This is a genomic window from Mycoplasma sp. 5370, assembly GCF_054343435.1.
Genome location: NZ_JBTGVF010000005.1, coordinates 1 through 54736, shown reverse-complemented (window position 1 = coordinate 54736; position 54736 = coordinate 1). Strand labels below are relative to the sequence as shown.

Sequence of the window (54736 nt, the reverse complement as noted above, 5' to 3'; positions counted from 1 at the left end):
TTAATAAGGCGAACAAAAAAACTTAACCTAATGTTAAGTTTTTTGTCCCACTTTATTTTAGTATTTTTTTCTTTTGAATTAATACTTTTATCTTCGACTCAGCCAGTAGGTTCTGGACTTCTTAAATTTTCAAAATATCTTTTGTTTAGCAATCTATAAAATTCAAAATTTACATTATCATGATAAACTAGTTCATAATTTTTTTCATTGTTTTTTGCAAACTGTGGAGTTGTAATATAAACTATAAATTTATCATCGAATAATTTTTTTGGGAATTGATTTTGTAAAGAATTAACCAATTCATTAACATTAGTTTCTGAATTAATATTAGAATACTTTTCATTATTTTTTAGTTCATATTTAAGCAGATCTAAAAAATCATTAAATTCTTCCAAAGAAGAAAAATAATTATTTTGTAATTCATAATTATCAAATACAATATTTGAATAAAATACAGGTTTTTCCTTTATTTTGGTTTCATCATATTTTCATTCAAATTTTTCTTCTTTAATTTCCATTTTTTTATCTATATTTACTTTTTGTTCTTTTTGTATTTGATTACAAGAAATAAAAGAAGTTGTTGAAATTGTGGTTAGCAAAACTATTTTAACTACTTTTTTAATTAATGACATAATAACTCCATATGCATAACTTTAATTATATTACTAAATTATAACATTTATTCATTTTATTTTATTAAATTAGCTAATTTTATTTATAAATATTCAAAAAATAGTAAAAAATTATTTTTTATTTAGTTTTTCAACTTTATCTCAATAAATATGATTAATATTGTTTTCTTGAAAATGGTGTAATTTATCATTAATGGAATCATCTTCATTATAAGTTTTATAATCATAATAAATTTTTAAATTATTGAATATAACGTCTTTTTTATCAAAAATAAAAAATTTCATAATTTTGTTTTTAGATTTTTCTTCATTACTGATATTTTCACTAAGAATGAGTTGATCTATCTTTTTTTCTTGTTCATTTTCTGATGAATATATCGTTGGTGCATTTTCTGGTTGTTGATAATAGTCTTTTTCTATTAATCTATAAAACTCAATGTTGATATTATCATGATAAACTAATTCATAGTCTTTTTCCTTATCGACAATAAATTCTGGTGTTGTAATAAAAACAACAAATTTATCATAAAAAAGACTTTTAGGAAATTTTTCTTGAAAACTTTTTGTTATTTTTCTAAGATGTTCTTCTGTATTTATATTTGAATATTTTTCATTAGTTTTTATCTCGTTAACTAGAAGTTTTATAAAACCTTCCATTTCAAAAGTGTTAGTAAAAAAGTTATTTTGAAGTTCATTATCACTCAAAATGACATTAGAATAAAATACAGGTTTTTCCTTTATTTTGGTTTCATCATATTTTCATTCAAATTTTTCTTCTTTAATTTCCATTTTTCTAGTGTTTTCTCCTTGATTATTTTTTCAAATTCCTATTGTTTGATTGCAAGACACCATAGAAAATACATAAAATGCAGAAATTATAGGAATTACTATAATTTTTTTAATTAATGACATAAGATAACATTCCTTTTACTATTTCCTTCATAGGTGACTGATCAGGAATATAAACTTTTATTCTATATTCTCCATCACTTAACACTTTAAAGTTTATAAATTCAATGTTAGTATATATATTTCTTGAAGATGCAACCACTTCCCATTTATTAGTTTTTTTATTAAAGAATTCTAAATCTATATCTACGTCTTTTGGAATAAATCAAGGATTTGAATTTTTTAATTTTTCGTAATCTGAAGAATTTCAATAATTTTTATATTTTTTCAATATTGAAAATTTATTTATTAAATTATTATTTGTTTGAAGATTATATTCTTCTTTTTTCTTTAGATATAAAGAATATTTTTCATCAAATTCTTTTTTCATATTTTCTCATTCTTTAAATTTTTTTAAATATTCTAGTTCATCAATAATTAAAAAAGGATTAAAAAGTTTTAGAAAAAAATTAACTTCTTCTTTTTTAGGCGGTGTGTAATAATCACTTGGTCTAAGGGGTTGAATAGGTTCTTTTATTTTTTCTTCTTCATAACCTGCATTAAATAATCAAGCAATAGAAATTGAAACATTGTCATCTTTTTTTAAATTTATGTTAAATATTTTTTCCTTAAAAAATTCAGCAAGTGAAAATGAGTATAAATTTTTAGTTGCTCTTTTGATTTTTTGGTAGTCGATTAATCCTATTCCGTATTTTTTATTAAAATTATGAACAAATGATTTTTCATATTTATTTTTTGAATTTCAATAAGAACCACTACCTAAAATAGAAAGTATCGATTCGGGTTTATTTATTAAATCAGAATTATTATTCATTATTATATTTGCCAATACTCCAGTAACTAACGGAGAAGAAAAAGATGTCCCACTTGAAAATGAATTTTCTGACTTGAATTTATAATTTTCTCCCGGAGCGACAACTAAAGGTTTATTGAATATAATATCACTAGCATGACCTCATGAAGAAAAAGTAGATACTGAATCTCCTTCTATGTTTGTAGATCCAACTATTACTGAATTTTGTGATAATTTTGTTCCATCTACAAAATGAAAATCCTTATTTTCTCCATCATTTCCAGAAGAAAAAACATTAATAATTCCATATTTTTTAGTTATAAAATCTAAATAATAAGAATAGTCATTGTAATATTGATTCTTTAAAAAATCATTAACATCTTTATAAATGTTTTGACCATTTTTATAAAAAATTCTACCATAACTATGATTAATAATTTTTACACCATTATCAATCATTCATTCCATTCTTTTTATTCATTTGCTGAATTCGTTTTCGTTCTCATCACCTTTAAAATTTGCTGCATAAATAATTGAATTTGGATTTAAACCATATTTTTTATCAGCTATTATTCTTGCTACTGAATCTGCGTGTGAATATTCTGTTCCTTTATCATCTTTATCAAAATATACTATATTTTTAAAATGTTTATAATAAGGTGTACTATCCACTTCCATTACACCAATTTTTATAGGTTGCTTATCAGTTTCATCTCCGTTTGACTTTTCAAAATGAATAGTTTCTTTTTGTTTAATCAAAAAATCTTCTGTTGAATTGTTTTCATTTTTTGATGCATTATCATATGAAGAAGTCAATCCTTCTTCAACTATTAATTTATTTTTTAAATTGAAAAATTTTAATTTTATCACTTTTGGGTTTGATATTATAAATATAATATCTGACAAAGAATTTTTATTCAATTCAAGTTTAAAAAAAACTAAATTGAAGTATTTTCTAAAATTTATTTCAATAATTTTTTTTGTTTTCAAAAGGAGATCCTTAATTTCTTCTTTTGAATTTTCTTCGAAAGTAATAGATAAATTAAATGAATTTATTTCCTTTTCTTTTGCAAAATCATTTAAATCTATTTTATCAAAATTTTCTAATAAAACTCTATAGTTTATATTTTGATTTTCCTGATTTTGTGCAACTAGTACAGTTGGAATATTTAGCATACCAACTACATCGTTCAATAATTTTAATGACATAAAACCTCCATTTTATATATCTAAATTATATCATTTATTCATATTGTATCAATATATTACAAAATTTTATTTATAAAAATTCAAATATTTTGTTAAAATGTCTTGACTTTTTTACCTTTTTTAATAATTTATTTTTAAGCTGTCATCTCTCCTTAAAAAACAAAATTAATAAAGCAAATAAAAAAAACTTAATCTAATGTTAAGTTTTTTGTGCCTCTTTAATTAGTGGTGTTTCTTTATTTTTTAAAACTGTTTTTTTATAAATTCTCTAAATTCTTTATAAGTTAAGAATTTGCTTTTTACTTCTAAATTATTTAATTTATCAATTGAAAATAATGATTTAGAAATTTTAAAAGAAGTATAACTGAAAGTAGGTCAAAAATACTCAGTAGTTTTAAAAATAGGTTCTTCTTTATTTTTGCTCTTTAAATATGAATAATGTTCTAAATCTGCGGAATTAAAAATTAATTCATTTTTTATTTTTTGTGCTATTGAATAATAAGGAATCCCAATTTCAAAATTATTTATCTTATTAAAATCTAAATCTGAACTTTTATATAAATTTTGAAAAGTAGCAAATAAATCTCTACTTTTAGCAAAATTATTATATATACATATATTATACTATTTACTTATATTTTAAATTGAGATTATTTTAATAATATAAAAAATACTGCTTATAAATATTCAAAAAATAATTCACAATTTTCTTTATTATTTTTTAAAATTATCTTCTCTTAATTCAAGTTCATCTCTAAATATTGAATTGTAATGTGGCAATTGAAATGCATGGGCGTCACTATCAACATAATTAGTTTTAGCATCAAAAGTTTCATTTAAATAAGTAATTTTTAAGTTGTTAAAAATAAAATCTTTTTTATCAAAAACAAAAAATTTCATAATCTTATTTTTTGATTTTTCTTCATTTGAAATACTATTTTTTAATATCAATGATGAAACTTTATTTTCTTCCTGTTCAATTTCTTCATTATTGTTATCATTACTTCTATTAATTCTCCAACTATCATAATATTCTTTTTCTAGCAATCTATAAAATTCAAAATTTACATTATCATGATAAACTAGTTCATAATTTTTTTCTTTACCTTCAACAAATTTGGGAGAAGTTATATAAACAACAAATTTATCTTTAAATAAATCTTTTGTAAAAGTTTCTTTTAATGTTTTAATTAATTTATCAATATTTTCTTTCGAATTAATTTTGGAATAATTTTTGGTTTTGTTTCAAATTCATTTCTCAGTAAATTTAAAAAATAATAAAATTCTGTATATGTAAAATAATTATTTTGTAATTCATTCTTTTCAAAAACAATATTTGAATAAAATACAGGTTTTTCCTTTATTTTTGTTTCATCGTATTTTCATTCAAATTTTTCTTTCATAATTTTTCCTTCTTTTTTATATATTTCTTTTTTTTCTTCTTTATTTGCTTGATTACAGGAAATAAAAGAAGTTGCTGAAATTGTTGTTAGTAAACCTAGTTTTAATATTTTTTTAACTAATGACATATGAAATAGCCCCTCTTATTTCTTCGTTTAAGTTATCATTTCTTTTTAAAGATACTTTTATTCTATAGTTATCTTCTTTTTTTACTTTATATCTTATTAGTTCCACATTGCTATAATTTGATGTAGAAGAAGAAACTGTTTCTCATTTATGAGTATTTTGATTAAAAAATTCTAAATATAAATCTATATCTCGAGGTATAAATCATAAACCATCATTTGATTTTTCTTTTTTTTCATAATTAAAAGAAATTCAAAAATTTTTATATTTATTAAGAGTTAAATATTCATTAATTAAAGGATTGTTAACTTTAGAATCATATATTTCTTTTTCTTTTGTAAAATCATTTAAATCAAGTTTATCAAAATTATTTAATAAACTTTGATAATCTATATTCGAAATTTCTGAGTTTTGTGCTACTACTACTGTTGGAATATTTAGCATACCCACTACATTACTTAATAATTTTAATGACATAAACCTCCATATATATTTAAATTATACTCTTTATAGTTATTTTTTAAGAAAATAGAAGGATTTTCTTTGGAAAAATTCAAAAAATTTCATTTTTTTAATAAGTTAACTTAAATATTAAATGTTTACTAAATTACCAAGTAATAAAAACATCACTTTTTAATGTGATGTTTTTTTATTTAACTTTTTTTTAAGTTTGTTTAATTGGTGAACTGCGTTTCTTGCTGCTTCTCATAATACTTCACTAAATGTTGGGTGTGGGTGAATTGTTGAAGCAATGTCATAAATTGTTGATTCTAAATCCATAGCAAGAACTACTTCAGAAATTAAATCTGTAGCTGCAGCACCAATAATGTGACAACCTATAATTTCACCATATTCTTTATCAATAATAAATTTAGCAAATCCTTTTGATTCATGAGCTGCTAATGCTTTTCCAATGAAAGTAAATTGGTGTTTTGCAACAATAAAATCTTTACCTTGTTCTTTAGCTTGATCTTCTGTTAAACCAACAACAGCAATTTCAGGGTGTGTATAAATACATGCCGGAACTGTTTTTGCAGAGTATTTTACTTGTTTTTTAAGAATATTTGAAACAGCAACAACTGCATGACGATAAGCAACGTGAGCTAACATAGCTTGTCCTACAACATCTCCTATTCCATATACTCCTTCAACATTTGTTTGACAGTATTCATCAACTACTAATTGTTTTCTGTCTCCAAGTTTAATTCCCACTTCTTCTAATCCAAGAGATTCAGGAACTCTACCTACTGAAACTAAAACTAAATCAGATTTAATTGATTCTTCTTTTCCATTAACTTCATAGAAAATTTTACCTTTTTCATATTTAGTTGTATTGGCATTTGCTATAACTTCAACACCCATTTCTACTAAGTCATTTGAAACTTGTTTAATAATATCTTTATCAAGCATTCCAAGCACTGTTGGTAAATTTTGGATGATTGTTACTTTTGTTCCTGCTGAAGCAAACACTTGAGCAAATTCTACCCCAATAACCCCTCCACCAATAATAGTTAATGATTTTGGTTGTTTTTCTAAATTAATAGCTTCTTTAGAAGTGATTAATTTTCCTTCAGCATAACCTTGTTCAAATCCAGGTAAAGGAATTTTTCTATCACTTGAACCAGTAGCAATAATAATATTTTTAGCTTTATAAACTTTAGAATCAACTTCCACTTCATGAGCACCTACAAATTTTGCAGTTCCAAAAATAGTTTTTACTTTATTCATTCTCATTAATGCTTGCACACCTGAAGTTAATTGTTTAACAACTTCATATTTTCTTGCATGCATTTTAGTTCAATCAATTTTTACGTTTATATTTCCTGTAATTCCGTATTCTGTAGCATGTTTAACTGAGTGAAGAACTTCTGTTGTTTTTAAAAGTGCTTTTGTTGGGATACATCCAACATTTAAACAAACTCCTCCTCAGAATTCTCTTTCAATAATTAATGTTTTTAGTCCAGCTCCACCAGCTTCTTCAGCTGCTAAGTATCCACCAGGACCTGATCCAATAACAATAACATCAAATTCTTCTTCAATTTTTCCTGTATATGCTTTACCTTGTTCTTTATTTGAAGATGCTTCTTTTATTTCTGTTGGTGATTCAACTTTAGTTGTAGCAGTTGTAGAAGGTTTTTTTAATGAAGATAAATCAAATAATTGATTTGAAACTTTCACTTCTCCTACAACAGAAGCACCTCCTCCAGTAGATTCCTCTTTTTTAGACTCTTCTTTTTTAGGTTCTTGGGCAACTGCATCACCTTTTCCATCATCAATATGATAAATTTCTTGTCCAACGTGGATTGTGTCTCCAACAGCCATTAAAACCTTAACAATTTTTCCTGTTGCAGGAGAAGGGATATCTGAAGTTACTTTATCTGTTTCAACAGAAAATAAAGAATCTCCTTCATTAACCATATCTCCTTCTTTTTTGTAGATTTCAGCAACTACACCTTCATGTAATCCTTCACCTATATCAGCAAATTTAAATTTATGCATTTTATAAAACTCCTAAAATTTCTGGTTTTTCTAATAGTTCTTTAACTCTTGAAGCAAATCTTCCAACAGTTGCTCCATCAATTCATCTGTGATCAGCTGATACAGTTAAATTCATAATTTTTCCTGGAACAATTGCTCCGTTTTTAACTACTGCACGGTCAACAATTGAACCTACTCCTGCTATTGCTAATTCTGGATAGTTAATAACTGGTGTTCCAAATAAGGCACCTACTGAACCATAGTTAGTGATTGTAAATGATCCACCAGACATTTCATTTGGTTTAATTTTTCTATCTCTAGCTGCAAGTGCTAATCTTGAAATTTCTTTTGCCAATTCAACAATTGTTAAGTTTTGGGAATCTTTAACAACAGGAACCATTAATCCTGCTTCTGTATCCACAGCGATTCCAAGGTTTAATGTTGTTGGAAAGACAATTTCTGAATTTGCTTCATCGTATTTAGCAGCAAGAATTGGAAATTCTCTTAATGCTACTAAAATTGCTTTTGCAATATAAGGTAAAAATGTTAATTTTACACCTGTAGTTTTTTGTACATCTTCTACAATTGATTTTCTTAAATCTCATAATTTAGTCATATCAATTTCGTTAACTAAACTGAAATAAGCAACTGAATCTCTTGAATTAATCATTGCTTTTGCAATTGCTTTTCTAATTGGTGTAATTTTTTCTCTTTTACCATCTAAATAATTAACTGAGGCAGTTGATTCAACTTTAGCTGAAGTTGGGGCAACTGTTTCTTGTTTAGGTGCACTTTTAAAAGATAAAACATCATCTTTTAAAATTCTTCCAAATGGACCTGTACCTTTAACTTGATTAATGTCAATTCCCATTTTTGCAGCAATTGCTCTTGCTAAAGGGGTTGAAATTATTTTATTCATATTTTCCTTTCTTTTAGAATTTAAATCCTACTACTTCTTTTATTTTTGCAACAATTTTATTGCTATCAATTGCGTGATATTTTTCTCCTCTTGCTAAAGGAACTGTAATGTCATAACCTGTTAATCTTGTTAAAGGAGCTTTAATGTATTCAAAAGCTTTTTCATTAACTCTTGTAATAATTTCTGCAGAAACTGAAAATGATTTAACAGCTTCATGAACCACTAATAATCTTCCCGTTTTCTTTACAGAATTAATAATTGTATCTGTATCTATTGGTTTAATTGTTCTTAAATCAATCAATTCTACACTAATTGAAGATTTTTCTTCTATTAGTTTTTTGATTGCTTCGATTGAATCGTGAACTTGTGCACCATAAGTTACTAATGTTAAGTCTGTTCCTTCCACTAAAACATTTGCTTTTCCAATTGGAACTTCATAAATTTCAGCTGGTATTTGTTGTTTAAAAGAACGATAGATTTTTTTAGGTTCTAAAAATACAACAGGATCAGGATCATTTAAAGCTGCAATCATTAATCCTTTTGTATCATAAGGTGTTGAAGGCATAACAACTTTTAATCCTGGCACATGTGCAAACATTGCTTCAATTGCTTCTGAGTGGTGTTCAAGAGCTCTAACTCCACCAGCCATTGGCATTCTTAATACTAAAGGAACACTAAATCTTCCTCTTGATCTATTTCTATATCTTGCTGCGTGAGTCATAAGTTGTTGAAATGCTGGGTAAGAAAATCCTTGAAATTGCATTTCAACAATTGGTTTTAGTCCAAAAAGAGCAGCTCCAATTCCAATTCCCATCATAGATGCTTCAGCAATAGGTGTATCCCAAACTCTTTCAACACCATATTTTTTTTGTAAGCCTTCAGTTGCTCTAAACACTCCACCTTCATATCCAGCATCTTGACCTCAAAGAACAACGTGTGGATCTTGTTCCATCATTAAATCGATTGCATTTGTTACAGCACCGATGTTATTTAGTTCTAACATTTTTTTGTCCATTATTTATTCTCCTTTGAATAATATGCGATAGCTTCTGCTTTTTGTTCTTCTAATTCAGGTGTTAATGTTGCGTAAGTATGATCAAATACTTCGTTTAAATCAACATCTAATTCTTCTAATGATTCTTGATAAGCTGCTTTTACTTGTTCCATAGCATCTTCTCAAATTTGATCTTTTTCTTCATCGGTTAAATATTCTTTTGATTTTAAATAAGTCTCAATACGGTGCATTGGTTCTCATTTTTCATGTTCTTGCTCTTGTTCTATAGTTCTATAAATTCTTGGATTATCACTTGTAGTATGTGGTCCTTGTCTTCAAGTTATGAATTCAACCACCACAGGACCATTTCCTAATCTTGCAAATTCTACAGCTTCTTTAACTACAGCATAGGAAGCTAATAAGTCATTTCCATCAACTATAACTCCTGGAATTCCAGCAGCCGCTGCTTTAGCTGCAATAGTTTCTGAACCAGTTTCTAAATGTTCTGGTGTTGAAATGGATCATTGGTTATTGTTTACACAGAATACTGATGGTCATTTTCAAATTGCTGATGTGTTAATTGCTTCATAAAATTCACCTTCAGCAGTTCCACCATTACCAATAAATGACATTGAAACTACATTTTTTCTAGTTAATTTTGATGCATAAGCAATACCAGCAGCATGTGAACACTGTGTTGCTATAGGAATATTAATTGGAAGTAAATTTATTCCTTCAGGTGTAACACTTCCTCTTTCGTTTCCATTTCAATATAACATTTGATTTTTTATAGGCATTCCCATATATAACATAGTTGCATTTGATCTAAATGCAGGAACAAATCAGTCATCTTCTTTTAAAGCCATAGCTGAAGCTACTTGTAGTGCTTCTTCACCAAAATTAGGTGCAAAAGTTAACATTCTTCCTTGTCTTTGTAACTGTGACATATATTCATCTTGTCTTCTTGAAAGAACCATAAATTTATAAGCTTTTAATAATTCTTCTTTGCTTAATTTTGGTTCGTTGTTTTTACCTTCTTTAGTTAAGTTTCCATCTATGTCTAAAAAACGGATAATTTCGTCCTTAGAAAACATAACTTTGCCAGGTTTAACAAATTTAAATTGCATTTTTACTCCTTATTTTTTTAAAATTAATTAGAATTTAAACTAATATTATAATTATATTCTTTTTATTGATTTTATTTCAATTTAAAGTATAAAAATTCATTTTTTTATTAATTTTTTGAATTTTTAACATTTAAATGCAAAAAAATATTGTTTTTATGATAGTTTTGAACTTATTTTAATTAAAAATATAAATCATTTTTGACTTATATTTTATTTATGAATTACTTTTTAAATTTTCTTTTATAGTTATCATTAAATTTTCAAATAATGCTGTTACAGTCATAGGACCAACTCCACCTGGCACTGGAGAAATAGCTTCTACTTTATCTATAACATCCATAAAATCAACATCACCAGTAATTTTATTATTAGATAAAGTATTTATTCCAACATCGATAATTATCGATTTATCTTTTATATTATCCTTTTTAATTAAATGTGATTCTCCTGCTGCTACAACTAAAATATCAGCTTCTTCAGAACCTTTAATTCCTGTTTCTTTGTTGAAACTATGAGTAAAAGCTCCTGCATTAGTAAGTAATTTTTTTGTGGGTTTTCCTACTAAATTAGATTCACCAATAACATAACATTTTTTGTTTTGAACTTGAATATTGTAAAAATCTAATAACATCATAATTCCTTTTGCTGTCGCAGGAGTTAATGAAAATTGATTATTATAAAATTGATTTTGATTTTTACTTGAAAGTCCATCAATATCTTTAACAACAGGAATAGTATCTAAAACTTTTTGCGAGTTTATGTGTTTTGGTAAAGGTAATTGAACTATTATTCCATTGCAATCTATTGATTCTTGTCTAACTATAGATAACAAAGACTCTTCGGTGATGTTTTCATCTAATTTAATTAATATACCATTAACACCTAATTCTTTAGCTCTTTTTAATTTATTTTTTATATAACGATTTGATGCTTCTAAATTACCTACTTGAACAATTTTAAATATTGCTTTCTTTGGTAAAAGATTAAAAAAATTAAGCTGTTTTTGAAAAAAAAATTCTGAAGCTTTTTTACCATCTAAAATTTTTGTCATTTTAATTTTTTAAAATAAAAAAAGGTAATCTTACCCTTTTCTAAATTTTCCATCTTTTCCTTGGATCATAACAGCTGTTGTTTCTTTTAATTGTTTTGCATATTCAATAGCTTCTTTTTGAGTTTTAAAAATTTTTGTAGCTCTTTCTGCATTTGCGTTTTTTACAGCTCAATCTCCATTATGGTTTACAACGTACTTTATCATTTTTTTCTCCTTAAATATGTCTTATTTATTTTTTTCTATATATAATTTTAACTTTTCTTTATATAATTTTAACTTTTTTTCTTCATTTTCAATTTTTTCTTTTGGTGCTTTTGCTAAAAAGTTAGAATTTGATAGCATATTTTCTGCTCTTTTTATTTCAAATTCAATTATTTTTATTTCTTCTTTTATTCTTTCTGCTTCTTTTTTTTCATGTTCTGCAGATAGCTGAATATAAATTTCAAAATTTTCTGTTTTTAAAACTGAATGTTTGTTTTCAAATAATTCAGCATTACACATATTATTTATCATTAATATTGATGTTACATCAAGTTTTTTATCTACGATTCAATATTTTAGAACTTCTTTTTTAGAAATGCTATGTTTTTCTCTATATTGTCTTAAATTTTTAACTATTTCAATAACTTTATCTATATAATTAACATTTCTATAAGTTGTAATATCTGTATTTTCGTGTTCTAAAAGTTCTTGATTAAATAATTTTTCAAATAAATAATCTGTTAAAAAAGGACAGAATGGATGAAGAATAATTAATAATTTTTTAATTATTTCTAATCCAAATGTTTTATTTGGGTTAGTTTTAGATAATTCAATATATCAAGACGAAAGATCTTCAAAAATAAATTTATGTATTGCTTTATAAACTAATGTAAAATCATATTTTTTCATAAATTTATCTATATTTTTATTTAAATGACTCAATTTATTGGATATTCATTTATCTTTGTCTGTAATTTCTTGACAAGTGCTGCATTCTTCTAATTCATAAAAGTATTTAACTATATTTCATAGTTTGTTATTAAAAATTCAAGCAGCATCTATTTTGTCTTTAGAAAATTTAATATCCTGCCCTGGTGTTGAATTAAATATTAAAGATTCTCTTAAAACATCTGCACCGTATTGTTCAATAACTTCCATCGGATCTATACCATTACCAAGTGATTTAGACATTTTTATCCCTTTTTCATCTCTTATCAATCCGTGCAACAATACTTCATCAAATGGTTTTTCATCCATAACACTTAAACTAAAGAAGTACATTCTTGCAACTCAAAAGAAAATTATATCTCAACCAGTTACAAGTAATGAAGTAGGGAAATATCTTTTCATTTTTTCATTTGACTGTGGTCAACCTAAAAAAACAAATGGTGCAAGCCCTGATGAAAATCAAGTATCTAAAACATCTGGATCTTGAATTCATCCTTCACCAGGAGACTCAATTTGCACTTTCATTTCTTCATTTTTATATCATGCTGGTATTCTATGTCCTCATCATAATTGACGTGAGATGGTTCAATCATATACGTTTTCCATTCATTTTTTAATAACTGTTTGAAAACGTTTTGGATAAAATTTAACAGCATTTTTGCTTTTTAAATGATTTAGTAGCATTTTTTGTAAGTCTTCCATTTTTACAAATCATTGTTCTGACATAATTATTTCAGAAACTTCACCACTTCTTTCTGAATACCCTACATTAGATATTATTTCTTCTGTTTTAACAATATAATTTTCTTTTAATAGTTTTTGATAAATTTGTTCTCTTGCTTGAAAACGGTCTAATCCTTCAAACTCTAAAGCTAAACTATTCATTTTTCCATCAGGATTGATTGATTCATTAATTTCTAAATTGTGTTTTTTTATAATATCAATATCTGCCATAGCATGTGCAGATACTTTCATAACACCTGAAGCAAATTTTTTATCTATATAATCATCTTCAATTATTGGAATTATTTTTTTAGTAAAAGGATGAATAACATTTTTACCCACAAGTGATTTATATCTTTTATCTTCTGGATTAACACCAAGTGCCACATCAGAAGGAATTGTTTCAATTCTTGTTGTAGCAACTGTTAAGAATTCATCGCTGTTTTCAATAAAGTATTTAATATAATACATTTTTTGATTAGTTGGTTTATTAATTATTTCAATATTTGATAAAGCTGTTTTTTGTTTAGGATCTCAATTAATTGCTTTTTTATCTTTATAAATTCATCCTTTATTATAAAAATCAACAAATATCTTTAAAACTGCTTCATTAGCATCTTTATCTAGTGTAAATCTTTCATTTGTGTAATCGAGTGCTAAACCTAAAGAATTTCACTGTTCTTTAATTTTATTGTAATATTCATCTTTTCATTTTCAAACTTCTTCTAAAAATTTTTCTCTTCCTAAGTCATGACGAGTTTTATTTTCTTTTCTCAATAATTCTTCAACTTTTGTTTGAGTTGCTATACCCGCATGGTCAACTGCAGGTAAAAATAAAACATCATACCCTTTTAATTTTTTATATCTAATAATAGTGTCTTGAATATATTCATCTCACGCATGTCCTAAGTGCAATTTTCCTGTAACATTAGGAGGTGGCACAATGATTGTAAATGGTCTTTTACTCGAATCGTGATATGAAAAATATTTTTTATTAATTCATTTCTGGTTTCTGTTTTTTTCTATATCTTTATGATTAAAATTTTTATCCATATTTCCCCTTTTATTCTGTATTTTCTAAACTTTTCTCTTCTGTATAATCAATTATAACCGTGTCTTCTAATTTTACAAAATTAGGTGTTTTTTTCGGTTTTTGTCTATGACTTAAAATTTTAGATGAAATTAATTCATTATCTGAAATATAAATTTCTGATCGATTACTTTTAAAGTATCTTCTTGAAGAATATAATTCATCATATTCATGTTCGCTAATTTTATCAATAATAGAAAAATCGAAAGATTTAAATTTATAAAATTTTTTAGCAAATTCACTTTCAAATTCCTTTTTAATATTATTAAATGAACATTCAATTATTCTCGATTTTTCTATAAAAACAAAATTTTTAATGTGCTTTGTTTCAACAAAATCACTTGCAAAAATTATTAAACTAGTATTTGGATTTTTATTTGCCACCAATTGATCTACATATGTTTTATTAAAAATAGTTTTATTTAAATCCACAAGAGCAACTTCTGGAGAATATAATTTTAACTTTCCTATGTCTATTTTTATTTTCTCTTCTTGTGTTAAATCTGAATATGGAATTCAGAGTTTATCAATACCTATATTAATGGATTTTAAAAAATTATATAATTCATTTTTAATAATAACATTCTGAATGATTTCGTTGTCTTCAAAGTCATTTGTATATAAAAAAGAAATAGGGTGATAAATAACATAAAAATGATCATTTAAAAAAATTACGTTTTTTATTTTTTTAAATATTTCTAATTCCACTTCGTTGCTATTTTCATTTTTTCTTTTTAAGAAAGAAAATAAAAATCTATCAATTTTAGTAATTGCAATGATATTATTAATAATTTCTTGTTCTAATTTAGAATTATTTTGCATTTTGATTTCAATGCTATTGGCTAATAAATTTTCATTTTTTTCTTTTTCTCATACATAATTTGCTTTTTTTTCTCATAAAACATTTGTTTTTTTATGTTTTTCTACTTGATCGATTTCTTTAGAACCTTCAATTGTTGCTTTTTTTAAAAAGTTTATTTCTTTTTTTAATTCTTTTTTTTCTATTAAAGTGTCTAATAATTTCTTTTCATTTAAGATTTTGATTTTATTTAGTGTAAATTTCTTTTCGTGATATTCTTCTATTATTTCTAGTTGATTATCCAATTTAATTGTTTTACCCCTTTTAAAATCAAAAAATAAGTTATTGAAAAATTCAATTTCAAATTCTTTAATAGTGTTATAAAAACCTTTAACAACGCTTGGTTTTACATATTTTAGATGCTTTTTATTATGTTTAAAAATATAAAGTGTTTTTCTTTTGATTCAATAATTAATTTTAGCTTTTACAATCTGTTCTTTGTTTGCAGATTTATATGCTTCTTTTAAATCCTTTTTAGTTTCTTTAATTTTGAGTTTCAATGATTTTATAAGTAAATAATATATTCCATTTTTTAAAAACCCGTTTTTTAAAAATTCATTTCTTTTTTTAAGTTCTGCTTTTAATTGATTAATTTCTTGAAAGTGATTATGAGAAGCGATTTCAAATTCTGAAGAATGTTCAAATGATTCAACTTCTTTTTCAGCAATTTCAAATTCAGTTCTTAAATTTTGTAATTTTCCTTCGTTTTTTCTGTATTTATCTCTATATTTTTCATAAACATTAAATTTTTTAATTTCATAGTAAGTTATATTATTTAAACTTGTATTTAGCATATCTATTCTTTTATCTAAATAATCATTTAACTCACTTAAATTAAAATTATTTTGTTCTAATTTCTGTAAAAATTCTTTATAATTAATTTTTTTAAAAAATTGATCAAAAATTTTAATTTGTGTTTCAAAAAGATCGTATGATATTTTTTCTTCCTCTTCTTTTATGAAAAAATGATATTCATCACTAACTTCTTTTCAATCTTTACGGAAATCTCTCATTAATTTAAAATCATATTCATTAGTATTAAAAGAATATTTCATTATTTCAAATAATGGTTTATCGAAATAGTGATTTTTATTTTTATTAGAAAAAATTGATAAAACTTTTTCAGGTATTCAAAAATCTTTAAAATTCTTTTTTAAAAAATTCTTTCCTATTTTAATGACGCCAGAATAGTTTTTATTTTTAAAAACTAAGAGTTCTTTAAAACAAAAAGGAATTTTCTTATTAGAAGAAAAAATAAGGACATCTTCTCCTTTATTTATTTCTAAATTTAAGTTTTTTAATTTGTCTTCATAAGTAACATCAAGTAAAGAAATTATTTTGTTTGTAAATTCCATATTTTCCTTTAATAATTATTTCTATTTTTGTTTTTTACAATCGGAAGGATTACTAAACTTGTAAGGTAAATAACAAATAAATTAACTCAAATTTTAATAGGCGACACAATAAAATGTGTAATTAGTGCTACTTCAAAAGTTGGGAAAGCACCAGATTGAACATCACCTAAAGCTAATATTGCACTTGATGTTGGTTCTAAAATAACTGAAAAAGCAATAATAGGAACCATTGTAGTAAATCTATCTTTTTGTTGAAAAAATTTTAAAAATCTTGCTATTGTTATAAAAATCAACATGGTTCCGTTTCCAGATAACATTAAAATTAAAAAACCTACTTTATTTTTTATGTATTTTGATTCTTCTAATAATTTATCAGGAGCTAAAAATACAATGGTAGAAACAATAGCAGCAACAACTATCATTATAATTCAACAAAAAATTAACATAGAAGTAAATAAAGTATTTTGTTGTGTTTCTTTATTTAATCTATTAATTCTTTTAGAAATTGTTGAAATTTTTTTATTAATTTTTTTTATTTCTTTTTCATTAGAAAGAGAAAGTAGTGATAAAGAAAGATTTTCTATTTTTAAAGCATAAAATTTACTTTTTTCTTTTATATTTTTTTGAATATAATTTTCATTTAATCTTTTTTTAATAAAATCAAAAAATAATCATGAAATTATTCCTGGAATAAATCCAGTAATAGATAAAGCTAAAGTGTAATAAATTGAATAGGTGCTAGGAACAAATTGAAAAGAAATTAAATCTGATAAAAATCCTGTTAATAAACCTACAATTGGTCCAAAAATAAATCCTGTAATTTTAATAGGTAAACCAATTATTGAAAAACGAAAATTAGGTAAAGCTGCAAAAGGAAAAAATCTAATACCCAATAAAAGCATTATTGTAGATATGGACATAAAAACAGCAACAAATGCTATTGTTTTTGCGTTAAATCTTCTCATAAAATCTTTCCTTATATATAATTATTTAAATTTTACCACTATTATTTTAAGATTTTAAAATATATTTTTTATTTTAATAAAAAAGAAACTTAGAAAAGTTTCTCTTAAATTATTTATTGAATTGATTTGATTGTTTCTTTAACAATTCTTACAGAATTAGCAAATTTTGCTTTTTCTTTGTCGTTTAAATCTAAGTTAAGTATTTCTTTTATTCCTTCAGAACCGATAATAGCAGGAACTCCGATTACAACATCAGAAGCGCCATATTCACCATTTAAGTATACTCCTAAAGGTAAAACAGCATTAGAATCTTCTTGAATTACTCTAACTATTTGTGCTAAACATGCACCAATACCATAAAAGGTTGCTCTTTTTCTTTCAATAATTTTATATGCTTTTGTATAAACTGGTTTTTCTAATTCTTCTTCGTAATTTGAAGCATTTACTCCGGATTTTTCTTCATATTTACTAAAAGGTAATCCTGCTATTTTAAAAGTTGAATAGTTAATTAATGAAGAATCTCCATGTTCACCAATAACAAATGCTTCTATATTGTTTGTTGAGACTCCTGTTTTTTTAGAAAGTAATTGTTTTAATCTTGAAGTGTCAAGAATTGTTCCTGAACCAATAACTTTTTTAGGATCAAAACCTGTTTCTTTTAAATATACATATGTGAGAATATCCACTGGATTTGATGCGATAATTGTAATTCCATTGAATCCACTATCTTTAATTTGTTTTGCAATATCTTTCATAATTAAAGAATTGTCTTTTACCATTTCTAATCTTGTTTCACCTGGTAATTGTGGTCTTCCTGCTGTTATAACGACTATATCAGCATCTTTAGCATCTGCATAATTAGCTGAAAATACTTCATATTTTCTAACAGACGGAACAATAGCATCTTCTAAATCAAGAACATTCCCGTCTCTTGGTCCTTCAAATTTATCAATGATTCCGTATTTTGCAGCTAATCCTTGATTAATGGCGGAATATAAGAAAGAAGAACCAACTGCTCCTGCTCCTACTAAAATAACTTTTGTTGCTTTCATTTATTAAAAATCTCCCTTTTATTAATTTTTATTACATTAAAATTATAAAACATAAAATAAAAAATCATGTTTTTTTATAGTTTTCTTTACATTTTATTTTTATTTTGTATATATTTTAATTCTCCCGTCTTTCCCAGTTTCAAGAATTAAAAAACCGTTTACGCCTGTTTTATGGGGCAAAACGGTTTTTATTTATCTGATTTAATTACAATTTTTTTGATCTCATCATACTTGTTTCAAAGATCGATATCGCTTCCTGATTTTTCTCTTTTTCTTTCTATTTCTTCTCCTGTAATGTTATTTATAAATATTTCTTCTCTAACTAAACTTAAAATTTTAATAAATTGTCATTCAGTAAGATGATTATTAATTCTGTGTTTAAAATAATATTCATTTGTTTTATGAATGAATAATTTTAAAACCACTAATGAAGCAAAACATAAAAGTATGTGAGCTACAATGTGGCTATCTAAATAAACATAAGTTGGTCTTATTGCTAAATAACTTTTTAAACTTCTAAAATTTGATTCAATTTGTCATTGTTTAGAATATAAATGAATTATTTTTCTTATTTTACTTGTAAAGTTTTATCTCTATGAAATTTTAAATACTTTTCATGATTAACAGAAATTTTAATTCCTATTTTATCTTTTAAAGTATTTTGAAAAAAAGAACTTTCACTTTTTAGAAATTTATTTTCTTTTGTTAAAACATTTCCATCAATATCAAAAGAAATTAAAAATTTATCAAATAATTTATCATGATTTGCACAAAAAATAAATCCATTATAATAATCACAAATTTGTTCTCTTTTGTCTTTAATGTCTATTTTTTCTTTTAAAATTTCATTAATTGGTTTTATATGGGAAGCAATTAACAACTCTGGAATATCTATATCGCAATTTTGAAAAGCACATTTTTCGGGATAAACATTAAATAAATATTGTCTAAAAAGTCTTCTATACTTATTTTCATTTTCCGGGTTTTTAAATTTGTTCCTATTTATTGTTTTTAATTTTAATTCTCTCTCTATATCCTTTTTGTAAAAATCTAAATATATTTGTGGAATTTCATTTAAAAAGAAATCAAGTATTTTAGAATTATGAATAATATAAACATTATTTCTATAATTTAATTTATAAATTTCTTTACTTTCTTGTTCGTTTATACAATTAAGAATTTCTTCATTAGTTACTCATCTTGAACTTGAAGTTCCCGATTCCATTGATTTGCTTTTTATAAATTCTTCTGGATTTATTATAAAAAAAATTGTATTAGAATAGTCTAGTTCTTTTACGTTTGAAAAAGGAATGTAAACATTTATAATCAAACACTTTTCTCTTAGTTTAATTAACTCCCTAAATTTTTTATTGTTTGTAATCGCTATTTTTTTAGCATTATTTCTTCCGCCATTATCTGTGTGTTCAATAAAAATATTATATTTTTTATTGTTCAAGTTTAAAGAAAAAATTTCTTTTGATTCAAAAAGTTTTTCATATTTAACAACATTATTATTTTTTGACAAAAATTCAACAAGAATTTTCATAAACTTTTCTTTATCCTTGTTATTCTTTCCTTCTAATGGATGTATTGTTTCTAAGTTTTCAATTTTATTTCCAACAATATGATTGTATTTTAGCATTATTTATACTCCAATAATTTTTCAATAACTAAAGCAACTACAAAAATATTAACTGAATTTCCTAATTGTTTATATGCATAATGATCTTTGTGATTTTCACTTAATTCATTATGCAAAATAAAGTTTTTTGGGAAGGTTTGAAGATTTGCTGCTTCCCTTGGAGTAATGTATCTTCATTTGTTTTTTTCTTTATCAAAAAGAATTGATGTTTGCACGATAGCAACTAAAGTAGGGAAAATTTCTGCTTTTTTGCATCTTATTCCAGATTGTCTCATTTGAATAAATGTATTTTGAATATTTCTAACTTCTTTTCCCGCTTGCCATTCAAATTTCTTATCTCTTAATTTTCAAGATGAAACATTGTATTTTTCCATCCATTTTTTTATGAAAATATAATTTTCTTCAAAAAATTCTCTCATATTTTCTAAATATTTTTTTCTTCAAGGTACTAAACCTTTTAACTCATAATTTTGATCAAATTCATCTAATCAGATTACCGGTAAAGTTCTTGTTTCTGGAAATTTTACTTCCCTAACAAATTCATCTCACGCATTTAAAATCTTAAGCAAATATTCATCTTGTAAAAAATATTTTTCATCAACATTTTTTTCTAAAATATTAATAAATTCGTTTGTTTTTTTTGAGTCGAAAGAAAAAATAAAATCTTTTTGTTCTATTTTATTTTCTTGTTTTTCTTTTAATATACCAGGAATAAAAACTCTTTCTCTGTTTTGTGGAATTCCAAAATTATGTGGAGACAAAATCAAGGGATTTTCAGGTATTAAATAATTTAATTCCTCTTCTAATACTTTTTTTATTATAGTTCAAGTTCTACCTTTATCATGTTTTACCAAATGTTTCACATTTTCGAGAAGAATATACTTAGGTTTTTTTGCTTTTAAAATTTTTACTATATCAAAAAATAGAGTTCCTCTTATTTCATCTTCAAAACCTTTTTTGTTTCCTGCATTTGAAAATGTTTGACAAGGAAAACCTGCAAATAAAATATCATGTTCTGGAACTTGTGAACAATCTTCATCCAATAAACGAATATCTATAATTTCTTCTTTACTCTTTTTAAAATTATGTGAATAAACCTTTATTGCTTCTTTATCAATTTCACTACTAAAAACACATTCAATTTCAAAATTTTTATTTTTCGCTACTTTTTCAATAGCTTTATAAAAACCGCCGATTCCAGCAAACAAATCTATAAATTTATATTTCATTATTACTTATTTCTTTATTTTTCCTTTCTAAAAAATCAAGGGACACTATATTCAAAAGGTTTTTGTACATTTAATTTTAATATTTGTGCCGCTAACGATCTCTTATTAGTTAATGATAATGGATCTTCGTTATTTCAATTAATTCCAAAATAACTATGTGTAATTGTTTCATAGTTTCAAGATTGTAAAAATGTTAAAGATGCTCCTGAATTTATAGTTGAAATATAACTGTTATTTTCTCCTAAAATTCCTGTACCTGAATTTCCATTATTAAAGAAAGTAGGAGTATATCCTTGTTGTCTAGATAACCCAACATTTCCTGAAGAGCTACCTGCTCTGTTAATTAGATAACCTGATTGTTTTCCATATGGAAAACCATTCATTGCAAAGTTTTTAAGATTTGCTCCAAAGAAAATCGCTCCTTCTACACCTGTATAATCTAAATTAGTATTTGGTAAAGTAAATCAGTTTTTAAAATATGCAACCATATCCATTTTACCTTCTAATTGTGCTTCTTTAATAAGTTCAAAAGCATCTACAACAAATACAGTCATATCAACAAAATTACCTGCTGTGTTGTTATTTCCGTTTTTATCATATTGATTTAATCCAGTTCATATAATACCAGAGGTTGCTTTAGAAATTCTATTAGATCCTGATCAATAAGAATATCCTGGTTCTACATTATTATCAAAGTTATTAGATGATTTAACAATATATTTATTAGTAACTTCTGTTGGTAAATTATTGTCATCAAAGACATATTTTTTTCCAGCTTCTACGTGGTTGTTTGTAATAATGTAAAATTTACCATCATTAGGATTACTACTTACTTTTGCAAACATTGTTGCAGAACCCAAACCATAAGCGATTGCTCTTGATCTTACATTATTAACTAAAGGAATATCTTTTCAGTCTTTATGAAGAAATTCATTATCTTGTTTATATCCGTTATGTAATTCATAACTAACATTTTGATTTGGATTGTATTCATTGCTTAAAATAACTTCTTGCGGTGTAAAGAAAGTAATAGGTTGATTTTCTTGATTATAATCTAGGTTTTTATAACTAAATAGATTAGTTTTTTGACCAAAATCCTCATGTTCAATTGTATTTGTATAATTTAGCGAAATAGAAGCACCAGCATTATTTATTAAAAATGCTTTATTTTTATTAAATTTATCAAATTTAGTTTCATCTTGTGTTTCTTTAAAAGTAATTGCTTCTTTGTATGGATTTCCTACAAGAAGTTTATAGTTTTTATCTTCCAATTCAACTGTGAATTTTATTCCTTCATTTTGCTGATATTTAGCTTTGATAACAAAATAAAATCTTGGATGTTCTCCACCATTTAACTTGTTAATTATAATGGTTTGTTGTCTAAAAGAAATTTCTTTGCCAAGTATTAGATCTTCAAAATTAAACTCAAAGTTGTACCCCTTGTCTAAAGAAGAAATATTTGTTAGTCTTTGATCGTTTTGAACCAAAGTATTTCCAAATAAGTGAAATTTAATTTTTCGATTTGTGGAATTGTTGCTTAAAAAGGTTTTTTCTATATATTTGGTTTTTAATGTTCAACTTGCAGCTTCTGTTTGAGCATCAAAAGATCATAATAAGTCTTTTTGATAAGGTTCAATTTCTCTTTCTCTTCTTATTTCTGAAGAAGATTCAAAAATAGTTTTTAACTCTTTTTTAGCAAAAGTTAATTCCTCTTTTGAATTAACAGATGAAGCAAAGCCTTGAATTTTATATCATACATTCCCTTTAATAACGCTGTTGTTATTTTTAGGATTTGTATATTGTAACTTAACATAAATAGAATTATTATCTATGTTTTTAGCTTCTGCAATTGAAATATTACTTGTGTTGATTTTGAAATTGTTATAAGGGATTTCATTTGATTTTAAAGATACATAATTCGAAAGATCGCTTGAATGATTATTTACTTTATTTTTAAAATCATTTGCACTAATTTGCTGTATATTTGCTGTATTTATGTTTAAATCACTGTATTTAATACTGTTTAAAATTATTTCTGGATACAAGTTTTCTTTATAGTCATTTGTTAAATTAACTAAAGTAATGTCCTGATTATTTGTATAACGTTTTTCAGTATTTTCTTTATTTATAAAACCTAATTTGAATGTTAAACTTCCTTCATTTTCGCTTCTAACATCATAAAAGTATATAAAGTATTTATTATAAATATTAGCTAAATTTAAATTATTTTCTGAATCATTTGTGTTTTTAATAGATGTTTGAGAAGTGAAAAAACCATTTACAGATGAATTTTTATTTGAAACATCTGCATCATCTTTATTTGCACTTCCTGTGTTTGATAAATTACTAAAATTATTGTCATTAGAATTAGAAGTATCTGAATTTGCATTTTTAAATTTTAATAAGAAATTGAGTGCTTCAAAGGCTTTTTGCTCTATTATGTCTTTAGGATCTAAAACTCTAAATTGAAGATTTTTTGATTTATCAATCACTCCATCAACTCTTCTATAATCAAAATTTGAACTATTAATTTGATTAATAATTGTTTTATCATTTTGATCGATTATTTCTTTGTTAATAAAATCATTTTGTGTAAATCATTCATTTTCATTTATTGGTTTAATATCTCTAAAACTTAAAGGTTTAAAGAAATTAATTGTTTTTAAATGAGAATTAATAAACATTGTGGTATTTATTTTTGGTAAAGGCACTTCTATTCCATCTTTTTTATATCACAGAAAAACTTTAGCTTGACCACCGTTAGTATTTCCTGTGTTATTAATTATATCCTTAACTTCTTTAACAAAAATTTCATATTTACCTATTTTTGGCATTTTATACGATGTTTCTAATGCTTCTTTAGCATCTTTAGCATTAAACATTGTGTGGTTTATATTTGGATTTTTAAATTCGATATTACTTCAAAATAGATTAGCAGAAGGAGTTGAAATAGTTTTTCCATTAGTTGTAACTTTATTAGCTTCAGTTATAATTTTAATAATTTTTGCTTCATCTCTTAAATCTTTATCACTAGCATCAGATTTTGAATTATTTAAATAATAATTAAAAGTTGTTGATTCTTCTCCTTTAGTAACTTTTATTTTAAAAGTAGCAAAAAATGAATCACCATCTACTTCATATCTTAAATCATTGCTGTAATTTATTATTTCAACTTTTACACCTTCTGGTTTTTGTATATCAAATAATAAATTCTCTTTATAAATTTTATTAAATACTTTATTAATTTCTTCTTGAGTTAAAGCATTAGCAGAAGCATTTGTTGGATTAGTTAAAGAATTTAAAGCAGTTTCTAATGTTTTACTTGAATATTCAGGAAAAGTTTTTAAAACTTCAGAAAATAAATCATCTTTTAATCACATATTAAAAATATTTATTTGTTTAATGTTAGCATAATATTTTTTAATGTCTTCTGAATTATAAAAATCATAATAATTTTGAACTTCTCTATAAAATTTAGAATTGGTAAATATTTCTTTTGGCGTTATTGAAATATTTTTCAACAAGTCACTTTTTAATTGTACAGAATTTTCTGTTTGTAAAGGAATTTCCTTTATTTTAGTATCATTTACATAAAAACCAATGTTTAAAGTTATCTTATTATCGGTTATAAAAATATTATCTGTTTCTTCAATTTTATATTTAAAAAAATTATTTATTATTTTTTGTTTGGAAACAAAAATATCCTTTATTTTTTCAAAATTATTTATTAAATCAGATTTATATAAATCTAAAAATTGATCATAACTAAAATTAAAAATCTCATCTAAATTACTAATTTTAATTGCATTAATTTTAGAATTTAAATCATTACTAAAAGTAATTGTTTTAGTAACTTTTGCAAATTTAGTAGAATCAGTAGTACTTTTTGCAAGATAAACTAAATTTAAATTATTAACATTAGTAGAATCTATTTTTACTTCTTCTAAAGTTAAATTCACATTTTCTATATCGTTATGTGATAAATAAATATTTTGATTTTCTTTATTGATAGATGCACTATATAAGAATTTTTTTAAATCATAAGCTTCTATATTTGAATTAAAATTGATTTCCAGTTTTCTTTCTACATCTTCTTTAAAAGTTTTATCTTCTTTTATAGGTTCTAGATTTTGTTCATCTGAACCATTTAGTTTCTTCTCTGAATCTTTTAAATTAACTAAAGTAGAATTTATTTTATTTAAAAAATCTAGTGTTTTAATTTGTTCAACATCAGAAATTAACTTGCTGTCTTTTAAAAATTTTTCTGTTTGTAATAAAAATTTATCAAACTCTCCTTTATTATTGGCTTCTGTATATTTCTTTGTTTCTTTAACTGTTTGAGCATTTGAAATAGTGCTTATTATTTTACTAACAATAGAATTATATTGTAAAGAAAGATCTAAAATATTATTAATTTCTTCTTTTGAATTTAATGAATTTATAAAACTAGCCAAACCATTTTTAGTTTCGTCATTTAAGTTAGAATAATTTTCAATTTTTGATTTACTAGATTTTTTGTAATCTTCTAGATTTTCTTCTGTATTTGCATTTGAATGAGTTTTTTTGTTTCTAGTTAAAGCGTAAGTTGTACCAATAACTGCAGAACCTACACCAACAACACCAGTTAGCAATAACAATGCTAACAATAATTTTTTCTTTTTTTTGTTCATTTATCTTTTACTTCTTTCAATTATTTTTTAAGTTTTTCTTCAATTGTTTTAATTGTTAATTCATTAGCTTTTTGAGGATTTGCCTGACCTTTAGTTTGTTTCATTATTTGTCCTAAAAAGAATTTAATAACTCTTTCTGGTCTATTTTCATAATCATTTAATAATTGTTCATTTTCTAAGATTAAATTATTTAAAATTTTTTGAATTAAATCATTATTTTCTATTTGAACCAAATTGTATTTTTTAATAATTTCATCAATACTTAAATTTTCTTTTTCCTTATATAAAACTATTTCTTTTGCTTGTTTTGATGAAATAGAATTATTTTTTTCTAAAGTTAAAATTTCAACTATATTATTTGGGGTTATATTTAACGAATCAATGCTTTTTTCCTTTATAATTGGAACAATTTCAGAAAAAAAGAATTTAGCTAATTTATCTTTATTGTCAAAATTTATTTTATTAAAGAATTGTAATCAATCAAAATTATTTAATAACTGTTCTACGTAAATATTAGAAACTGATTGGTTTAATAATTCTTCTTCCCATTCTCAATGTAGCTTATCTAATTTAATTGAATCAATAAATTCTTCTTTTAATTGAATAACAGGAATATTTGGTTCAGGATAATATCTATAATCAACTGCTCCAGTTTTTTCTCTCATTACTATATTTTGTTGTAAAACATCATCAAAACGTTTAGTTTGTTGAATGATTTTTTCGTTATTATTTAATTTTAAAGTTTGAGTTGCAATTTCCAATTCTATCGCTTTTTTCACATTAGAAACTGAATTAATATTTTTAATTTCTACTTTGGTACCAAAACCTTCTCCTGGTTTGTTTAAAGATAAATTAATATCTGCTCTTAGTGAACCTTCTTCTAACTTTGCATCTGATATTCCTAAAAATTTTGCTATTTTAGCAATTGTTTCAATGTATTTTGCAGCTTGATTTGCATTTTTAATAACAGGGTTTGTAACAATTTCTATTAACGGAATACCTGCTCTATTATAGTCTAAAAAAGTTCCTTGTTCAGTATGTAATTGTTTTGCTGTATCCTCTTCTAAATGTATTCTTTCTATTGAAATTTCATTAACTTCATTATTAATTTTAAAAGAAACTTTTCCATTTTTCCCTATAGGTCTAAATTGTTGTGTGATTTGAAAACCTTTTGGTAAATCTGGATAAAAATAATTTTTTCTATCAAAATGTAATTCATTATCAATATTCATTTTTAATGCTTTTGCTAATTTTATAGCTTTTATAACAGCTTCTTTATTTAATAAAGGCAATGTCCCGGGATAAGCTAAGTCAACTAGACTAATATTTTTATTATTTTCTTCATTAAATGAATTTTTAGCTGCTGAAAACATTTTAGTTTTAGTGTTTAATTCCAAATGTATTTCAATACCTATAACCACTTCATAATTATTCATTAGTTTTCTCCTTTAATTTTTCTTCAATTCAAAGTGCATAACTCAATAATTTTTCATCATTTTGCATTTTAGAATCTATTGCTAGATTAAAAGGTAATTTATTATTTTTGTCCTCTCCTAATTTCATTGTTATAGATGGAGAACCAGCTAAATTAGAACCTGTTAAAATATAATCCATATAACTTCTTTTTTCTGTATTTTCAAAATAAGGGGCAACATCAGGTGCTGCTGGATAAATAACTATGTCATATTTATCATATAATTCATCTAAATAATTTTTTATCAATCTTCTAATTTTTTGTGCCTTTAGAAATAATTCGTCTTGATTTTCTTTTTCAAGGAAATAAGAACCTAATATTAATCTTCTTTGTACCATTTTTCCAAAACCTTTTGAACGGGTATTAGTCATTATTTCACTTCAGTCTTTACCGTTTTCTCTTTGCCCAAATGCTATTCCATTTAAATTAGCTAAATTAGAACTTGCCTCAGAATAGGAAATAATGTCATATACTGGTTTAATTGCTTTTAATAAATCAGCATTAGGTTCAATGGATTCTGTTTCCACAAATGCGGAAATTTCCTTTATAAAAGAAAAATATTTTTCATAAACAGATTCGCTTAGCAAATTTTTAGGAATGTTAAAATATCCAATTTTATCTGGTTTTGTTTTTATAACATTATTAATTAAAATGTTTTCGGAAGTCATATCATTATAATCTTTTCCATAAGCAACTTTAGCAACTTCTATAACATCATTAACATTATGAGCAAATCATGAAACTGTATCTAAAGAGGAAGCATATGCAAACATACCAAATCTTGAAACTGCTCCATAACTTGGTTTAAATCCTACTTTTCCTATATATGATGCAGGAAGTCTTACAGAATCTCCTGTATCTGAAGCTAAAGCAAAGGAAACGTTATTTGTCAATGTAGCTGCAGAACCGGAAGAAGAACCACCTATTTTTCTTTTGTTATCTAAAGGGTGAGAAATAATTCCTCAATAAGAATAAATACCTTCTCCACCAAGAGCTAACTCATCATTATGAACCTTTGCTACAGGTATTGCTCCATTATCAAGTAATTTTTGCACAACAGTAGCATTATAAGAAGGGTAAAAATTTTCAAGTAATCTAGAAGACGCTTGTGTTTTAGCTGTTTTTGTAGCAAAAACATCTTTAATAGTAAAAACACAACCGCTAAGTGCTTTGTTTTCTATAATTTCTTGTTCTGGAAAAAGAAAAGAAACTGCATTATTTGTGTCTTTATGTAACTCTTTGTGAGCTAGTAAAAAATTTCCTTTATTTTTTATCATTTATAACCCTTTCTAATTGCACAAAATTTTTGTTTTTTGCAGGTGCGTTTTTTAATAAAATCCCTTTATTTTCTGTATATTCAAGCACTTCATCTTCTCTAACTAAACTAAAATCTTTAATTTTTGTTAATCTAACTAGTGGTTTAACATTACCAACATCTATCTGTTTAAATTCGTTTAACATTTTATAAATTTCATCAAGTTCTTTTTCTAATGATAAAATAACTTCATCATTTGGAATAAGTTTTAATATTTTAGCTAATTCAATTATTTCTTCTCTTTTCATTTTTCTCCTTACTATCATTTTGGATAACTTATAAATTCTTTATCATTTAAATAAGATAAATCTCCACTTAAATCTTTAAATTTGATTCTATGTGAATGTAAAAAAACTCTAAAATTTTTTTTACCACCATACTTTGTATCGCCATAAATCGGAAAACCTAAATGTGATAAAGTCACTCTAATTTGATGTTTTTTTCCTGTTATTAATCTTGCATATTTTTTAGAATTTTCACTAAAAAATTCTGTTATAGCTAATATATTTGAGTTTTTTACTACTTTCATTTTTTGCTTAGTTTCATCTTTTTCAAGAAAAAGTGAAGAAGTGAATTTATTGTCTATTTTTATATCAGATTTAAAGATATAAATTTTTTCAAATTTCTTTTGTTTTTCTTTTAATTCGACAAGTGCTTTATAATTTTTTGCATATATTACTATTCCTGAAGTTTTTTTATCTATTCTACCTATGTGAGATGGAATAAAAGAATCTTTTTGTTTAAAATTTAAATACTTTAAAATTTGTAAATCTAAACAATTATCTTCACTATGAATAGCTATATTTTCTTCTTTATTTACTATTAAAATATTTTTGTCTTCAAATATTATAGAAAAGTTTTTTTCTTTACTGTTATTTGTGGTTGTAAATTCTTGATTTATTTTTTCTTCATTTAGTCCATAAACTTGGATTTCATCATTAACCCTAATAATATATTTTTTATCATTGCTTCTTTTGCCATTAATTTTTATATCTTTTAAGCGAAAAAGTTTTTCTATTTTAGATAAAGGAACCTTGTTAAAATATTTAATTATAAATTTATATAATCTTCTACCTTCATCATTTAACGTTGCTTTTATTATTCTCATAATTGAATTTTACTTTAAATTTATTTTTTATTTTATAAAAAATTAATTTTCTTCTATTCTAGATAAAATAAACAAAGGAGCGGTTTCTGCTCTTAATATTCTTTTTCCTAAACTTATTGCTTTAAAGTTGTTTTTTAAAGCTAAGTCCACTTCTTGTTGACTAAAACCGCCTTCTGGACCTATTAAAAATAAAGAATTTTGAGGAAAAAGAATATTTTTATCAGAAGTTTCAACTTTTTCATGTGCTATATATTTATTTTTTATATTTAAGTTTAAAATTTCTTTAAAGTTAATGGGATAATGTATTTTCATAACTTTATTTCGGAAACTTTGTTGCGTGGAACTTTTGGCAATTTCTTGTCATCTTTCAATTTTTTTGTCAATGTCGTTGCCTAATTTTTGCTCAACATTTTCACTAAAAATTGGATAAAAATCACTAACACCAAGTTCTGTAGCCTTTTGAATTAATCATTCAAAACGCTTGATATTAATTATTGCACTCGCTATAATAACAGGTTCATTAAATTCATGATTTTCTTTCAATTCTTGCTCAATTATCGCTAAATCACCTTCTAAATGACAAATATAAAATTTTTCTTCATATATACAAATTATTTTTTCGTTTTTTATTCTAGCTACTTTTATGTGATGGAGGGTTTCCTTAGATAATATAAAATAATTATTTTCTTTTTTTTGTGCAAAAAATCTCATCATAATTTACTCCTATTTTTGTTAAATTAGTTTATAATATTATAGAAAAGCCATCATAGCTCAGTCGGTAGAGCACATCCATGGTAAGGATGGGGTCGCAGGTTCGATTCCTGTTGTTGGCACCATATCAAATAGACCATAAAAATCTCTTCTTAAAATAAAGAAGAGATTTTTTTATTTTTCACTTGGTATTATGTGAATATGAGTATGAAAAACTTCTTGACCTGCTTCTTTTTCATTGTTTATAAGTAGTTTAAAACCTTTTACATTTAATTTTTGAGTTTGTTCAATTGCAAGTTCTTTTGCCTTTACAATTAAATATTCTAAGTCACTATTTTCAATAGAAAATAAATTTCTAGAATAAATTTTAGGAACTACTAAAAAATGTCCTTTTGTAACTGGTTTTATATCAAGAAAAGCTATAACTCTTTCATCTTCATAAATGATATTTGCTGGTATTTCTCTATTTATAATTTTTAAAAATAATTGTTCCATTTTACATCTCTATTTTTTAGTTGTATTTTTATTATTTGATTCTGGGTCTAAAATTGAATCTTTATATTCAATTTTGTAACCAGCATCTTCATAGAATTTTTTAATCTCTTCATATAGAGTGTTTTTGTCTGCTAAATATAATGAAAATGCCAATATTTCCTTTTGTTCTACTGTATTTCAAGGTGTGTGATCTAAAGAGAAATAAGTTTTATATGTTGTTACATTGTCTTTTGTTGTTGCTTTGTTTTCATCAAATAAAGGCACAATTTTATTTACATAAGAAGCTGATATTTTGGTTAAATCACTACTTATAGCTTTTACAGAAGAAGGATAATCACTAAGTACTCTACCTGCATCAGAAATATTAGGAGAGTAAGAAGGTGTGCTTGAATCTCAAGTTACATCTACTGCATAAGTTCTTACAGAAGGGTGTTGTTGGTCTTTGTTTGCAGTCAATACCATCTTGATAATTACTGTTGCTCTTTTTTGGATGCTATCTGATTCAAAAGGCATAATTTTTTCAACAGTATAAGTAACATCACTATGTTCTGCTGCTTTAACAACTTCAATATCTTCTTTAGTTAATTGATATTTTGTTTTTGTCTTGTCAAAAGAGTCTTTTAGTTTGATAGGTAATTCTTTTTTACCTTTTCAACTTTCTGCAGCTGCTAAATCATTTTTAGAATATATAATTCTAGAATTTTCATCCACAAATCCGCTCTTTATATTTGTCTCTCTTTTCAAAGTATAAACATCATAATTAAAACTTCCTTTAGGGTTAGAACCTTGATTGTAGAGAATTCCTTGATATGATAATAATTGTTTTAAATCAATATCATCATTCACATTTAATAACTCAAAATCCTGTATTTTATTGGTGTTTTTGGAATTTTTAAATCTTTCATCTACTAAAGAGTTAAAAGAATTTTCATCTTTAATTTCTAATAAATTATAAGTGGCTAAGTCATCTGAATCAGTAGACTCATATTTTCAAATTTGAGCAGGTTGTTTTTCTAATAAAAGTGTTTTTAAAAAGAAATCTTTGGTTTCTGGATTAGTATTTTGATATGCTAATCTTTGATTATAATTTGTGTTTTTTTCCGCTGAATTTGTTTTATATTTATTGGATTCAATAATATCTTTAGATTCAGAACTAGTTAAGAATTTAAAAACTAAAACCATTTTTAAAATATTGTTTTTTAAATCTGAATTATTGTTGTTAAATAAAATTTCAAATCCTTTTTCTGTAAATAATTTATTTGGTCCTACCTCTGTATATAATTCTTTTAATTCTTCTGTAGTTAAAAAATTATTAGAATTTAAATCATTTATAAATTTTACTGTAAAGGTGCTGTCTTTTTTCAACTCTTGTTTTTGGTAAAAATTAAATGCTTTTTTAACTAATGCATAAAATTCGCTATTTTTGTTTTTAAATTCTTGATCTAAGTTTTGATTTTTAAATCATTTATCAGTTAAAATGGTTTCGATATATTTGGTTTCAATAAATCTTTTAACTACTTCTTTTTTTAATTTCTCATCTTGAATTATTTTTTCTGAACTTTCTACTTCAACAGGAGAACAAGAAACAACAGATAACGGAATAATTCCCGCTATAGCACTTGTTAATAATGAATATTTAATTTTTTTCATTTTATTCTCCTTTATTTATTTTTAATAATTCCAAAATGTTTTTGTAAAGCATCATAAATAGTGTCTACATCTGATTTTTCTGTTTTTCCTGTAATTGTTCAGTAGTTTTTAGTGTTGTCAAAATTAAAATCAGCATTTAAATTGTATTTTTTAATTTCTGTTAAATAAGTTTCAATTTTAGTATTTATTTTTAAAATTAAATCATTAGAATAAGAAATTATTTTATTATCAATATTTTTTTCTAAAGACTTAATATAATTGGTTTTTTCTTCTTCAGACTTATTACTTTTTACATCTGTCAATAATTTAGTTTTAAATTTTTCATCAGATATTGTGTCTTTTAAAACAAAACTTTCGTTTTTTAATTCATTAAATAAGTCATTTATTTTAAGTCTGTTAGTTATTGAAGAGTTAATTTGATTATTAGCATTTAATTGTAATTCTTTTTTAAGAATTTCTTGTAATTTATCAAAAGTGTTTATTGAATTTTTTAAAATAATATTCAATCCTTTACTTGAATAAATAATTGAACTGTTTTCAGTTAATTTATAAATTGTGTGAATTCTATAACTTGAACCGGTAGTTTCTCCAAAAGTTTCTTTAAAAGCTTCACCAGCTTTTTTAAGTTCTCCATCGCTTAGTTTATCAATAAAATCTGCTATTTTTTTATTTAGTTCATTAATTTCAGTTAATTTTTTATTAGTTAAAGTTGAAGCATCTGGAAGTAAATTTTCATGTCCATTTGCAAATAACTTTTCTTTAATTTTACTAAATAAAGTAGTGGATAAAATATGTGTTGCTTCTTTTGCACTAAATACATTATCTAAAAATGTAATGCCATAAGAAGAATCTTCACTATCAAAAATTTGACTTAAATTTCTTAAAGGTAATTGTCCTAAATTTTGTGCATTTGTTTTATTAACTGATGAATTAATTGTGTTAAGTAAAATTCTATCAGTAGATTTTTGATTCTCATCTGAAGTAGCAGTATTTCCTTTGAAGTTTTCAATTAAACTTAGTGTAGTTTTTACTTCTTGTGTGGTTAAATCATTAGAATTTATTTGGGTTACTGAATATCTTAATAATTCTTTTAAATCAGCTTTAGCAATTGTTCATGCATCTTGTGCATTTGAAGAATTTTGATTAGCATGAATAACTAATTGAGAAACATCAAAGAATGAAAATTTATCTTTTAATAAAGCATTATTGTTAAAATAAAATTTATTAATTACATTATTTGCATTCATATACTCTTTAACATAAGAATTTGTTAAAAATGCAGAAACTTTATATTCATCTTTAATTTTTTCTTTTTCAGATTCTGTTTTAGATTTATCACTTTCTCTTTCGATATTTGGAATAAATCCATTTACAACGTTTGAACCTTTGTCAGCATCATCTTCTAAAATGATAATATCTTTAAATAATCTATCACCTTTTTTATAAACAATATTTCCATTTTTATCTTTAATATCTTCACTTAATACTCTATTTTTAACATCTTTATATAAGTATGTTGTTGAAAACTCTGGAGTAAATCTTGCAAAAGCTTTTTTTTCTGCTTCTTTATATGTTAAATATTCAACTGCTTTATCAAAATTGACTGCTCCACCAAATTTTGGATCTGTAGAAATATATTTATTAAATTCAGATTCTCAATTTTGGAAACCATAAGTTCTTTGATATCTTCTTCTTTCGTCTTCAAGGAATTTTTGTTGTGATTGTTTTAAATCATCATAGCTTTTAAAATTAGGATTAAATCTATCGTTTGCACTTGTTTTACCTGCTACATAAGATTTATCTCATGCTTTTTTGAATAATTGAGAAGCCTCATATTCTTCTTCATAAAGATAATTAATTAAAACTTTTTGTGCTTCATCAAATTGTTCTTTATTAATAACTGAATCTGTTTGGGTTGCGTTGATAATATCTTGAAGATTTAAGTTTTTAGGACCGTTTGGTGTAGATATACTTACTAAAATATCTGAATCTGCTCTAGCTGCAATTTTTGTAGGTTGTGCATTAGTGATACCTAAAGGAATTCCTATAGCTAATCCAGAAACTACCAAAGCAGCTGATGCAAATAAAACTCCATTAAGGATTTTTCTTTTTTTAATTTGTTCTGGTGTTCTTTCTTTTTTTTGTTTTTTCTCGCTTTTGGAATTTAATCTTGCAAGTTTTTTAGAAAGTTTTTCTTTTGACATATTTACCTCTTTAGTTTGCTATTTAATTTATATTAATTAAATTAATATAAAAATTTTACCAAATTTTAATGTAATATAAATTAAAAATAAAAAAATAAAAAATTTTTCATTTTTTTGCTTTTTATAATTATAATAATTAATACACACGCAAAGGAGTATGAATGATGTACAAAAAATTTTCTGAAGGAATGATTGAAGTTATTACCGGTCCTATGTTTTCTGGAAAAAGCGAAGAATTGTTAAAAAGGATTAGAATTTTAGAATATGCAAATATTAAAACTTTAGTAGTTAAACCACACTTTGATAATAGGTTTGCAGAAGATGAAATAATTTCTAGATCAGGAGCAAAAATATCAACTTTTAATGCTTCTACAGCCGAAGAAATAAAAGAGTTATTTAATAAAAAAAATTATAAAGCAATCGCTATTGACGAAGTTCACTTTTTTGGTAAAGATGTTCTTAATTTACTTAGTGATTTAGCTGATGATGGTGTAAGAGTAATAGTAAGCGGTTTGGATATGGATTATTTAAGAAGACCTTTTAGTATTGTTCCAGCATTACTTTCAATGGCTGAAAATGTTACAAAATTGCAGGCAGTATGTGTAAAGTGTAAAAATGCAGCATCTACAAGTTTTAGAAAAATTAATAGTAAAAATGTAAAACTTTTAGGGGACACTGAAGAATATGAAGCAAGATGCAGATCTTGTCATATAAAAGGCGAATTTGGAAAAATTAAAGATAAAAACGAAGACAAAAGTGAAGAAAAATAACCTAAAAATTTTTAGGTTATTTTTTGTTATATTAATTAAAAACTAGTTTGATTTACCGTTTTTACGTAAAGTTCTTGCTGTTTTTGCACTTACTTTAATTGTAACAACTTGCCCTTTTTCATTAAGTATTTTCATTTTTTGCAAGTTTAATCTAAAAGTTCTTTTAGTAGCATTTAAAGCGTGAGATCTTTTATTTCCCACCATAGGACCTTTTCCTGTTATTGCATCTTTTCTTGCCATATTTATTCTCCTTTTCTAATTATTTTAAAGCACTTTTTGCTTGTTTAATGATAGTTTCAAAAACTTCATGATGATGAATCGCAAGTTCTGAAAGCATTTTTCTATTAACTTCAATATTAGCTTTTTTAAGTCCGTTAATTAATTGAGAATATGTAATTCCAAGAGGTCTAGAAGCAGCATTAATTCTTGCTATTCATAATTTTCTAAAATCTCTTTTTACTTGTTTTCTATCTCTAAAAGCATAAGTTCAAGATTTAACAACTGCTTGTTTTGCAACTTTAAATCCTATTGATTTATGTCCTCAATATCCTTTAGCTAATTTTAATCATTTTTTTCTTCTTTGTCTTGTAACAGTTCCACCTTTAACTCTCATTGTTGTTACCTCTTTCTATGTTATTAAAATAAACCTTTTATTCTTTTTAAATCTGATGCAGAAACTAATGTAGCTTTTCTTGCGTGTCTTTTTTGTTTAGTTGTTTTGTTTTGAGCTAAATGAGATCTATAAGCTTGTCCTCTTTTAACTTTTCCACTTCCTGTAACTTTTAATCTCTTTTTTAAAGAGGATTTAGTTTTCATTTTTGGCATTTTCGGTTTTACCTTTCTCTTCTTGTTTTAATTCTTTTTCTTTTTTAGAACTTGTCAAATGTGGTAATTTCTTTTTATCCCTTTCAACATACATATCTAAAAATCTTTCATTTTGCTGTGCATCTTTTGTAATTTTAGCTATGTCAGAAATGTATTCATAAAATTTATCTAAAACAACTTTACCAAGTTCAGGTCTAGAAGCCTCTCTACCTCTAAATTTTAAAGAAATTTTTACTCTATCTCCATCTAAAAGAAATTCTCTAGCTTTTCTTGCTTTGGTCTCTATATCTTTAATGTTTATTCCTGGAGTTAGTCTAATTTCTCTATTATTAACAAAAGTTTGTTTTTCTTTTACTTCCTTTTGTTTTTTCTTTCTTTCATATTTAAATTTTCCATAATCCATTATTCTTCCTATTGGTTTAGGTTTGTCACCTGAATTATCAATAGAAATAATAACTAAGTCCATTTTTTGTTCTTTCGCCATTTCAATGGCTTCATTTTTAGAAAGAACACCAACTTGACTGTTGTCTGAATTTATTACGAAAATTTTTGAAAAGGGAATATTTTCATTAACAAAATGTTCTTGTTGTGGCTTTTTTTTATTCCCAAAATTGTTATTTAATTTACTAATAACTCTTTCTCCTTACGAATTTAAATAAAATAAAGTGGTAATACACCACTTTCTCTCAATTAGATACAATTTAATAATAAAATAGTTTATAAACAAAATTGTAGCATACCCATGGAATAACCATTAGGTGAGAGATTAATCTACTTTCTGCAATTTTTATCTATTGCTATTAAATTATATATTTTTTTTGCAAAAAAAGCAAATAAAAAAAGCAAATAATTGCTTTTGGTCAAATTTGAAATGGTGGGAACGAATGGAATCGAACCATCGACCTCACGATTATCAGTCGTGTGCTCTAACCGTCTGAGCTACGCTCCCATTAATAAATTTATATGCAAATTGCATACAAATTATATCACAAAATGTGTGTTTTATATTAACGTTTAGAAAATTGTCTTGCTCTACGTGCTTTTCTAAGTCCGTATTTTTTACGTTCTTTAGATCTTGCATCTCTTGTTAACATACCTGTTTCTCTTAAATTAGGTTTATAATCTTTTGAAGATTCTAATAAAGCTCTTGCTATTCCTAATCTAATTGCTCCAGCTTGCCCAGATAAACCACCACCAGAAGCATTAACGATAATGTCTCATGTTCCTTCTGTTTCTGTAATAGTTAAAGGTTGTAAAGCATCTTTAATTAAAAGATCTGACATTAAATAGTCTTTAGCTTCTCTTTTATTAATTGTAAATTTTCCTTTTCCTGGTTTTAAGATAACTCTTGCAGTAGAAGATTTTCTTCTTCCTAAACCACGATAGAATGTTCCAGTTAACATTTTTTGATTTTTCATTTCTTTAGCCATTATTTAACCTCTAATTTCATTGGTTTTTGTGCTTCATGTTTATGTTCAGGTCCAGCATATACAAATAAATTTACTCTTTGTCTATTTCCTAATTTTGTGTGTGGTAACATTCCTCTAATTGCTTTTTCAACAATAGCTGCTGGTTTTTTTGCTCTTAAATCTTTTGCTTTAATTGATTTTAATCCACCTGGATAACCTGAGTGTGAATAATAAATTTTATTTTCATCTTTGTTTGCAGTTAAAATTACTTTTTCTGCATTTATAACAATAATGTTATCTCCCATATCAACATTTGGAGTAAATGTAGGTTTATTTTTTCCTCTTAAATAAGTAGCAGCTAAAGTTGCTAAACGCCCTAAAACTTGTCCTTCTGCATCAATAACATATCATTTTTTGTCTGTTTCAAGATGCTTAACAATAGTTGTTTGTCTCATTGTTCCTTCCTTGATAATTTAATAATTTATTTAATAATGTAACAGGTATTTAATAAATATTGCTTTTAAATTATAATACTTTTTTTTATAAAACCAAATCTTTTATAAAAAAAATAACCAAAAACGGTTATTTTCATATTTTAAACTAATTCAATAATAGCCATTTTAGAATTATCACCTTGTCTTGCAGGCAATTTAATTATTCTTGTATAACCACCATTACGACTTTTATATTTTGGTCCTACTACATCGAATAAATATGATAATGCTGATTTACCATCACTGGTTTTTACATCTCTTAAAAATGCAGCTGCTAAACGACGAGAAGCAAGTGTATTAGTTTTTGCTTTTGTAATTAATCTCTCAACGTGTTTTCTTAATTCTTTAGCTCTTGCTTCTGTTGTTGTGATTCTTCCGTGAACAATAACATCTGTAGATAAAGAACGTAAAACGTGTTTTCTTCAAGTTGAATTTCTTCTAAATAATTGTGTTGGATTAGCCATTTTTAGTCTCCTTTCTTAAGTGAAATACCGCGTTCAGCTAATTTTTCAATAATTTCTTGAACGGATTTTTTACCTAAATTTTTAACATTATTTAATTCTTCTTCATCAATTTTTTCTAAGTCTGCTACAGTTCTAAATCCTGCACGTCTTAAAGCATTTAATGATCTTACTGTTAAACTTAAATCATTAATATCAATTGATTTATCTTTAGGAGTTTCTTCTTTAACTTTTTCTTCTTCAAAATAGTCTTTTTCATTAATTTCTAAATTTTCAGTATTTGAAACTATTTTCAAATGTGCAATTAAAATTTTTGCAGCTTGAGCAATAACCTCTTTTGCTTCTACTGTTCCATCTGTTTTAACATTAAATTCTAGTTTTTCTTGAATAATGTTAGAAGCTGAGTTAAGTTCACTAAATTTATATTGAACATTTGTAACAGGTGAAAAATCTGAATCAACTGCTAAAATGGTTCCTGATTTTAAATTTGATTCTAATTCAGAACCATATTCTAAAATATTTTTTTTGTTGTCTTCAAAAGAAACAAATCCTCTTCCTGATAATAAAAACATTTCGAATTTTAAAGCATTTGCTTTAGAAAGAGTTGCGATTTGTTGATCAGGGTTTACAATAGTTACTCCTGCTGGTAGTTGAATATCTTTTGCAAAAATATTTTTTTCAGTAAATTTATCATAATTAAATGAAACTCTTACAGGTTTTTTATCAATAAAAACTTCTTTATTATAAATAAACTTTACTTTCTTTAAATTATTCAATAAAGTAACTACATCTTCTTCTACGTTGTCGATTGCTTGAAATTCGTGATCTACTTTTTCAATTCTAATTGCAAATGGAGCAACTGAAGAAACTGAAGATAATATTGTTCTTCTTAAAGCTGTACCTAAAGTGTTAGCAAATCCTCTTTCTAAAGGTTCTAAAACAAAAGAAGTGAAATAATCTGAATGTTTATTTTCTTTTTCTTCTTTGTAATTTACTTTTGCCATTTTTTGCATAACTTAACAACTCCTATCTTTTTGTTTCTCTTTTGATTACTTTTCTTGGAGGTCTTGTTCCGTTATGTGGAATAGGTGTAACATCTTTAATTTCAGTAACAGTAATACCTGAAACTTCAATTTGTTTTCTTGCTGCATCTTTTCCTGGTCCTAAACCTTTAATTTCAACTTTAACTTCTTTAATTCCATGTTCTTTAGCTGCTTCAGATGCTGCTGCTGCTGCTAATCCTGCTGCATATGGAGTTTTCTTTTTTGTCCCTTTATATCCAATAGCACCAGATGAAGATCATGCAATTACATTACCTTTTTCATCTGAAAAAGTTACAATTGTGTTTTGGTGAGTTGAGTGAATGTGAGCGATTCCGCTAGTAATATTTTTTCTTTTAACTTTTCTAGCCATATCTTATTTACCTTTCTTTCCAGCAACAGTTTTTCTTGGTCCTTTTCTTGTACGTGCATTTTTCTGAGTTACTTGACCACGAACTGGTAATCCTTTTCTATGTCTGATTCCTCTATAACATTTAATTTCCATTAATCTTTTAATGTTAATAGCTACTTCACGACGTAAATCACCTTCTGTTGTATATTGTGAAGCTATATCTCTTATTTTTGATAATTGTTCTTCACTTAAATCTTTTACACGAATATTTTCGTCTATTTGAGCCTTTTGTAAAATTTCTTGAGCTCTTGATTTTCCTATCCCAAAAATATAAGTTAGAGAAATAACAACTCTCTTATTATTTGGAATTTCTATGTTTAAAATTCTAGCCATATTTTCCTAACCTTGTCTTTGTTTGTGTTTTGGTAGAATACAAATGATTCTATTTATTCCATTTCTTTTGATTATTTTACAGTCTTTACACATCTTTTTAACTGATGCTCTTACTTTCATAAATCTCCTTTATTTATGACGATAAACAATTCTTCCTTTTGTTCAATCATAAGGACTAATTTCAACATCAACACTATCTCCAGGAATTATTTTAATGTGATACATTTTCATTTTTCCTGAAATGTGAGCTTGAATTTTAGCATTATTTTCTAATAAAATTTCATACTCACTAGAATTGTGTGCTTGAATTACTTTACCTGTCATTTTGATTGCATCTTTTGCCATTTATTGAAATACCTCTTTTGGTTTTTTATTTGTACAATTAATGTTTGGTATTTATTATTATTTTATTTCTTTAAAAGTAATTGTGCCCTTTAAAGAAATACCTGGACTTATTTCGACATTGCCTTATGCCAGGCTTGTATAATTAACATTAAAAATTATACTAAATTTTTGAATTTTTCCAACTCTTTGAATTAACTTAAAATTATTCCTTTTCCATTTTTAATTAAAATGGTTTCTTCCACGTGAACTGTTTTTTTACGGTTATATTTTGGAACCACAGTTCAACCATCACTTAATATTTTAACTTCCGGACTTTCTTGTAAAATCATAGGTTCTATACAAATTACCATATTATCTCTTAACAAAATCCCTTTATCTCCTGTATATAAATTGTAAACATTAGGTGCTTCATGAAGTTTTTTTCCAATTCCGTGGCCACAAAATTCCTCTGTTGTAAACATTTTGTTTTCAAAAATAACCTTGGAAATTGCTTTAGAAATATCTCCTATCCTTGCTCCAGGTTTGATTGCATTTATACCGGCATCTATTGCTCTTTTTGCAACAGAAATCAGTTTTTCGTTTTCAAGATTATTTTCTTTTCCAACTGATTTGGAAAAGGCAGAATCTGAATAGTATCCTTTATATTTAACTCCTAAATCTATAGAAATTAAATCCCCTGTTTTTAAAATTCTTTGATCCGGAATTCCGTGAATTAACTCATGATTTAAAGAAGCGCAAATTGTGTTAGGAAAATTTTGGTAACCTAAAAAAGCTGGTTCTGCGTTTCTTTTGATAATTTCATCATAAGCAAGTTTGTCTAGTTGCAATAAAGAAACCCCTTCTTCTATTGCATCATAAACTATTTTTTTTACTTCTGAAAGAATATTTGCTGATTTAGTTATTAATTCTATTTCAAAATCTTTTTTTATCAATTTGCTCATTTTATAAAATTTCTTTAACTATTTTTTGTACTATGAATTCTGGAGTTTGTGTTGCATCTATAGTGATTAACATATTTTTGTCTTTATAATAATCTATTAATACTTTAGTTTCATTATTATAAACTTCTAATCTACGAATAATTGCTTCTTCTTCATCATCTTTTCTTTGTAATAAAACTGTATCATCATTTTCGCAAAGTAATTGCTTTGCAGAAGGTTTGAAATCAAGATGATAAGTTGCAGAACAAGTAGGGCAATATCTTCTTTTAGAAAGTCTTTGAATAATAACTTCACTTGGAGCTTGTAATAAAATAACATTTTTTATTTGAGAAGTGCTTAAATTTGATAAAAAATCTGCTTGATTAATTGTTCTTGGATAACCATCTAAAATAAAGTTAACGTTTTGTTTGTTTAATTCTTCTAACTTTTCTTTTACTATTTCATTAGTTATATTGTCAGGAACATATCTACCACTTTCAACAATATTTTTTAATTCCAAACCTAATTTAGTTTGGTTTCTAATTGCGGTTCTAAAAATTTCTCCTGTTGATAAATGAATAAAATCAATTTCTTTTGCAAGTAATGATGCAACAGTTCCTTTTCCAACTCCTGGTGCACCTAAAAAAATTATGTTTTTTATCATAATAAATCTCCGTTATTTTTATTTTGTTTAGTAAATGATTTACTAATTTTTCTTCTTTTTTGTGAAATTTTTTCTGATTGTCTTCTTGCTTTAATTTGACCTATTGTTTCTAATGCTGTGGTTATTAAAATAATAATAGAAGTTCCACCAAATGTAATGCTCCGTGGCATTCCAAACATTTGCATAATAGGTTCTAAAGAACCAATTGCTACAAGATAAAATGCAGAGAAAATAGAAAGTCTTAAAACAACAGAAATTAAATAATCTTCTGTTTGTTCTCCTGGTCTTATTCCAGGAATAAAGGTTGAATTTTTTCCAAAATCTTCTGAAATTTTATCCACTCTAGACTGTTGTAATCCCATACCAATTGCAAATAAAAAGGTAATAACTACAAATAGACTAAATCCAATTGGATCAGTTAATCTTAAACTTCTTTCTACAAAATATCTTGTAGATGAAGTGTATGGATCAAGAAGTCCTACTATTAAAGTTGGTAAAGATAAAACAATTAAAGAAAAAATGATTGGCATAACACCTGCTGGATTTACTTTAATTGGTAATACTGAAATATCTTTAACATTTTTAGTCATTCCAGATCCTGTTTGTTGAATAGGTATTTTTCTTTCTGCAGTATAAACATATGCAACTATAAAAATTAAAACTAAAAAACCAATAATATAAACTCCAAAGAAAATTATATTACTAATCAAAGAGTCTGAATTAGATCCTGAAATAAAGTAATTAAAGGCTCCTTTTAATTTACTTGGTAAACGTGTTGCGATTCCTGTGAAAATTAAAAGTGAAGTCCCATTACCAACTCCTTTTTCAGTAATTTGTTCTCCTAAAAATAAAGAAAACAAAGAACCGCTAATAAGTATACAAGGTAAAATAAAGTATTTATAATAAGCTGCATTGTTGCTTAAATATACAAAACTTTGTGCTCCTAAATTGGCATCAAACAATGTTCTAATTAAGAAAATTGATTGAGCTATAGCTATAAAAATAGTTAAAAGTCTTGTAATAATATTTATTTTACGTCTACCTAGCGGTCCTGATTGACTTAACCTATGAACTGGTGGAAATAATTTAGTTTGAGCGACCATCATAATCAAAGATGCTGTTATGAATGGTCCTATTCCTAAGGCTACTATTGAAAAGTTAGTTAACCCTCCACCACCTACAATATTAATTATTCCTAAAAATGAATTAGAATCTAAAGAAGCATTTTTATTTATAGATACACCAGGTAATGTGATTGTACCTGCTATAACAAAAATAGCTAAAATTCATATAGAAAATAATATTTTTTTAGTTAAGATTTTTTCTTTGGAAAATGTTTGAATTTTATGTTTTATATTTAAATAGATTTTTGAAAAGATTAATCCTATCCAGTTTAATACTTTTTTTAATCTATAAAACATCTTAAACCAATTCTACTTTTCCACCTAATTTTTCTACCGCTTCTTTTGCTGAGTTTGAAACGGCATTAACTTCTATAAATATTTTTTTAGTTAATGTACCTGAAGATAATAATTTTACAGGCATTGTTTTTCTTCTTGCTAATCTAGTTTCAAATAACATTTCTAATGTTACTTTGTCACCATCTTTAAATGTAGCATCTAATTTTTCTAATGATATAACTTGATATTCAACTTTATTAACATTGTTAAAACCGATTTTTGGTAAACGTCTGAAGAGAGGGTTTTGTCCTCCTTCAAATCCAGGTCTTACAGTTCCACGTTTTGTTTGTCCTGATTGTCCTCTACCAGCTTGTTTTCCTTTACCAGCTGCATGTCCACGACCTTTACGGTGTTTTTCTTTTCTTGAACCTTCAGTGTATTGTAATGTATGTAATTTATATGACATTTTTCCTCCTGGACTATTTATTGCTTAACAAATCTTCTACTTTAATATCTCTTAATTCAGCAATTTTTTCTACTGTTCTAAGATTTTGTAAAGCAATGATTGTTGCTCTAACGATATTAGCTTTTGTTCTTGAACCATAAGTTTTAGTATAAATGTTTGAATATCCTGCTAATTCTACAACTGCACGAACTGTACCAGATGCTATAATTCCTTTTCCTTTTGGAGCTGGTTTTAATAGTACTTTAGATGCTAAGAATTTTTGTTTAATTTCATGTGGTACTGTTGCAGCTTCTTCTACCACTGGAACAGTTATTAAATTGTTTTGTGCATCTTTAACTGCTTTTTTAATAGCATCTTGCACTTCATTAGCTTTTCCGTGACCAAAACCAACTTTTCCTTTTTTATTACCAACCACTACATATGCTGAGAAAGAAAATCTTCTTCCTCCTTTAACAACAGTAGTTACCCTTGCAACATCAATTACTTTTTCTTCGAATTCATTTTGGAAAGGTTGTTTGTTAAATTCTTTTTTTGGTCTTGAGAATTTACGATTATTATTAGATGTTTTTGAATCTTTGTCTTTAGAATGGAAGTGTTTTTTTGGTTCTCTTGAAGATTCTATTTTTTTAGTTGGAGTTGCTTTTTTAACAACTTCTTTTTTAATTTCTTTATTTTCCATTATTAAAATTTAACTCCTTCATTTCTAACTGCTTCTGCAAATGCTTTTACTCTTCCATGATAAATATAACCTGAACGATCAAATACAATTGATTCAATTTTTAATTCTTTAATTTTTTGTCCCATTAATTTTCCAAGTATTTCAGCTACTTTAATATTTCCGCTATATTCTTTATGTTTTAAAGTTGAAACAGATGCTATTGTTACTCCTTTAGTATCATCTATTAATTGTGCATAAAAGTTTGTTAGTGATTTGAAAACTGATAAACGTGGTTTGGTTGCTGTACCTAAAACTAATTTAGATTTAATTCTATGATGTTTTTTAATTCTAGCTTTATTTCTTGATAATTGAGCCATTGATAATACCTCGCTTCTATTCTAAAATTATTTAGAAGCTTTTTTCCCTTCTTTACGTCTAATGTTTTCATTTTTATACATAATACCTTTTCCTGAATAAGGATTAGGTTTTCTAACACTTCTAATAACAGCAGCTAATTGTCCAACTTGTTGTTTATCAATACCAGAAACAATTATGGAAACTGGTTTTGGAACTTCTACTTTTAAAGTATTTGGAACATCTATTAATACAGGGTGTGAATATCCTGCTAAAATTTCAATTTGGTTACCTTTTAATGTAGCTTTGTAACCAACACCCTTAATTTCTATTTCTTTTGAAAAACCAGAGGTTACACCTTTAATCATTCCTGCAAGTAAGGAATTAGTTGTACCGTGTAATTGCTTTGTATGTTTTTCTTCGTTTAATCTTTCTGTTGTAACTTGATTATTTTCTACTTTAATTTTGATTAAATTAGAAAATTCTCTTTTTAATTGTCCTAATTTACCTTTAACAGTAACTAAATTATTATTAACTAATACTTCTGTTCCTTCTGGAACTAATAAAACTCTTTTTCCTACTCTAGACATAAATTATCAAATGAAGGCGATAATTTCACCACCAACATTTTCCTTTCTAGCTTCTTTATCAGTTAATAAACCTTTAGATGTAGAAACAATAACTGTTCCATATCCTGAAAGTACTTTTGGCAAATCTCCAACAGATGAATAAACTTTTAATCCTGGTTTTGAAACTCTTTTAATTCCGGTAATAGCACTTGTTGTACCTTTATATTTTAATTCTACAACAAGTTTTTTTTCTACACCTTCTCCTTGAGTTTCAAAATTTTGAATATAACCTTCTTTTTTGAAGATTTCTAAAATTTTGTGTTTTTTATTAGAATGTGGGATTTCAACAAATTTGTGTTTTCTCATAAATGCATTTTTGATTCTTACAATCATATCTGCAATTGGATCTGTAATTATAGCCATAATTATCAACTCGCTTTCTTAATACCAGGAATTTTTCCTTCATGTGCTAATTTTCTAAAACAAATACGACAGATTTTAAATTTTCTTAAAACAGCATGTGGACGACCACATAATTCACATCTTGTATATTCTCTAACTTTGAATTTTTTATGTTTTTTAGCTTTTGCTTTTAATGATGTTTTTGCCATTTTACTCCTATTTTTCTGCCTTACCAAAAGGCATTCCTAATTGTTCTAATAAAAATTTTGCTTCTTTATCTGTATTTGCTGTTGTAACAATAATTACATCCAATCCCTTAATTTTTCTAATTTTATCAAAACTAATTTCTGGAAAAATAATTTCTTCTTTAATTCCTAATGAATAATTTCCTCTTCCATCAAAAGCTTTAGGATTTACACCTCTAAAGTCTCTAATTCTTGGAATTGCTACATTAATTAATTTATCTAAGAATTCTCACATTCTTTCTCTTCTTAATGTAACTTTTGCTCCCATTGGCATTCCTTCACGTAATTTTCATGAAGCTAATGATTTTTTAGCAACTGTTTGATAAGGTTTTTGCCCTGAAATTAATCCCATTTCATTCATAACTTCTTCTATAGCTTTAGAATTAGTTACTTCTTTTCCAGCTGTCATATTTAAAACAATTTTTTCAATTTTAGGTAATTGCATTACAGATGTATAAGCAAATTTTTCTTGTAAATTCTTTTTAACTTGTTTTTCGTATTTTTCTTTTAATGTCATCTTTATAAAATTACCTTTCTAACTAAATTGTTTTCCCTGTTTTTTTAACAAAACGCACTTTTTTATTATTTACCATTTTGTAACCTATTTTTGAATATTGAGCTGGTTTATCTTTAGTAGCTTTTTTAACTAATAAAGATACTTTTGAAACGTGTAATGGGAATTCAACAACCTCAATTGAACCTTCACTTCTTGATTGTGATGGTTTGTGGTGTTTAGTTTTTTTATTAATATCTTTAATTTTAACTTCTTGTGTTTTTGGATAAACTTCTAAAACTTGACCAATTTTTCCTTTATGTGATCCTGAAATAACTATTACTTCATCATTTTTTCTAATTTTCATATCAATAATTATTCCTTTCTATAAAACCTCTGGTGCAAGTGAAACAATTTTGGAATATCCTTTGTCTCTTATTTCTCTAGCTATTGGACCAAAAACACGTGTTCCTCTTGGAGAACCATCTTCTTTAATAATAACAACTGCATTGTCATCAAATTTTATATGTGAACCATTTTTTCTTTTGATTCCATAAGTTGAACGAACAATAACTGCTTTCACAACTTGTCCTTCTTTTACAATTCCGTTTGGAAGAGCTTTTTTAACTGAACAAACTATCACATCACCAATATTTGAAGTTTTTTTAACTGAACCACCTAAGTTTCTAATTAAACCCACTTCTTTTGCACCTGAGTTATCTGCAACAACTAATCTTGAGAGTTCTTGAACCATTATTTAGCTCCTTCTTTTGCTTTTTCACGAATTTCAACTAATCTAAATGTTTTAGTTTTTGAAAAAGGTCTTGTTTCACTGATTTTAACAATATCTCCTAAAGAAGCTTCTTCTTTTTCATCGTGAGTTGCAAATTTCTTAGTAACTTTAAATCTTTTTCCATATAAAGGGTGTTTAACATAAGAATCTACTGCAACAATAATTGTTTTTTGATTCTTATCAGAAACAACAGTACCAATTAATGTTTTCTTTGTATTTTTTCTTTCCATTATTTTCCACCTTTATCATTGTTTTCTTTTTGTTGTATAGCTGTTAAAACTCTGGCAATATTTTTTCTAATTTCTTTGATTTGATGAGTTTTATCTAAACGTGATGTAGCATTTTTAAATCTTAAAGAAAATAACTCAGCTTTGTGTTCAGCTACTAATTGTTTTAGTTCTGAAAGAGATTTGTTTTTTAATTCTTTAAATTCCATTATTCATCCCCTTCTTCATTTGCTTTAACTATTTTTCATTTTACTGGTAATTTATGTCCACCAAGTCTTAAAGCATCTCTAGCTATTTCTTCTTTTACTCCTGAAACTTCAAACATCATTGTATTAACTTTTACAACTGCTACTCACTTTTCAGGAGAACCTTTACCAGATCCCATACGTACTCCGATAGGTTTAGAAGTTAATGATAAGTGAGGGAAAATTCTAATATGAACATCTCCTTCACGACCCATTCTTCTTGTGATAGCAATCCTTGCAGATTCAATTTGTCTAGCTGTTACTCAAGCAGAAGTTGTTGCTTGTAAACCAAACTCTCCAAATGAAACTTTATTTCCTTTATGTGCTTCTCTTTTATCGTGTGAAATTCTAAAATTTCTTCTATATTTGGTTCTTTTTGGTTGTAACATTATTTATCACCCTCTTTAACCTCTCCTAAAGAAATTCATACTTTCACTCCTAAAGCACCATAAGTTGTATGAGCTGTTGCTTGAGCATAATCAACATTTTGTCTTAAAGTGTGTAATTTCATTTCTCCTTCAGAATATCCTTCTGCACGAGCCATTTCCACACCGTTTAATCTACCAGAAACTTGAGTTTTAATTCCTTTAGCTCCTGCTTTTAAAGCAACTTTAATTCCAAATTTTTGAGCTACTCTAAATGATCCTCTGTTTTCTAATTTAATAGCTATTTGTTCAGCTACTAATCTTGCGTTTAATTCTGGTTTTTGAATTTCAACAACATCAATTGATAAATTTAATTTTTTATTTTTAACAAATTTTTGAATATCTGTTGTCATTTTTTTAACATTTTCTCCACCTTGACCTAATACTACACCAGGTTTAGCTGTATGAATTGTTAAAGTAACTTTATTGTTTTGATCTCTTCTAATTTCAACTTGTCCTATTTGATAATCTCTAACAAATTTTTCAACATATTCTCTAATTTTTACATCTTCTAATAAGTAAGTAGCAAAATTAGCTTTATCAGCAAATCAATTTACATTATGTTTTTTAGTAATACCGTATCTAAAACCATTTGGATTAACTTTTTGTCCCATAAAATTTTCCTACTTTCTTTCCTCTACTGTTATTGATAAATGTGATGTTCTTTTTAAAATTGAATATGCTGTTCCTTTAGATCTTGGTTGAAATCTTTTATATGTAGGCCCTTCATTAACTTGAACTGAACTTACGAATAAATTATCACCATCCATACCAAAGTTATTAATTGCATTAGCAATTGCTGAATTTAATAATTTAATAAATAATTTTGATGCTTTTTTATTTGTGTTATGTAGGATTGATAGTGCTTCTGTTGTATTTTTATAACGGAATAAATCTGCTACTAAACGAGCTTTTTGAGCAGATACTCTTTGCATTTTAACACTTGCTATTGCTTTTTGCATTATTTTTTCTTCCCTTTATCAGCACCATGACCTGTATAGGTTCTTGTTGGAGAAAATTCTCCTAATTTATGTCCTACCATATCATCTGTTACAAAAACATCATTAAATATTTTTCCATTATGAACTTGGAATGTTAGTCCTACAAATTGAGGAAAGATTGTTGATCTTCTAGATCATGTTTTAATTGGTTTTTTATTTTTTTGTTCATTCATTAATTCAACTTTTTTTAATAAAGATGTATCAGCGAATGGACCTTTTTTAAGTGATCTAGCCATTATTTACTTTCCTTTCTTCTTCTTATAATTAATTTTGTTGAAGATTTCTTATTATTTCTTGTTTTAACACCAAGAGCTTTTTTACCTCATGGAGTTAATGGAGATTTTCTACCAATAGGTTGTTTCCCTTCTCCCCCTCCATGTGGGTGATCAATTGGGTTCATTACAGATCCACGAACAGTAGGTCTAATACCTAAATGTCTATTTCTTCCTGCTTTACCAATGTTAACTAATGAATGTTCTTCATTACCTACAACCCCAATGGTTGCTCTACATTTTGCTAAAATTCTTCTATATTCACCTGATTTTAGTCTTAAAACTACATATTTTCCATCTTCGTCTTTTCCTTGGATTTGTGCAGAAGAACCGGCTGAACGAGCGATAATCCCTCCACCACCAGGTTGCATTTCAATGTTATGAACAACTGTACCTTCAGGAATATTTGATAAAGGTAATGAGTTACCTACTAAAATATCAACTTGTTCACCTGAAATAACTTTTTGTCCAATCTTAATGTCTTTAGGTGATAAAATATAACGTTTTTCACCATCTGCATAAACAACTAAAGAAATATTAGCTGATCTATTTGGATCATATTCAATAGATTTAATTGTTCCAAAAATATTATCTTTATTTCTTTTGAAATCAATAATACGATATTTTCTTTTATTTCTACCACCTTTGTGACGTGTAGTTATTTTTCCTTGATTATTTCTACCTGATTTTTTAGGTAATGTAACTAATAAACTTTTTTCAGGTTCATGTCCTGATAAATTTTGTTTATAATCAAGGGTAGACATACCACGACGACCATTTGAAGTTGGTTTATAATGTTTAATCGCCATTTTCTCTCCTTATTTTATTAATAACTTTAAAATATTTTTTTCTTTAAAGTTCTATGTAATTATTTTTTATCTTTATTTTTTTTAGCTGCTATTTTTTCTGCAACTTTTTTATCAACTTCTGATGCTGATTTAGAAACTTTTGTTTCTTTTTTAGTTTCTTCTACTACATTTGTTTGTTTTTCTGATGTTGGTGATTCTAAATCTTCATTCAGAACAGCAATTGTGTGTCCTTCAACTAAAGTAACAATAGCTTTTTTGAAAGAATTTGTAAATCCTTGATATCTACCTAATTTTGCAGGTTTTTTTGGAACGTTGAAAATATTTACTTTTTCTACTTTAACATTAAAAATATATTCAACTGCTTTTTTAACTTCACTTCTGTTAGTTCTTCTATCGACAGCAAAAACATATGTTCCTGAACTCATTTGTAAATAACTTTTTTCAGTTAAAATTGGGTATTTGATTATTTCATTAATATTCATTATTTAACCAACCCTTCTAAATATTTAATATCATCTTGACTTAAAATCAAAATATCTGCTTTTATTAAATCTTCTATTAATAATGAAGTAACTTTTGTAACTTTAACATTTTGAAGATTTCTTGCAGAAATATAAACTTTTTCATCATTTGAAACTATTAAAATATTTCTTAATTTTTCTACTTGTAAATTTTTTAATTTAGAAACAATTTCTTTTGTTGAATATTTTTCAACTTTTATTTCATCTACTATAACTTGTTTGTTTTTGGCTAATTGTGATAAAGAACTTAATAAAGCTAATTGTCTAACTTTTTTATTTACTTTTAAATTGTAATTTCTTTCCACTGTAGGTCCAAAAACTCTTCCACCACCTACTCAAATTGGTGATCTCATAGAACCAGCTCTTGCTCTACCTGTACCTTTTTGTCTTCAAGGTTTTTTACCAGTACCACTTACTTCAGCTCTATTTTTTACTTTATGTGTTCCTTGTCTTCTTGAAGCTCTTTCAGCAATAATTGAATCAAATACAGCTTGTTGATTAAATGTTTCAATTCCAAAAACTTCTTTTGGTAATTTAACTTCTTTTCTTACTAATGGAGTATCAACTTTTTTTGATGTTTTAACTTCTACTTTTTTAGTTGTTTTAGAAACAGGTTTTTTTGTTGATGTTTCTTTTTTAGAAGTTGTTGATGTTTTTTTAACAACCTTTTCCATTATTTATCTCCTTCTGCTTTATCTTCAGCTGCTTTTAATAATTCTTTCATTTCTTTTACTGACATTTCCATATGTAGTTCTACATTATATTTTTTAGCTAATTCAAATAAATGATTTTTTTCTAAAGCCTCTTTTAAGTTAACTAATTGAACAGGTGTTTTAGAAGGTAATTGTTTAACAGCTTCTTTTAGAATAACAAATGATTTTTTAGGCCCAGGAACTGAACCTTTAACTATAATTAAATTATTTTCTAAATCAATGCTTAAGATTTCAAGATTTTGAACTGTTCTTTTTACATTTCCTAATTGTCCAGGCATTGTCATACCTTTAACAACTTTGTTTCCTGAAATATCTCCTAAAGATCCTGTTTGTCTTAATGGTTGTGATCCACCCCCACCACCGTGTGATTTAGGTCCGATTGCTTGATTATGTCTTTTAATTGTTCCAGCAAATCCTTTTCCTTTTGATGTTCCTGTAACATCAATTAATTCACCTACTGAAAAAATAGATAAATCAACTGATTGTCCAAGTTCAAATCCAACCATTTCTCTAATTTCTTTTACGAAGCGCTTAGGTGCTGTGTTAGATTTTTTAAAATGACCTTGTTCTGGTTTGTTTTGTCTAGAAATTTTCTTATCTTCTAAACCCAATTGTAATGCATTGTAGCCATCTTTTTCTTTTGAAAAAACTTGTGTTACAACATTTGGTTTAACTTCAATAACTGTTACTGGTAATAAAATACCTGAATCAGCATATAGTTGAGTCATTCCAACTTTTTTTCCTAAGATTCCTTTCATCTTGAATCCTCCTTATTTTATTTATTTAGTATCTATAAGTATTTGAGCACCTACTGGTAATTCAACTCTCTTAATTTTGTCTAATACTTCTTTTGAAAATTTGTTTAAAACAATTAATCTTTGATGTGTTCTACTTTCAAATTGTTCACGTGATGTTTTATTAACATGAACTGAACGTAAAATAGTAAATACTTCTCTTTTTGTAGGTAATGGAACTGGTCCACTAAAATCTACTTTTAATTCTTTTAATAAATTTACTAATTTAAGTGATGCATTATCAACTATTTTATGATCAAATGCTTTTAATTTAATTTTTAACTTATTTTCCATTAAAATTGTTGTCCTTTCTGTTCTTTTTTTGATGAACTAGACTCCACATAAAAACCGATACTCTGCTAACAACTAATTTCGGAGTATCGCAACCTTATGTTTCAACGTCTAAATTTACTTTTAAATTATACTACATTTTTTAAAAAAGTGAATTAAAAAAATAATAAAAAAACTCCTAATCAGGAGCTAATAGTTCTTTCAAAACTGAATAGCAAATTACTTCTCAAATTAAATTAAATACCTAAAATTTTAGCTATTAAATCAATCAATTTATTAGTATTGGTTAGCTCAATGTATTACTACACTTACACACCCAACCTATCAACCTCATCGTCTATAAGGAATTTCAAGGGAACATTAATCTCTGAGGAGGCTTCCCGCTTAGATGCCTTCAGCGGTTATCCTTTCCGTATTTAGCTACCCAGCTATGCTTCTGGCGAAACAACTGGAGCACCAGTGATACGTCCGCTCCGGTCCTCTCGTACTAAGAGCAGCTCTCATCAATATTCCAACGCCCACATCAGATAGGGACCGAACTGTCTCACGACGTTCTGAACCCAGCTCGCGTACCGCTTTAATTGGCGAACAGCCAAACCCTTGGAACCGACTCCAGCTCCAGGATGCGATGAGCCGACATCGAGGTGCCAAACCTTCCCGTCGATGTGATCTCTTGGGGAAGATAAGCCTGTTATCCCCGGGGTAGCTTTTATCCGTTGAGCGACGGCCATTCCACAATGTACCGCCGGATCACTAAGTCCTGCTTTCGCACCTGCTCGACTTGTAGGTCTCGCAGTCAATCACACTTTTACCTTTGCGCTCTTCATATGGTTTCTGACCATACTGAGTGTAACTTTGAACGCCTCCGTTACCTTTTAGGAGGCGACCGCCCCAGTCAAACTACCCACCACGCACTGTCCCCCTTCCAGATAATGGAAGCAGGTTAGAAAATCAATATAACAAGGGTGGTATTTCAAGGTTGACTCCATAAGAACTGGCGTTCCTACTTCAAAGTCTCCCACCTATCCTACACATGTTAGACCAATTTTCAATACGAAGCTATAGTAAAGCTCCACGGGGTCTTTTCGTCTTGATGCGGGTACCCAGCGTTTTCACTGGGACCATAATTTCACCGAGTCCAATGTTGAGACAGTGGGGAGATTGTTACGCCTTTCGTGCAGGTCAATAATTAGTTGACAAGGAATTTCGCTACCTTAGGACCGTTATAGTTACGGCCGCCGTTCACCCGGGCTTCATTTTACTGCTTCGCTAAT

General features: G+C 26.0%; 63 protein-coding genes, 2 tRNA genes, 1 rRNA gene and 1 pseudogene. 2 read left to right on the top strand and 65 right to left on the bottom strand.

What is annotated here, in order from left to right:
- From ACXX88_RS01450 to ACXX88_RS01330, 25 genes are all read right to left on the bottom strand, one after another.
- Positions 1–632, bottom strand: a 632-nt coding sequence (locus ACXX88_RS01450) for a hypothetical protein (RefSeq protein WP_458559365.1), incomplete at its 3' end; no start/stop codon positions are given.
- Between the two features lie 111 nt (positions 633–743).
- On the bottom strand, positions 744–1544 hold the full coding sequence (locus ACXX88_RS01445) for a hypothetical protein (RefSeq protein ID WP_458559364.1): 801 nt from the start codon (positions 1542–1544) through the stop codon (positions 744–746).
- On the bottom strand, positions 1531–3543 hold the full coding sequence (locus ACXX88_RS01440; RefSeq protein WP_458559363.1) for a S8 family serine peptidase: 2013 nt from the start codon (positions 3541–3543) through the stop codon (positions 1531–1533). The genes ACXX88_RS01445 and ACXX88_RS01440 overlap by 14 nt, the downstream gene beginning before the upstream one ends.
- Before the next feature lie 714 nt (positions 3544–4257).
- Complete coding sequence (locus tag ACXX88_RS01435; RefSeq protein ID WP_458559362.1) at positions 4258–4590, bottom strand: hypothetical protein; 333 nt, start codon at positions 4588–4590, stop codon at positions 4258–4260.
- Between the two features lie 143 nt (positions 4591–4733).
- Positions 4734–5072, bottom strand: a complete 339-nt coding sequence (locus ACXX88_RS01430) for a hypothetical protein (RefSeq protein ID WP_458559361.1) — start codon at positions 5070–5072, stop codon at positions 4734–4736.
- The gene (locus ACXX88_RS01425) at positions 5059–5547 is read right to left on the bottom strand and encodes a hypothetical protein (protein ID WP_458559360.1); all 489 of its coding nucleotides are present in this window, start codon (positions 5545–5547) and stop codon (positions 5059–5061) included. Before ACXX88_RS01425 ends, ACXX88_RS01430 begins: the two co-directional genes overlap by 14 nt.
- 156 nt (positions 5548–5703) lie before the next feature.
- Complete coding sequence (gene lpdA / locus ACXX88_RS01420) at positions 5704–7569, bottom strand: dihydrolipoyl dehydrogenase (protein ID WP_458559359.1); 1866 nt, start codon at positions 7567–7569, stop codon at positions 5704–5706.
- A 1-nt stretch (position 7570) separates the two neighbouring features.
- Positions 7571–8467 carry a 2-oxo acid dehydrogenase subunit E2 gene (locus ACXX88_RS01415; RefSeq protein ID WP_458559358.1) on the bottom strand — a complete coding sequence of 299 codons (897 nt, stop codon included), beginning with the start codon at positions 8465–8467 and terminating at the stop codon, positions 7571–7573.
- Between the two features lie 13 nt (positions 8468–8480).
- Positions 8481–9482, bottom strand: a complete 1002-nt coding sequence (locus tag ACXX88_RS01410) for an alpha-ketoacid dehydrogenase subunit beta (RefSeq protein WP_458559357.1) — start codon at positions 9480–9482, stop codon at positions 8481–8483.
- Positions 9482–10588, bottom strand: coding sequence for a pyruvate dehydrogenase (acetyl-transferring) E1 component subunit alpha (pdhA, locus tag ACXX88_RS01405; RefSeq protein ID WP_458559356.1), 1107 nt, complete (start codon positions 10586–10588; stop codon positions 9482–9484). The genes ACXX88_RS01410 and pdhA overlap by 1 nt, the downstream gene beginning before the upstream one ends.
- A gap of 214 nt (positions 10589–10802) precedes the next feature.
- Positions 10803–11639 (bottom strand): bifunctional 5,10-methylenetetrahydrofolate dehydrogenase/5,10-methenyltetrahydrofolate cyclohydrolase, encoded by an 837-nt coding sequence (locus tag ACXX88_RS01400; protein WP_436358644.1) that lies wholly within the window; start codon positions 11637–11639, stop codon positions 10803–10805.
- A 30-nt stretch (positions 11640–11669) separates the two neighbouring features.
- Complete coding sequence (locus ACXX88_RS01395) at positions 11670–11843, bottom strand: DUF2188 domain-containing protein (protein WP_436358645.1); 174 nt, start codon at positions 11841–11843, stop codon at positions 11670–11672.
- A gap of 21 nt (positions 11844–11864) precedes the next feature.
- Entirely contained in the window at positions 11865–14345 is a 2481-nt protein-coding gene (locus ACXX88_RS01390; protein WP_458559355.1) for a valine--tRNA ligase, read from the bottom strand.
- A gap of 10 nt (positions 14346–14355) precedes the next feature.
- Complete coding sequence (locus ACXX88_RS01385; RefSeq protein ID WP_458559354.1) at positions 14356–16596, bottom strand: hypothetical protein; 2241 nt, start codon at positions 16594–16596, stop codon at positions 14356–14358.
- 8 nt (positions 16597–16604) lie between these two features.
- Positions 16605–17561 (bottom strand): hypothetical protein, encoded by a 957-nt coding sequence (locus ACXX88_RS01380; RefSeq protein ID WP_458559353.1) that lies wholly within the window; start codon positions 17559–17561, stop codon positions 16605–16607.
- Positions 17562–17674: 113 nt separating this feature from the next.
- Positions 17675–18613: an L-lactate dehydrogenase gene (locus ACXX88_RS01375; protein WP_458559352.1), complete on the bottom strand. Its 939-nt coding sequence runs from the start codon at positions 18611–18613 to the stop codon at positions 17675–17677.
- 188 nt (positions 18614–18801) lie between these two features.
- A complete protein-coding gene (locus ACXX88_RS01370; protein WP_458559351.1) occupies positions 18802–19038 on the bottom strand; it encodes a hypothetical protein in 237 nt (78 codons plus the stop codon).
- A gap of 143 nt (positions 19039–19181) precedes the next feature.
- On the bottom strand, positions 19182–20255 hold the full coding sequence (locus ACXX88_RS01365) for an HNH endonuclease (protein ID WP_458559350.1): 1074 nt from the start codon (positions 20253–20255) through the stop codon (positions 19182–19184).
- Positions 20255–21484, bottom strand: coding sequence for a DNA (cytosine-5-)-methyltransferase (dcm, locus tag ACXX88_RS01360; RefSeq protein WP_458559349.1), 1230 nt, complete (start codon positions 21482–21484; stop codon positions 20255–20257). The genes ACXX88_RS01365 and dcm overlap by 1 nt, the downstream gene beginning before the upstream one ends.
- A gap of 14 nt (positions 21485–21498) precedes the next feature.
- Entirely contained in the window at positions 21499–26154 is a 4656-nt protein-coding gene (locus ACXX88_RS01355; RefSeq protein WP_458559348.1) for an MGA_1079 family surface serine endopeptidase, read from the bottom strand.
- Positions 26155–26174: 20 nt separating this feature from the next.
- Positions 26175–27590 (bottom strand): Asp-tRNA(Asn)/Glu-tRNA(Gln) amidotransferase subunit GatB, encoded by a 1416-nt coding sequence (gene gatB, locus ACXX88_RS01350; protein ID WP_458559347.1) that lies wholly within the window; start codon positions 27588–27590, stop codon positions 26175–26177.
- On the bottom strand, positions 27583–28905 hold the full coding sequence (locus ACXX88_RS01345; RefSeq protein ID WP_458559346.1) for an amidase family protein: 1323 nt from the start codon (positions 28903–28905) through the stop codon (positions 27583–27585). Before ACXX88_RS01345 ends, gatB begins: the two co-directional genes overlap by 8 nt.
- The gene (locus ACXX88_RS01340; RefSeq protein WP_458559345.1) at positions 28892–29191 is read right to left on the bottom strand and encodes a hypothetical protein; all 300 of its coding nucleotides are present in this window, start codon (positions 29189–29191) and stop codon (positions 28892–28894) included. Before ACXX88_RS01340 ends, ACXX88_RS01345 begins: the two co-directional genes overlap by 14 nt.
- A gap of 11 nt (positions 29192–29202) precedes the next feature.
- On the bottom strand, positions 29203–30051 hold the full coding sequence (locus tag ACXX88_RS01335; RefSeq protein WP_458559344.1) for a pseudouridine synthase: 849 nt from the start codon (positions 30049–30051) through the stop codon (positions 29203–29205).
- Positions 30052–30093: 42 nt separating this feature from the next.
- Positions 30094–30765, bottom strand: a complete 672-nt coding sequence (locus ACXX88_RS01330) for a 16S rRNA (uracil(1498)-N(3))-methyltransferase (protein WP_458559343.1) — start codon at positions 30763–30765, stop codon at positions 30094–30096.
- A gap of 46 nt (positions 30766–30811) precedes the next feature.
- Between ACXX88_RS01330 and ACXX88_RS01325 the strand changes: the two genes are divergently transcribed.
- Positions 30812–30887, top strand: a tRNA-Thr gene (locus tag ACXX88_RS01325).
- A 49-nt stretch (positions 30888–30936) separates the two neighbouring features.
- Here the strand turns inward: ACXX88_RS01325 and hinT are convergent.
- The 3 genes from hinT to ACXX88_RS01310 are packed head-to-tail and all read right to left on the bottom strand — an operon-like array spanning position 30937 to position 35111.
- Positions 30937–31257, bottom strand: coding sequence for a histidine triad protein HinT (gene hinT, locus ACXX88_RS01320; RefSeq protein ID WP_458559342.1), 321 nt, complete (start codon positions 31255–31257; stop codon positions 30937–30939).
- 9 nt (positions 31258–31266) lie between these two features.
- Entirely contained in the window at positions 31267–32907 is a 1641-nt protein-coding gene (locus ACXX88_RS01315) for a HinT-interacting membrane complex lipoprotein P60 (RefSeq protein ID WP_458559341.1), read from the bottom strand.
- 11 nt (positions 32908–32918) lie between these two features.
- Complete coding sequence (locus ACXX88_RS01310; protein WP_458559340.1) at positions 32919–35111, bottom strand: HinT-interacting membrane complex protein P80; 2193 nt, start codon at positions 35109–35111, stop codon at positions 32919–32921.
- Positions 35112–35272: 161 nt separating this feature from the next.
- On the opposite strand from ACXX88_RS01310, the gene ACXX88_RS01305 reads away from it, so the two are divergent.
- Complete coding sequence (locus ACXX88_RS01305) at positions 35273–35881, top strand: thymidine kinase (protein WP_436358839.1); 609 nt, start codon at positions 35273–35275, stop codon at positions 35879–35881.
- A gap of 42 nt (positions 35882–35923) precedes the next feature.
- Here ACXX88_RS01305 and rpmB read toward each other — a convergent pair whose 3' ends face one another.
- From rpmB to ACXX88_RS01120, 37 genes and pseudogenes are all read right to left on the bottom strand, one after another.
- Complete coding sequence (gene rpmB, locus ACXX88_RS01300) at positions 35924–36121, bottom strand: 50S ribosomal protein L28 (RefSeq protein ID WP_436358838.1); 198 nt, start codon at positions 36119–36121, stop codon at positions 35924–35926.
- 19 nt (positions 36122–36140) lie between these two features.
- Positions 36141–36494 (bottom strand): 50S ribosomal protein L20, encoded by a 354-nt coding sequence (rplT, locus tag ACXX88_RS01295; protein WP_436358837.1) that lies wholly within the window; start codon positions 36492–36494, stop codon positions 36141–36143.
- Positions 36495–36517: 23 nt separating this feature from the next.
- Complete coding sequence (rpmI, locus tag ACXX88_RS01290) at positions 36518–36706, bottom strand: 50S ribosomal protein L35 (protein WP_436358836.1); 189 nt, start codon at positions 36704–36706, stop codon at positions 36518–36520.
- Positions 36687–37328, bottom strand: coding sequence for a translation initiation factor IF-3 (gene infC, locus ACXX88_RS01285; RefSeq protein ID WP_436359214.1), 642 nt, complete (start codon positions 37326–37328; stop codon positions 36687–36689). Before infC ends, rpmI begins: the two co-directional genes overlap by 20 nt.
- A gap of 250 nt (positions 37329–37578) precedes the next feature.
- Positions 37579–37655: transfer RNA gene (locus ACXX88_RS01280), tRNA-Ile, on the bottom strand.
- 58 nt (positions 37656–37713) lie between these two features.
- The gene (rpsI, locus tag ACXX88_RS01275) at positions 37714–38136 is read right to left on the bottom strand and encodes a 30S ribosomal protein S9 (RefSeq protein ID WP_436358835.1); all 423 of its coding nucleotides are present in this window, start codon (positions 38134–38136) and stop codon (positions 37714–37716) included.
- On the bottom strand, positions 38136–38570 hold the full coding sequence (rplM, locus tag ACXX88_RS01270) for a 50S ribosomal protein L13 (protein WP_436358834.1): 435 nt from the start codon (positions 38568–38570) through the stop codon (positions 38136–38138). Before rplM ends, rpsI begins: the two co-directional genes overlap by 1 nt.
- Positions 38571–38710: 140 nt before the next feature.
- Positions 38711–39073 (bottom strand): 50S ribosomal protein L17, encoded by a 363-nt coding sequence (gene rplQ / locus ACXX88_RS01265; RefSeq protein ID WP_436358833.1) that lies wholly within the window; start codon positions 39071–39073, stop codon positions 38711–38713.
- 2 nt (positions 39074–39075) lie between these two features.
- Positions 39076–40083 carry a DNA-directed RNA polymerase subunit alpha gene (locus ACXX88_RS01260; RefSeq protein ID WP_436358832.1) on the bottom strand — a complete coding sequence of 336 codons (1008 nt, stop codon included), beginning with the start codon at positions 40081–40083 and terminating at the stop codon, positions 39076–39078.
- A 13-nt stretch (positions 40084–40096) separates the two neighbouring features.
- Positions 40097–40483 carry a 30S ribosomal protein S11 gene (rpsK, locus tag ACXX88_RS01255; RefSeq protein WP_436358831.1) on the bottom strand — a complete coding sequence of 129 codons (387 nt, stop codon included), beginning with the start codon at positions 40481–40483 and terminating at the stop codon, positions 40097–40099.
- A 3-nt stretch (positions 40484–40486) separates the two neighbouring features.
- On the bottom strand, positions 40487–40855 hold the full coding sequence (gene rpsM / locus ACXX88_RS01250) for a 30S ribosomal protein S13 (RefSeq protein WP_436358830.1): 369 nt from the start codon (positions 40853–40855) through the stop codon (positions 40487–40489).
- A gap of 6 nt (positions 40856–40861) precedes the next feature.
- On the bottom strand, positions 40862–40975 hold the full coding sequence (gene rpmJ / locus ACXX88_RS01245; RefSeq protein WP_027123513.1) for a 50S ribosomal protein L36: 114 nt from the start codon (positions 40973–40975) through the stop codon (positions 40862–40864).
- Between the two features lie 9 nt (positions 40976–40984).
- Positions 40985–41200, bottom strand: coding sequence for a translation initiation factor IF-1 (infA, locus tag ACXX88_RS01240; protein WP_436358829.1), 216 nt, complete (start codon positions 41198–41200; stop codon positions 40985–40987).
- 191 nt (positions 41201–41391) lie between these two features.
- Positions 41392–42141 (bottom strand): type I methionyl aminopeptidase, encoded by a 750-nt coding sequence (map, locus tag ACXX88_RS01235; protein ID WP_458559339.1) that lies wholly within the window; start codon positions 42139–42141, stop codon positions 41392–41394.
- Between the two features lies 1 nt (position 42142).
- Positions 42143–42784, bottom strand: a complete 642-nt coding sequence (locus ACXX88_RS01230; RefSeq protein ID WP_436358827.1) for an adenylate kinase family protein — start codon at positions 42782–42784, stop codon at positions 42143–42145.
- A complete protein-coding gene (gene secY, locus ACXX88_RS01225; RefSeq protein WP_436358826.1) occupies positions 42778–44205 on the bottom strand; it encodes a preprotein translocase subunit SecY in 1428 nt (475 codons plus the stop codon). The genes ACXX88_RS01230 and secY overlap by 7 nt, the downstream gene beginning before the upstream one ends.
- Before the next feature lies 1 nt (position 44206).
- Positions 44207–44650: a 50S ribosomal protein L15 gene (gene rplO, locus ACXX88_RS01220; RefSeq protein WP_436358825.1), complete on the bottom strand. Its 444-nt coding sequence runs from the start codon at positions 44648–44650 to the stop codon at positions 44207–44209.
- Positions 44651–44663: 13 nt separating this feature from the next.
- Complete coding sequence (gene rpsE, locus ACXX88_RS01215; RefSeq protein WP_436358824.1) at positions 44664–45329, bottom strand: 30S ribosomal protein S5; 666 nt, start codon at positions 45327–45329, stop codon at positions 44664–44666.
- A gap of 2 nt (positions 45330–45331) precedes the next feature.
- A complete protein-coding gene (gene rplR, locus ACXX88_RS01210; RefSeq protein ID WP_436358823.1) occupies positions 45332–45685 on the bottom strand; it encodes a 50S ribosomal protein L18 in 354 nt (117 codons plus the stop codon).
- Between the two features lie 27 nt (positions 45686–45712).
- Positions 45713–46252 carry a 50S ribosomal protein L6 gene (rplF, locus tag ACXX88_RS01205; RefSeq protein WP_436358822.1) on the bottom strand — a complete coding sequence of 180 codons (540 nt, stop codon included), beginning with the start codon at positions 46250–46252 and terminating at the stop codon, positions 45713–45715.
- 3 nt (positions 46253–46255) lie between these two features.
- The gene (rpsH, locus tag ACXX88_RS01200) at positions 46256–46648 is read right to left on the bottom strand and encodes a 30S ribosomal protein S8 (RefSeq protein ID WP_458557635.1); all 393 of its coding nucleotides are present in this window, start codon (positions 46646–46648) and stop codon (positions 46256–46258) included.
- Between the two features lie 8 nt (positions 46649–46656).
- Entirely contained in the window at positions 46657–46842 is a 186-nt protein-coding gene (locus ACXX88_RS01195) for a type Z 30S ribosomal protein S14 (RefSeq protein WP_436358821.1), read from the bottom strand.
- Positions 46843–46849: 7 nt separating this feature from the next.
- On the bottom strand, positions 46850–47401 hold the full coding sequence (gene rplE / locus ACXX88_RS01190) for a 50S ribosomal protein L5 (RefSeq protein WP_458559366.1): 552 nt from the start codon (positions 47399–47401) through the stop codon (positions 46850–46852).
- 16 nt (positions 47402–47417) lie between these two features.
- Positions 47418–47738: a 50S ribosomal protein L24 gene (gene rplX, locus ACXX88_RS01185; RefSeq protein ID WP_436358820.1), complete on the bottom strand. Its 321-nt coding sequence runs from the start codon at positions 47736–47738 to the stop codon at positions 47418–47420.
- A gap of 18 nt (positions 47739–47756) precedes the next feature.
- The gene (gene rplN / locus ACXX88_RS01180) at positions 47757–48125 is read right to left on the bottom strand and encodes a 50S ribosomal protein L14 (RefSeq protein ID WP_436358819.1); all 369 of its coding nucleotides are present in this window, start codon (positions 48123–48125) and stop codon (positions 47757–47759) included.
- The gene (gene rpsQ, locus ACXX88_RS01175) at positions 48125–48394 is read right to left on the bottom strand and encodes a 30S ribosomal protein S17 (protein ID WP_436358818.1); all 270 of its coding nucleotides are present in this window, start codon (positions 48392–48394) and stop codon (positions 48125–48127) included. Before rpsQ ends, rplN begins: the two co-directional genes overlap by 1 nt.
- Complete coding sequence (gene rpmC / locus ACXX88_RS01170; RefSeq protein ID WP_436358817.1) at positions 48394–48600, bottom strand: 50S ribosomal protein L29; 207 nt, start codon at positions 48598–48600, stop codon at positions 48394–48396. The genes rpsQ and rpmC overlap by 1 nt, the downstream gene beginning before the upstream one ends.
- Positions 48600–49025, bottom strand: coding sequence for a 50S ribosomal protein L16 (gene rplP / locus ACXX88_RS01165; RefSeq protein WP_436358816.1), 426 nt, complete (start codon positions 49023–49025; stop codon positions 48600–48602). Before rplP ends, rpmC begins: the two co-directional genes overlap by 1 nt.
- Positions 49025–49675 carry a 30S ribosomal protein S3 gene (gene rpsC, locus ACXX88_RS01160; RefSeq protein WP_436358815.1) on the bottom strand — a complete coding sequence of 217 codons (651 nt, stop codon included), beginning with the start codon at positions 49673–49675 and terminating at the stop codon, positions 49025–49027. Before rpsC ends, rplP begins: the two co-directional genes overlap by 1 nt.
- Before the next feature lie 9 nt (positions 49676–49684).
- Positions 49685–50023, bottom strand: a complete 339-nt coding sequence (gene rplV, locus ACXX88_RS01155) for a 50S ribosomal protein L22 (RefSeq protein WP_436358814.1) — start codon at positions 50021–50023, stop codon at positions 49685–49687.
- On the bottom strand, positions 50023–50298 hold the full coding sequence (gene rpsS, locus ACXX88_RS01150) for a 30S ribosomal protein S19 (RefSeq protein WP_458557631.1): 276 nt from the start codon (positions 50296–50298) through the stop codon (positions 50023–50025). The genes rplV and rpsS overlap by 1 nt, the downstream gene beginning before the upstream one ends.
- Positions 50298–51143: a 50S ribosomal protein L2 gene (rplB, locus tag ACXX88_RS01145; protein WP_458559338.1), complete on the bottom strand. Its 846-nt coding sequence runs from the start codon at positions 51141–51143 to the stop codon at positions 50298–50300. Before rplB ends, rpsS begins: the two co-directional genes overlap by 1 nt.
- Positions 51144–51202: 59 nt before the next feature.
- Positions 51203–51625 carry a 50S ribosomal protein L23 gene (gene rplW / locus ACXX88_RS01140; RefSeq protein WP_458559337.1) on the bottom strand — a complete coding sequence of 141 codons (423 nt, stop codon included), beginning with the start codon at positions 51623–51625 and terminating at the stop codon, positions 51203–51205.
- Complete coding sequence (gene rplD, locus ACXX88_RS01135; RefSeq protein ID WP_458559336.1) at positions 51625–52338, bottom strand: 50S ribosomal protein L4; 714 nt, start codon at positions 52336–52338, stop codon at positions 51625–51627. The genes rplW and rplD overlap by 1 nt, the downstream gene beginning before the upstream one ends.
- Before the next feature lie 119 nt (positions 52339–52457).
- Positions 52458–53135: pseudogene (rplC, locus tag ACXX88_RS01130) on the bottom strand (50S ribosomal protein L3); the annotation flags it as partial.
- Between the two features lie 21 nt (positions 53136–53156).
- Complete coding sequence (gene rpsJ / locus ACXX88_RS01125; RefSeq protein ID WP_436358809.1) at positions 53157–53465, bottom strand: 30S ribosomal protein S10; 309 nt, start codon at positions 53463–53465, stop codon at positions 53157–53159.
- A 252-nt stretch (positions 53466–53717) separates the two neighbouring features.
- Positions 53718–54736: ribosomal RNA gene (locus tag ACXX88_RS01120) — 23S ribosomal RNA — on the bottom strand; the annotation flags it as partial.